Source organism: Idiomarina seosinensis (assembly GCF_003987275.1).
Lineage (GTDB): Bacteria > Pseudomonadota > Gammaproteobacteria > Enterobacterales > Alteromonadaceae > Idiomarina > Idiomarina seosinensis.
The window spans coordinates 114139-171809 of record NZ_PIQF01000002.1; the positions used below are offsets into that span (position 1 = coordinate 114139).

The 57671-nt window shown below is 48.7% G+C and carries 49 protein-coding genes, 1 other RNA gene and 1 pseudogene (2 of these 51 only partly in view); 16 read left to right on the forward strand and 35 right to left on the reverse strand.

Features of this window, described 5'->3' with window-relative positions; translation table 11 throughout:
• Positions 1-501, reverse strand: partial view of a Dyp-type peroxidase gene (locus CWI81_RS06885; protein ID WP_126784579.1) — the 5' portion only. The gene continues 465 nt to the left of window position 1, outside the view; 501 of the gene's 966 nt are visible here — the first part of the coding sequence; it begins with the start codon at positions 499-501; its stop codon lies off the left edge, out of view.
• Positions 502-626: 125 nt separating this feature from the next.
• On the opposite strand from CWI81_RS06885, the gene CWI81_RS06890 reads away from it, so the two are divergent.
• Both CWI81_RS06890 and CWI81_RS06895 read left to right on the forward strand, forming a co-directional pair.
• Entirely contained in the window at positions 627-2390 is a 1764-nt protein-coding gene (locus CWI81_RS06890) for a DUF885 domain-containing protein (protein ID WP_126784580.1), read from the forward strand.
• A 164-nt stretch (positions 2391-2554) separates the two neighbouring features.
• Positions 2555-5143 carry a bifunctional aconitate hydratase 2/2-methylisocitrate dehydratase gene (locus tag CWI81_RS06895; protein ID WP_126784581.1) on the forward strand — a complete coding sequence of 863 codons (2589 nt, stop codon included), beginning with the start codon at positions 2555-2557 and terminating at the stop codon, positions 5141-5143.
• Between the two features lie 77 nt (positions 5144-5220).
• Here the strand turns inward: CWI81_RS06895 and CWI81_RS06900 are convergent, their stop codons facing one another.
• The 11 genes from CWI81_RS06900 to ampD form a co-directional block, all read right to left on the reverse strand.
• Entirely contained in the window at positions 5221-8340 is a 3120-nt protein-coding gene (locus CWI81_RS06900) for an efflux RND transporter permease subunit (protein ID WP_126784582.1), read from the reverse strand.
• Entirely contained in the window at positions 8340-9608 is a 1269-nt protein-coding gene (locus CWI81_RS06905) for an efflux RND transporter periplasmic adaptor subunit (RefSeq protein ID WP_126784583.1), read from the reverse strand. Before CWI81_RS06905 ends, CWI81_RS06900 begins: the two co-directional genes overlap by 1 nt.
• Before the next feature lie 54 nt (positions 9609-9662).
• A complete protein-coding gene (locus tag CWI81_RS06910; protein ID WP_126784584.1) occupies positions 9663-10004 on the reverse strand; it encodes a hypothetical protein in 342 nt (113 codons plus the stop codon).
• Between the two features lie 22 nt (positions 10005-10026).
• A complete protein-coding gene (locus CWI81_RS06915; RefSeq protein WP_126784585.1) occupies positions 10027-12102 on the reverse strand; it encodes a M13 family metallopeptidase in 2076 nt (691 codons plus the stop codon).
• 19 nt (positions 12103-12121) lie between these two features.
• The gene (locus CWI81_RS06920) at positions 12122-12409 is read right to left on the reverse strand and encodes an encapsulin-associated ferritin-like protein (protein ID WP_126784586.1); all 288 of its coding nucleotides are present in this window, start codon (positions 12407-12409) and stop codon (positions 12122-12124) included.
• A 141-nt stretch (positions 12410-12550) separates the two neighbouring features.
• Positions 12551-13978 carry a dihydrolipoyl dehydrogenase gene (gene lpdA, locus CWI81_RS06925; protein ID WP_126784587.1) on the reverse strand — a complete coding sequence of 476 codons (1428 nt, stop codon included), beginning with the start codon at positions 13976-13978 and terminating at the stop codon, positions 12551-12553.
• Between the two features lie 111 nt (positions 13979-14089).
• The gene (gene aceF, locus CWI81_RS06930) at positions 14090-15877 is read right to left on the reverse strand and encodes a dihydrolipoyllysine-residue acetyltransferase (RefSeq protein ID WP_126784588.1); all 1788 of its coding nucleotides are present in this window, start codon (positions 15875-15877) and stop codon (positions 14090-14092) included.
• Between the two features lie 11 nt (positions 15878-15888).
• Positions 15889-18561, reverse strand: coding sequence for a pyruvate dehydrogenase (acetyl-transferring), homodimeric type (aceE, locus tag CWI81_RS06935; protein WP_126784589.1), 2673 nt, complete (start codon positions 18559-18561; stop codon positions 15889-15891).
• A gap of 24 nt (positions 18562-18585) precedes the next feature.
• The gene (gene pdhR / locus CWI81_RS06940) at positions 18586-19332 is read right to left on the reverse strand and encodes a pyruvate dehydrogenase complex transcriptional repressor PdhR (RefSeq protein ID WP_126784590.1); all 747 of its coding nucleotides are present in this window, start codon (positions 19330-19332) and stop codon (positions 18586-18588) included.
• Between the two features lie 133 nt (positions 19333-19465).
• Positions 19466-20302, reverse strand: a complete 837-nt coding sequence (ampE, locus tag CWI81_RS06945) for a regulatory signaling modulator protein AmpE (RefSeq protein WP_126784591.1) — start codon at positions 20300-20302, stop codon at positions 19466-19468.
• A gap of 44 nt (positions 20303-20346) precedes the next feature.
• On the reverse strand, positions 20347-20895 hold the full coding sequence (ampD, locus tag CWI81_RS06950; RefSeq protein ID WP_126784592.1) for a 1,6-anhydro-N-acetylmuramyl-L-alanine amidase AmpD: 549 nt from the start codon (positions 20893-20895) through the stop codon (positions 20347-20349).
• A gap of 66 nt (positions 20896-20961) precedes the next feature.
• Between ampD and nadC the strand changes: the two genes are divergently transcribed.
• The 8 genes from nadC to yacG all read left to right on the forward strand — a co-directional run bounded on the left by nadC (position 20962) and on the right by yacG (position 27363).
• Positions 20962-21834 carry a carboxylating nicotinate-nucleotide diphosphorylase gene (nadC, locus tag CWI81_RS06955; RefSeq protein WP_126784593.1) on the forward strand — a complete coding sequence of 291 codons (873 nt, stop codon included), beginning with the start codon at positions 20962-20964 and terminating at the stop codon, positions 21832-21834.
• Between the two features lie 74 nt (positions 21835-21908).
• Positions 21909-22376 carry a pilin gene (locus CWI81_RS12880; protein ID WP_126784594.1) on the forward strand — a complete coding sequence of 156 codons (468 nt, stop codon included), beginning with the start codon at positions 21909-21911 and terminating at the stop codon, positions 22374-22376.
• An 18-nt stretch (positions 22377-22394) separates the two neighbouring features.
• Complete coding sequence (locus tag CWI81_RS06965) at positions 22395-23720, forward strand: GspE/PulE family protein (RefSeq protein ID WP_198678654.1); 1326 nt, start codon at positions 22395-22397, stop codon at positions 23718-23720.
• Positions 23713-24768 carry a type II secretion system F family protein gene (locus CWI81_RS06970; protein WP_126784596.1) on the forward strand — a complete coding sequence of 352 codons (1056 nt, stop codon included), beginning with the start codon at positions 23713-23715 and terminating at the stop codon, positions 24766-24768. Before CWI81_RS06965 ends, CWI81_RS06970 begins: the two co-directional genes overlap by 8 nt.
• 9 nt (positions 24769-24777) lie before the next feature.
• Positions 24778-25635 carry a prepilin peptidase gene (locus CWI81_RS06975; RefSeq protein ID WP_126784597.1) on the forward strand — a complete coding sequence of 286 codons (858 nt, stop codon included), beginning with the start codon at positions 24778-24780 and terminating at the stop codon, positions 25633-25635.
• Positions 25636-25639: 4 nt separating this feature from the next.
• On the forward strand, positions 25640-26248 hold the full coding sequence (gene coaE / locus CWI81_RS06980) for a dephospho-CoA kinase (RefSeq protein WP_126784598.1): 609 nt from the start codon (positions 25640-25642) through the stop codon (positions 26246-26248).
• 72 nt (positions 26249-26320) lie between these two features.
• The gene (zapD, locus tag CWI81_RS06985; RefSeq protein ID WP_126784599.1) at positions 26321-27124 is read left to right on the forward strand and encodes a cell division protein ZapD; all 804 of its coding nucleotides are present in this window, start codon (positions 26321-26323) and stop codon (positions 27122-27124) included.
• Positions 27125-27162: 38 nt separating this feature from the next.
• Positions 27163-27363, forward strand: coding sequence for a DNA gyrase inhibitor YacG (gene yacG / locus CWI81_RS06990; RefSeq protein WP_126784600.1), 201 nt, complete (start codon positions 27163-27165; stop codon positions 27361-27363).
• On the opposite strand, the gene mutT is transcribed toward yacG, so the two are convergent.
• The 3 genes from mutT to CWI81_RS07005 form a co-directional block, all read right to left on the reverse strand.
• The gene (gene mutT, locus CWI81_RS06995) at positions 27360-27782 is read right to left on the reverse strand and encodes an 8-oxo-dGTP diphosphatase MutT (protein ID WP_126784601.1); all 423 of its coding nucleotides are present in this window, start codon (positions 27780-27782) and stop codon (positions 27360-27362) included. The genes yacG and mutT overlap by 4 nt on opposite strands.
• Positions 27783-27795: 13 nt before the next feature.
• On the reverse strand, positions 27796-30513 hold the full coding sequence (secA, locus tag CWI81_RS07000) for a preprotein translocase subunit SecA (protein WP_126784602.1): 2718 nt from the start codon (positions 30511-30513) through the stop codon (positions 27796-27798).
• Between the two features lie 84 nt (positions 30514-30597).
• Positions 30598-31527 (reverse strand): M23 family metallopeptidase, encoded by a 930-nt coding sequence (locus tag CWI81_RS07005; protein ID WP_126784603.1) that lies wholly within the window; start codon positions 31525-31527, stop codon positions 30598-30600.
• 41 nt (positions 31528-31568) lie between these two features.
• On the opposite strand from CWI81_RS07005, the gene CWI81_RS07010 reads away from it, so the two are divergent.
• Complete coding sequence (locus CWI81_RS07010; RefSeq protein ID WP_126784604.1) at positions 31569-32006, forward strand: DciA family protein; 438 nt, start codon at positions 31569-31571, stop codon at positions 32004-32006.
• Between the two features lie 42 nt (positions 32007-32048).
• On the opposite strand, the gene lpxC is transcribed toward CWI81_RS07010, so the two are convergent.
• The 16 genes from lpxC to mraZ form a co-directional block, all read right to left on the reverse strand.
• Positions 32049-32966, reverse strand: a complete 918-nt coding sequence (lpxC, locus tag CWI81_RS07015) for a UDP-3-O-acyl-N-acetylglucosamine deacetylase (protein ID WP_126784605.1) — start codon at positions 32964-32966, stop codon at positions 32049-32051.
• A gap of 106 nt (positions 32967-33072) precedes the next feature.
• Positions 33073-34263, reverse strand: a complete 1191-nt coding sequence (ftsZ, locus tag CWI81_RS07020) for a cell division protein FtsZ (protein WP_126784606.1) — start codon at positions 34261-34263, stop codon at positions 33073-33075.
• A 43-nt stretch (positions 34264-34306) separates the two neighbouring features.
• A complete protein-coding gene (gene ftsA, locus CWI81_RS07025) occupies positions 34307-35539 on the reverse strand; it encodes a cell division protein FtsA (protein WP_126784607.1) in 1233 nt (410 codons plus the stop codon).
• Positions 35540-35545: 6 nt separating this feature from the next.
• Positions 35546-36310, reverse strand: coding sequence for a cell division protein FtsQ/DivIB (locus CWI81_RS07030; RefSeq protein WP_126784608.1), 765 nt, complete (start codon positions 36308-36310; stop codon positions 35546-35548).
• Positions 36310-37239, reverse strand: coding sequence for a D-alanine--D-alanine ligase (locus tag CWI81_RS07035; protein WP_126784609.1), 930 nt, complete (start codon positions 37237-37239; stop codon positions 36310-36312). The genes CWI81_RS07030 and CWI81_RS07035 overlap by 1 nt, the downstream gene beginning before the upstream one ends.
• The gene (gene murC, locus CWI81_RS07040; RefSeq protein WP_126784610.1) at positions 37236-38717 is read right to left on the reverse strand and encodes a UDP-N-acetylmuramate--L-alanine ligase; all 1482 of its coding nucleotides are present in this window, start codon (positions 38715-38717) and stop codon (positions 37236-37238) included. The genes CWI81_RS07035 and murC overlap by 4 nt, the downstream gene beginning before the upstream one ends.
• Positions 38718-38730: 13 nt before the next feature.
• Positions 38731-39816: an undecaprenyldiphospho-muramoylpentapeptide beta-N-acetylglucosaminyltransferase gene (gene murG, locus CWI81_RS07045; RefSeq protein WP_126784611.1), complete on the reverse strand. Its 1086-nt coding sequence runs from the start codon at positions 39814-39816 to the stop codon at positions 38731-38733.
• The gene (gene ftsW / locus CWI81_RS07050) at positions 39816-41045 is read right to left on the reverse strand and encodes a cell division protein FtsW (RefSeq protein ID WP_126784612.1); all 1230 of its coding nucleotides are present in this window, start codon (positions 41043-41045) and stop codon (positions 39816-39818) included. Before ftsW ends, murG begins: the two co-directional genes overlap by 1 nt.
• Positions 41029-42396, reverse strand: coding sequence for a UDP-N-acetylmuramoyl-L-alanine--D-glutamate ligase (murD, locus tag CWI81_RS07055; RefSeq protein ID WP_126784613.1), 1368 nt, complete (start codon positions 42394-42396; stop codon positions 41029-41031). Before murD ends, ftsW begins: the two co-directional genes overlap by 17 nt.
• 18 nt (positions 42397-42414) lie before the next feature.
• Positions 42415-43497, reverse strand: a complete 1083-nt coding sequence (mraY, locus tag CWI81_RS07060) for a phospho-N-acetylmuramoyl-pentapeptide-transferase (RefSeq protein ID WP_126784614.1) — start codon at positions 43495-43497, stop codon at positions 42415-42417.
• Positions 43491-44903, reverse strand: a complete 1413-nt coding sequence (locus tag CWI81_RS07065; RefSeq protein ID WP_126784615.1) for a UDP-N-acetylmuramoyl-tripeptide--D-alanyl-D-alanine ligase — start codon at positions 44901-44903, stop codon at positions 43491-43493. The genes mraY and CWI81_RS07065 overlap by 7 nt, the downstream gene beginning before the upstream one ends.
• Complete coding sequence (gene murE / locus CWI81_RS07070) at positions 44900-46375, reverse strand: UDP-N-acetylmuramoyl-L-alanyl-D-glutamate--2,6-diaminopimelate ligase (protein ID WP_126784616.1); 1476 nt, start codon at positions 46373-46375, stop codon at positions 44900-44902. Before murE ends, CWI81_RS07065 begins: the two co-directional genes overlap by 4 nt.
• A 1-nt stretch (position 46376) precedes the next feature.
• A complete protein-coding gene (locus CWI81_RS07075; RefSeq protein ID WP_126784617.1) occupies positions 46377-48131 on the reverse strand; it encodes a peptidoglycan D,D-transpeptidase FtsI family protein in 1755 nt (584 codons plus the stop codon).
• Entirely contained in the window at positions 48122-48439 is a 318-nt protein-coding gene (gene ftsL, locus CWI81_RS07080; RefSeq protein ID WP_126784618.1) for a cell division protein FtsL, read from the reverse strand. The genes CWI81_RS07075 and ftsL overlap by 10 nt, the downstream gene beginning before the upstream one ends.
• Positions 48432-49376, reverse strand: a complete 945-nt coding sequence (gene rsmH, locus CWI81_RS07085) for a 16S rRNA (cytosine(1402)-N(4))-methyltransferase RsmH (protein ID WP_126784619.1) — start codon at positions 49374-49376, stop codon at positions 48432-48434. Before rsmH ends, ftsL begins: the two co-directional genes overlap by 8 nt.
• Positions 49376-49834: a division/cell wall cluster transcriptional repressor MraZ gene (gene mraZ / locus CWI81_RS07090; RefSeq protein WP_126784620.1), complete on the reverse strand. Its 459-nt coding sequence runs from the start codon at positions 49832-49834 to the stop codon at positions 49376-49378. Before mraZ ends, rsmH begins: the two co-directional genes overlap by 1 nt.
• Positions 49835-50106: 272 nt before the next feature.
• Here mraZ and CWI81_RS07095 point away from each other — a divergent pair.
• Positions 50107-52155: pseudogene (locus CWI81_RS07095) on the forward strand (putative bifunctional diguanylate cyclase/phosphodiesterase); the annotation flags it as partial.
• A gap of 47 nt (positions 52156-52202) precedes the next feature.
• Here the strand turns inward: CWI81_RS07095 and rnpB are convergent.
• Positions 52203-52563, reverse strand: an RNA gene (gene rnpB / locus CWI81_RS07100) — RNase P RNA component class A.
• Between the two features lie 39 nt (positions 52564-52602).
• Positions 52603-53481, reverse strand: a complete 879-nt coding sequence (gene rsmI, locus CWI81_RS07105; RefSeq protein ID WP_126785003.1) for a 16S rRNA (cytidine(1402)-2'-O)-methyltransferase — start codon at positions 53479-53481, stop codon at positions 52603-52605.
• A gap of 87 nt (positions 53482-53568) precedes the next feature.
• Between rsmI and CWI81_RS07110 the strand changes: the two genes are divergently transcribed.
• Genes CWI81_RS07110 through dolP form a run of 4 tightly spaced genes read left to right on the forward strand, consistent with a single transcriptional unit; the run spans position 53569 to position 56904 of the window.
• Positions 53569-55410 carry a penicillin-binding protein activator gene (locus CWI81_RS07110; protein WP_198678655.1) on the forward strand — a complete coding sequence of 614 codons (1842 nt, stop codon included), beginning with the start codon at positions 53569-53571 and terminating at the stop codon, positions 55408-55410.
• A 6-nt stretch (positions 55411-55416) separates the two neighbouring features.
• Positions 55417-55767, forward strand: a complete 351-nt coding sequence (locus CWI81_RS07115; protein ID WP_126784622.1) for a YraN family protein — start codon at positions 55417-55419, stop codon at positions 55765-55767.
• A gap of 2 nt (positions 55768-55769) precedes the next feature.
• Positions 55770-56318, forward strand: coding sequence for an SIS domain-containing protein (locus CWI81_RS07120; protein ID WP_126784623.1), 549 nt, complete (start codon positions 55770-55772; stop codon positions 56316-56318).
• Between the two features lies 1 nt (position 56319).
• Complete coding sequence (gene dolP, locus CWI81_RS07125; RefSeq protein WP_126784624.1) at positions 56320-56904, forward strand: division/outer membrane stress-associated lipid-binding lipoprotein; 585 nt, start codon at positions 56320-56322, stop codon at positions 56902-56904.
• A 16-nt stretch (positions 56905-56920) separates the two neighbouring features.
• Here dolP and CWI81_RS07130 read toward each other — a convergent pair whose 3' ends face one another.
• Both CWI81_RS07130 and sspA read right to left on the reverse strand, forming a co-directional pair.
• Entirely contained in the window at positions 56921-57346 is a 426-nt protein-coding gene (locus tag CWI81_RS07130; protein WP_198678656.1) for a ClpXP protease specificity-enhancing factor, read from the reverse strand.
• 17 nt (positions 57347-57363) lie between these two features.
• Positions 57364-57671 carry the end of a stringent starvation protein SspA gene (gene sspA / locus CWI81_RS07135; RefSeq protein WP_126784625.1) on the reverse strand. Its footprint extends 313 nt past the window's final position, so the window shows 308 of its 621 coding nt (coding positions 314-621); the start codon falls outside the window, past its right edge — the gene reads right to left on this strand; the stop codon is at positions 57364-57366.

Sequence of the window (57671 nt, forward strand, 5' to 3'; positions counted from 1 at the left end):
ATCCTGCTCTTTATCTAACAGGGCTACTGCCCGTTTTCGCAGGCCCTTAGGATTATCCGGAGCGTCGATGAAGCCCGTTAAATCACGCCCGTCGAGGTAGCGAAAAGTGCGTAGTTGATCGACTACCTCAATATCATAACCAAGCCATTCTAATAGCGTTCGGCCAGCCAGGTAGTTGGCATCAAATCGATCTGAGCGAATTTGCAGTAGCAGGTCAAAAGGTTGTCGCGGTGCTTCTCGGTCAGCTTGCTGAAGCTCGGGAAAGCGATGTAAATAGACAGGCTTAGTTTCCGGATAAATGACATCCCAATAGTCGGCTCCTATAGCAACAAAGCCATTCAACATGGATTCCGAAAAGCGGTCATCTAATTCGGTAATGATCGCCGGGATACGTGCTAATTTTCGCCGCATCGAGTCGACATCGTCAGTCATCACATTACAGAATAACGTTAACCCGTGCAGATTAGGTTCGGCGCAAACGCCTGATTGTGCTTTAAGCAAACTGTTTCCCCGTTATTTTTATAGTATCTGCGACATCTTGTGCGGTTTTTCAGTTCTTTTACATTGCCGTTCACTGCAGGCATTATAGAATGCCTGTACGTACCACTGCTTCGCAAGGAAAATTTATGCGTAAAACGATTATCGCTTTAGCGGTTATGTCACTGGCCGCTTGTGCCACTCAACCGAATAATACGTCTACTGTTCAAACAACTAACAATAACGCGGTAACGGCTAGCTCACAATCGGAGCAGTTTCATCAGTTAGCCGATAGCATCTGGGAGACGTTGTCCGAGTCTGATGATACCGCCCTGGATGACATGTCGCCAGAAGCGCTTGAACAACGCTACCAGCGTGATAGCCAATGGCTTGAAAAGCTAGACGCAATAGCCGTAGAGCAGCTATCCAAACAAGACCGTATTAATCACGCAATGATTCATTATGTGGTTAAAAACAAAGTGGATAACTACCGATTTAAAGCTCACCTGATGCCGCTTACTGCCGAAGGCTCATTTCACAGTCGGCTTGCCTTTTTGCCAAGCTACACACGTTTTGCAGAAAAGCAGGACTATCTTGATTACATCGCCAAACTGAGTACCGTTAACCGTTATATGAAACAGCAGGTTAATTGGTTAAGAGAGGCTATTGAGCAAGGTTACACCCAGCCTCAGGCAGCAATGGCCGGGTTTGAAGAGAGTATTCTTGCTTATATTGTGCAGGATGCCGAAGACAGCGTCTTCTTTGATCCCTTTGAGCGCCAGCCAAAATTTGTTGACGACGACAACTGGCAAGAATTGAAAGAGCAAGCTAAGCAAATCATTGATGAGCAAATAATGCCTGCTTACGACAGCTACTTTAGCTTTATGGTTGGTGAGTACTTACCAAGTTCTCGCGAGACGGTTGGAGCATCTGCACTGCCAAACGGCGATGCGTTTTACAAAAACCGTATTGAACACTACACCACAACCGACTTAAGCGCCTCCGAAATTCATCAAATTGGACGACAAGAAGTTGCCCGAATCCGTGCCGAAATGCTGGAAGTTATCGAGGAATCAGGGTTTGACGGTAATTTTGATGAGTTTGTTGAGTTTTTAAGAACTGACGAACAGTTTTACCCGGAAACTGCGGAAGAACTGCTAAAAGAAGCTGCTTATATTTCCAAGAAGATGGATGGTAAATTGCCTGGCTTATTTAAGACTCTGCCTCGCAAACCATACGGTGTCGCTCCGGTCCCTGCCGAGATAGCTCCTAAATACACTACCGGCCGCTACAGTGGCTCGAATCGTGACGATCGCGCTGGCTTCTACTGGGTCAATACCTACGCCCTCGATCGTCGCCCATTGTATCAAATGGAAGCCCTGACTCTGCACGAAGCAGTTCCAGGCCACCATCTACAAAATGCGTTGGCTGGCGAAATGAAAGATGTTCCTGAATATCGGCAGCAGACCTATATTTCAGCATTTGGTGAAGGCTGGGGACTGTATTCGGAATACCTTGGTATCGAGGCAGGTTTCTACCAAGACCCATACAGTGATTTTGGCCGGCTAAGTTATGAAATGTGGCGGGCCGCTCGGTTAGTCGTTGATACCGGAATGCATGCGATGGGCTGGAGCCGGCAGCGAGCCATAGACTTTATGGCGGACAACACAGCGCTGTCTTTGCACAACGTAACCACCGAAATTGATCGTTACATCACTTGGCCGGGACAAGCGTTGTCCTATAAATTAGGCGAGTTAACCATAAAACGGCTACGCACGAATGCCGAGGAACAGTTAGGTAATGATTTTGATATCCGCGAATTCCACGATGCTATTTTAGAAAATGGCAGTGTGCCGCTCGATATTTTAGAGGCACACATTAACGACTGGATTAAACAACAAAAACAACAATAAATCGCTCCTGAAACCAGTAACGTGCTAAACGCACGTTACTGGCCATTCACCCTATTTATTACCCGAATACCTCAATGCCATGGGCATTTGCCAGCAAAATCCGTATAATGCGCGCCACTAGTGAACCGCCATCATTCGATGCAAGCAAATAAGAGGTATTACGAGTGCTTAATGAATATCGCCAGCACGTCGAAGAACGTGCCGCAGAGGGGATCCCTCCAAAACCACTAACCGCCGAGCAAGTCGCAGACTTAATTGAGTTGCTAAAAAACCCGCCAGCTGGTGAAGAACAGTTTTTAGTTGAACTACTGGCTGAACGCGTACCACCGGGTGTTGACGAAGCAGCTTATGTTAAAGCGGGCTTTTTGAGTGCGTTAGTAAAAGGTGAAATCAACAGCCCTGTTATTAGCAAACAAGACGCGGTGAAGTTACTGGGTAACATGCACGGTGGCTATAACATAGTAACACTGGTTGAGTTGCTTGATGATGAAGAGCTCGCCGAGCTTGCTGCCGAAGAGTTAAAGCACACGATACTAATGTTCGACGCCTTCCACGACGTGGAAGAGAAAATGAAAGCTGGCAATACACTGGCTAAAGAAGTAGTCCAGTCGTGGGCAGATGCAGAATGGTTTACCAGCCGTGACAAATTGGCGGACAGCATTACAGCAACCGTCTTTAAAGTGACCGGCGAGACCAATACCGATGATTTATCACCAGCGCCTGATGCCTGGTCACGGCCTGATATTCCACTGCATGCTAAAGCGATGTATAAAATGCCACGCGAAGGCATCACCGACGCCGGTAAGCAGATTGACGAGTTAAAACAGAAAGGCCACCCGGTGGCTTTTGTCGGCGACGTGGTCGGCACTGGCTCTTCGCGGAAATCAGCGACCAACTCGGTGTTATGGAACATTGGCGAAGATATGCCAGGAACGCCTAACAAACGTGCCGGTGGTATCTGCATTGGCGGTAAAGTTGCACCGATCTTTTTTAACACCATGAAAGATGCCGGTGCCTTAGTATTTGAAGCCGACGTCGATAAAATTGAAATGGGCGATATCATTACGATTTACCCTTACCAAGGAAAAATCGAAAATGAAGCAGGCGAGATCGTCGCTGAGTATGACTACGCCTCGCGAGTCATTCTCGACGAAGTTCGTGCTGGCGGTCGAATCAATTTGATTATCGGTCGTGGCTTAACCAGTAAGGCCCGTGAGTCACTCGGTTTAGGCCACAGCGATTTATTCCTTACTCCAGAGCAGCCAGAAGACAGCAATAAAGGCTACAGTCTGGCACAAAAGCTGGTCGGTAAGGCTTGTGGTATGGAAGGCGTTCGTCCGGGAACATACGTAGAGCCGAAAATGACGACCGTAGGCTCTCAGGATACCACCGGGCCAATGACTCGTGACGAATTAAAAGACCTGGCTTGCCTGGGCTTTAATTCCGATTTAGTGATGCAGTCTTTCTGTCATACCTCTGCTTATCCAAAGCCGGTCGATGTAGAAACACAGCACACATTACCTGATTTTATTATGAACCGCGGTGGTGTCTCGTTACGTCCTAACGACGGAATCATTCACAGCTGGTTGAACCGTATGCTGTTGCCCGATACTGTCGGTACTGGCGGTGACTCACATACGCGTTTCCCACTAGGCATCTCATTCCCGGCTGGCTCTGGCTTAGTAGCCTTTGCGGCAGCAACCGGCGTAATGCCATTGGATATGCCAGAATCCGTACTGGTTCGCTTTAAAGGCAAAATGCAGCCAGGTATTACCCTGCGTGACTTGGTTCATGCCATTCCTGCGTTCGCTATCAAGGAAGGTCTGTTAACGGTTGAGAAGCGCGGCAAGAAAAACGCATTTTCCGGCCGAATCCTGGAGATTGAAGGTCTTGAACACTTAACCGTAGAACAAGCTTTCGAACTTTCTGATGCGTCTGCAGAGCGCTCTGCCGCGGGTTGTACTATTAACCTGTCAGAAGAGTCTGTGGCTGAGTACCTACGCTCAAACATTACCATGTTGCGTTGGATGATCAACGAAGGCTATGGTGACGCGCGCACACTCGAGCGCCGTGCTCGCAAAATGGAAGATTGGTTAGCAAACCCAGAGCTTACTCGTGCTGATAAAGATGCTGAGTACACAGAAGTTATCGAAATTGACCTGGACGAAATTAAAGAGCCAATCGTCTGTTGCCCGAACGATCCGGATGACGCTAAGTTCTTAAGCGAAGTTGCCGGTGATAAAGTAGACGAAGTATTCATTGGTTCTTGTATGACCAACATCGGTCACTTCCGTGCTGCCGGTAAACTGTTGGAGAAGAACTCTGACCCACTGAACACACGGTTGTGGATTGCGCCGCCAACTAAGATGGATAAAGCGCAGTTAGAAACCGAAGGTTACTACGACATTTATGAGCGTAACGGTGTGCGTACAGAGATGCCGGGTTGTTCACTGTGCATGGGTAACCAGGCGCGTGTTGAGCCTAATTCAACCGTACTATCAACCTCGACTCGTAACTTCCCGAATCGTTTAGGCGACGGTGCTAACGTTTACTTAACCTCAGCGGAATTGGCCGCGGTTGGTGCTATTATCGGTCGGCTGCCGACTCCACAGGAATATATGGAGTACGCACAAGACATCAATGCCATGGCGGGTGAAGTTTATAAGTATCTAAACTTTGACCAAATGGATGCCTTCCGCAGCGCCGAAAAGGCCGCTAAGGAAAATATCATTCCAACCATTAACGTGGCTTAATTTGCCCGATAGTAAAAAGCTCCCAACCGGGAGCTTTTTTTATGTCTGCTAAAAACAGCGTGCGTCAGGGACGCACGCTACCGTTTGTGGCGCAGATAGAACACGGCGGGGATTAATAGCATTGAGACCAGCGGTGCCAGGATCATGCCGCCAACCATCGGCGCCGCAATGCGTTGCATCACTTCATTACCAATACCACTACCTAACATAATCGGCAATAAACCAATGATAATCGTTGCAACGGTCATTGCCTTTGGCCTGACTCGCAATAAGGCGCCTTCCTCAATCGCAGCTACAAGCTGCTGCTTATCTTCGCCAACTCCTTTCCAGGCATTGTTTAAGTAGAGTAGCATGACCACGCCAAACTCCGCCGCCACTCCGGCTAGAGCAATCATACCAACGACAACCGCCAGTGACAGGTTATAATCTAGCCAGAATAGCAACCACAGGCTTCCGGTTAGCGCCAATGGCAATGTAGCAATAACCAGTAGCGCCTGACTCATCGAACGAAAGGTCAGATACAACAAAATAACGATTACCGCTAACGTTAACGGGATGATTTCCTGCAAATCGCTCTCTACTTGTTGCATTGCCTCATACTGACCTGTCCAGCTCCAGTTATAGCCTGTTGGCAGCTCAATCTCCGACAGCAGCGGGGAAACTTGCTCAATATAATTAGCAACACTCACTCCAGCCGCCGGCTCGATAAAGATCCAACTACTGGGCCGGGCATTTTCACTTTTCAGCAGCGCTGGACCCTGCGTCAACTCAACCGAGGCGACGTCAGCTAAGGTTAGCCATTTGCCACTATCACTGCGTATTGGTAGCTCCGTAAGCTTACTCAGATGATCGCGGTCGACGCGTGGGTAACGTAAGTTAATAGGGAAGCGTTCATTCCCCTGCACGGAAATAGCAATATTACTGCCACCAATTGCCGTAGTGATATGTTGCTGAATATCCGCCTGACTCAATCCAAAACGCGCGGCGGCCCGCAAGTTGGGTGTTATTTCGATATAACGTCCAGCGGCTGCCCGCTCAGCAATCACTGAACCGGTCGCAGAGTGTTCACCCAAAGTGCCCTCGATACGGGTAGCAACCTGCTGCAGCTGCTGAAAATCAGCCCCGCTGACCTTTATCGCCAGCGGCGTTTTAACCCCGGTCGCAAGCATCTCAATACGGGTACGGATCGGCATAACCCAGGCATTTGTCACGCCGGGCACCTGAACTTGTTGCTCCAGCTCGGCAATCACATCGTCGACCGTCTTACCTTCTGGCCATTCCGATTCCGGAGTCAGAGTAATGCTGGTTTCAATCATGGTTAACGGGGCGGGGTCGGTTGCGGTATCGGCCCGTCCGACTTTACCAAAAACACGCTCTACTTGCGGATGCTCCGCAATCAGTGCGTCGGTTTGCTGCAGCAAGTCCGAGGCTTCATTAACACTGATGCCGGGCAATGTCGTTGGCATATACATTAAGTCGCCTTCGTACAAGGGCGGCATCAGTTCCGTATCCAGGTTCTTTAATGGATACCAGGCGCTGGCGGTTAGTCCGATAGCGAGCACAATAATCAGTTTTGGCCAGCCCAAGGTAAAATTGAGCAACGGCCGGTAAAGCCAAATCAAAAAGGCAGTCAGAGGGTTTTTATTCTCAGCAGGTATTTTGCCTCGCACCAGCAGACCCATTAGCACCGGAATAAGCGTAATCGCTAAGATAGCGGCCGCCCCCATAGCCAGTGTTTTGGTGTAGGCTAACGGCTCAAAAAGGCGCCCTTGCTGGCCTTGCAATGCGAACACCGGAATAAAGCTCACCGTTATCACCAGCAGTGAGAAAAATAAAGAGGGCCCTACTTCGCGACAGGCGTCGGTAATAATACGCCAACGCTGCGCGCCTTTTACGACTTCGCCAGAATGTTGTTGGTGCTTGTATAAATGTCGGTGTGCATTTTCGATCATAACAATAGCCGCATCGACTAACGCACCGATGGCAATCGCAATACCGCCCAGACTCATGATGTTGGCACTAATACCGAGTCCATTCATAACCCAGATAGCGAACAATACGGACAACGGTAAACTGATGACCGCAACCAACGCTGAGCGCGCATGCCAAAGGAATAGCACACAGACAATCGCCACTAGGGCCATTTCTTCCAGTAACTTACTGGTTAAGTTATCCACAGATGCTTGAATCAACTGCGAGCGGTCGTACGTTGTCACAATTTCTACGCCTTGCGGTAAACCTTGCTGCAATTGCTTCAGTTTATTTTTTACCCGTTCGATGGTTTGCAACGCATTGGCGCCATAGCGCATAACGATAATACCACCGACAACCTCGCCTTCACCGTCTAGCTCAGCCACACCACGACGAACCTGCGGACCAATCCGTACCGTCGCAATATCTTCGAGTAAAATGACTCCCTGTTGCTGCGAGCGGTTAGCAGGGCTGTTTGGCAATACCGGTAACTCTCTTAAATCGTCGAGTGACTGCAGGTAACCAAGGCCCCTGACCATGTATTCGGCTTCCGCCATTTCGACCACGGAACCGCCAACCTCGGCATTTGCCTGCTCTATACTCGTCTCTATATCATCAAGCGTTAATTGGTATTGGCGTAGCTTCGCGGGATCAATAACCACTTGATAGGTTTCAACCATACCGCCGACCCGAGCGACTTCAGCGACACCATCGACGCTTTGTAGCTCTTGTTGCAAGAACCAATTTTGCAGGCGTGTTAATTCGCCAAGATTTTTTTGCCCCGAGTTGTCGACCAGCGCGTACTGAAAAATCCAACCAACGCCGGTAGCGTCGGGACCAAGGCTGGGTTGAACTTGTTCGGGCAACTGACTTTGAGCCTGATCCAGGTATTCAATAACGCGGCTGCGTGCCCAGTATGGGTCCGTTCCTTCTTCGAAAATGACGTAAACGTAAGAGTCACCAAAAAAAGAGAAACCGCGCACTGATTCGGTCTTAGGAACCGACAGCATCACACTGGATAGTGGATAGGTAACTTGTTCCTCAACCACCGCGGGCGCTTGACCCGGATAATTGGTCTTGATGATAACCTGAACATCCGAAAGATCAGGAATCGCATCCAATTTAGTGCGTTGTAATGATTGCCAGGCTAAAAAAGTTAATGCCGCGAACAGGACAATCACTAATAAAGGGTTTCGTAATGACGCTTGAATAATTCGCGCTAGCATTAGTGACTCCCGTGGTCGTGGGTGCTCATTTCAGGCTGCTTGTCTGCGTTTGGTTGCAGCCCTTGTAACGACGCTTCCGAATCCAGTAAAAACTGGCCGTTGGTCACTACCCGCTCACCAGCACTTAAACCGCTTTTTACTTCTATTTCATCACCGACTCGTAGGCCTGTTTTTATTTCGCGTACCGCAAACGCCTGTTCACTGGTCTGTACAACGACGCGATTGTTTTGCGCCGTCTGGATCAAGCTTGCTACCGGAATAGTCAGCGCATCTTCAATCTCGGCCAGCTCAACATGCGCCGTTGCCCATAAACCCTCTCTTAATCGATTTATCGAGTCACTAACCGGAACCCTTGCGGTTAAGGTCTGGGTTTGCTCATCCATTTTTGGATATATATAGTCAATCCGATTCATCCAGTGGCCATCGACTTGGTCCGAGCTGACATGCGCCATTTGCCCCACTTTCACCTGATCCGCATAGCGTACGGGGATATCCAGCAAGAACCACAATCCTTGATCACCACTAATTGTCATCAGTTCCTGGCCTGGATTAACATACATGCCTTGTTGAATGTTGAGGTTGGTCAAGTAGCCTGCTTTTGGTGCGTAATAGTCAACTTCATACTGGGATTGCCGACTCTGTTCAAGCTGTTCAATCTGCTGTTCGGTCATCCCCAACAGTTGCAGCCGCTGTCGACCCCGACGCTTAAATGACTGTTGGCTTTGTTGATCGCCGACTTCCGTCAACGAGTCCAGTAACTGTAGATAGTCATCTTGCGCAACCACTAAATCGGGCGCATAGACCCGGTATAGTTTCTCACCCTTTTCTACCCATTGACCTTCGATATCAGCATACAGCTGTTCGACCCAACCCTCTGCACGCGAATGCACATGATATTGGGCAGACTGCTGCCAATTAACCTGCGCCTGAGCGGATAACTGTGGCTGTAATGTCTTACGTTTTACCTGAGCCGTCGTCACCCGAATTGCCTGCTGTTGCTGCTGGTTAACCGTAAACTCAGGTGATGGCGCTCCTTCGGAACTTACCCTTTTACTGGGTTCCTTTTTAACCAGATCCATACCACAGATGGGGCAGGTTCCAGGCTCATCTCTGACAATTTGGCTGTGCATCGGACAAACATACTGGGTCTGCTCGTCAGACGGGTCGGCTGAGTGCTGATGTTCGCTATGATCCTGCAGTGCCTGCACGGGTTGAACAAAAGCAACAGCTAATAGCAGCACCAATACTGCATAGATATACAATTTCATGGATAGATCCACCTTTACTTAGAAACCAGGGCGCCTATTCAGGCATTTAATCGGTTAAGCAAATAGTGGTTTGGGAGGACGAATTAAGCGCTCGCTGCGCTTTAATAGAGTCGCTAAGGATTTACTCGTTAATGATTCGGTTGCTTGAGACAACCAGGGGGAGAGCTTATTCACTAAGCCAATTTGGCCAGCACAGTGTTGTTCACAATGTTGGCAAAATGAGCTTTCCTGCTCACAGGGTGTCGCTTCCTGCTGACTTTGTTGTTCATCACAACACTCATGAGCGGCAACAGAACTAACGGTATCTGACATCGGCATAGCGTGCGCTGCTGGCAGAGAGAAGCTCCCTGCCAGCAGCGTTACTATAAATGTCAGAATGACCGTTAGTGCTTTCATGCCAATCAGTATAGCAAAACCATTACCAAATGGTCACACGATTTTCAGGCGCTACGTAAAGCTCGTCGCCTTCGGTAACGTCAAAGGCTTCATAAAAGGCCGGAACGTTAACCACAGTACCGTTAACCCGGTACTCAGCAGGCGAATGCGGATCGCTCATTACCTGTTCACGGATCGCGTCTTCACGATATTTACCGCGCCAGACCTGTGCCCAGCCGATAAACACACGTTGTTCGCCGGTAAAGCCATCAATCTTAGGTGATGATTCGCCGTTCAACGACTGCAGGTAGGCATCATAAGCGATGGTTAAACCGGCCAGGTCACCAATGTTCTCACCCAGAGTTAAGTCACCTTTAATATTTAAACCCTCGATAGGTTCATACGCGCTGAATTGCTCCGACAGTTTTTGACCGCGTTTATCGAACGCTTCACGGTCGGCTTCGGTCCACCAGCTTTCAAGGTTGCCGTCGCCATCATACTTAGACCCCTGGTCATCAAAACCGTGGCCCATTTCATGGCCAATTACAGCACCAATGCCGCCATAGTTAACCGCCATTTCTGCGTCCATATCGAAGAATGGAGGCTGTAAAATGCCCGCAGGGAATACAATTTCGTTGCGCACCGGGCTGTAATAGGCGTTAACCGTCTGCGGCGTCATGCCCCAGTCTTCCTCATCGACTGGACCACCAATTTTAGCGATCTCTTCCTGATAGTTGAATTCAGCATAGGCTTTATAGTTGCCTACCAGATCAGTTGCGGAAATTTGTAAATCGCTATAGTCACGCCATTCGTTCGGGTAACCAACTTTAGGATCAAATTTAGCCAACTTACCCAATGCTTTTTCTTTGGTTTCGTCGGTCATCCACTCCAGATTCTTAATCGATTCTGCATAGGCTACGCGCAGGTTTTCGATCAATGATTCCATTTTGGTTTTGGCTTCAGGCGGGAAGTATTCTTTAACATAGACTTGGCCCAGAACCTCGCCAAGAATACTGTCCGTAGCATCAACTCCACGTTTCCAGCGGGGTTCTTGTTCCGGTGTGCCACGCAACGTTTTTCCATAAAATTCGAAGCGCCGTTCGGCAAAGTCTTCGCTTAAAATAGAAGCCGCATCGTTAACCATACGGAAGCTCATGTAGTCCTTCCAGGTCTGCAGGTCAACATCGCTGAACATCGCTCCGAAGTTCTCGAAATAGGAGGGTTGACGAATAACCATTTCCTCGACTTTACCAAGATCAGCTGCATTCACCCAACTGGCAAAGTCAAACTCACCCATCAGTTCGGCCACTTCGCCCGCTGACTTCTTATTATAGGTTTTATCGGCGTTACGGCTTTCAACACGAGACCACTGAACTTCAGCAAGTTTCGTTTCCAACTCAAGAATTCGTTCAGCGGCTTCTCCAGCATCCTCAACACCCGCCATCTCCAGTACATCGGCAGCGTATTCTGTATAGGCTTCACGAAATTCTTCAAATTTTTCATCGTCTTTCAGGTAGTAATCCCGGTCTGGAAGGCCTAAACCTGATTGCGATACGTACATTGCATTGGTTTGTGGATCTTTCGCGTCAGGGTAAACATAAAATGCAAATGGCATGGAAACACTTTGGCGTGTCATTCGTGCCATGTGTTCCGCGACCGCTGAGTGGCTATCCAACGCGGCAATCGCATCTAAATCGCTGGCAATTGGCTTAGCGCCCAGTTCGTTTAAGGTCTCAACGTCCATATAGGCGTTAAAGAAGTCGCCCACTTTCCTTTCGCTCGAACCGGGTTCAGGATTCGACGCCGCCGCTTTCTCGATAATGTCGCGCAAGCGTTTTTGGTTTTGCTGACGCAAGTCGTAGAAAGAGCCGATCGATGACCTGTCCGATGGGATTTCGGTACGATCAATCCAGGCGCCATTTACGTGCTGATACAGGTCATCCTGTGGCTTTACGCTGTGATCAAAGTTTTCCAAAACAACACCTGACGGCAACTGCTGTTGCTGTTCTTCTGAGGTTGCTTGTTGATTGGATTCATTCTGTGATTGTTGCGGTGAACAGGCCGTTAAGGCTAGCGCCATAGAAACGCTGGCGGCTACTGTCGCTAATTTTAATTTCATCGTTTTTACCTTTATTGTTCTAGTCGTGTTTTAGCGTTTTGTCGGTAAACAAATAGTCTTTGAGCTCATCATCAAACTTAGGATCTTTGCGGCGAATCCACTCAAGCATCATCGCAGCGTGCTCTTTTTCTTCGTCTCTATTATGGATAAGCACAGCTTTTAGCTCGTCGTCTTTGCACACATCAATGCGTTGGTTATACCAATCAACGGCTTCGAGCTCTTCCATCAATGAAATAATTGCCCGATGCATATCGCGCGTTTCATCCGACAGAAGTTCATACGGTTCGTGGTATCCCTCGTTTGCCATAGAGAACTCCTTGTTTTGCAATTTAGTTAACTTGTTAAAATTATCGCATTGTTAAGCAACACGCAAAGAAAAACGGCTGTATTCGCGATGAATACAGCCGTTTTAATGATGATTTACTTGTAAAGAATCAGTAACGATTAATTACTTCTTCTTTTTCGCCTTTGGATTTGGCATATCAGTAATCGAACCTTCATGAACTTCTGCCGCTAAACCAACCGACTCATGCAAGGTTGGGTGAGCATGCACAGTTAAGGCGATATCTTCCGCATCACAGCCCATTTCGATAGCCAAACAAACCTCACCAAGCAGCTCGCCGGCGTTAGTGCCGCACATAGAGCCACCGATAATACGGTTGTTTTTATCAAAGATTAGCTTAGTCATACCTTGCTGTGCATTTGATGCAATCGCGCGACCGGATGCTGACCATGGGAATGTTACCGCATCATATTCGATGCCCTGCTCTTTGGCCTCTTTTTCGGTCAAACCTGCCCAAGCCACTTCAGGATTGGTGTACATGATTGACGGAATAACTTTCGGCTCAAAGAAGTGTTTTTTACCAGAAATAACCTCTGCTGCTACATGGCCTTCGTGCACACCTTTATGCGCGAGCATTGGCTGTCCAACGATGTCGCCAATCGCGAAAATGTGGTCAACGTTAGTACGCATCTGGCTATCAACATTAATGAAGCCACGGTCGTCAACCTTAACGCCAGCCTTGTCAGCGTCAATTTTGTTGCCGTTTGGCGCTCGCCCAACAGCGACCAGAACCACGTCGTATTTAACTGGCTTTTCAGGCGCATTTTTGCCTTCGAAGGTTACATAAATTCCGTCTTTCTTAGCTTCGACATTAGTTGCTTTCGTGCTCAACATAACCTTTTCGAAGCGACCTTTAACCTGTTTGTTAAAGCTTTTAATAATGTCAGCGTCTGCTGGTGGAACCAGCTGGTCTGTCATTTCGACAACATCAACTTTAGAACCTAGCGAGCTATATACCTGCCCCATTTCCAGTGCAATAATGCCACCGCCTAACAACAGCATTTTCTCTGGAATTTCTTTAAGTTCTAGTGCATCGGTAGAGTCCCACACACGGTCGTCGTCATGTGGAATAAACGGTAACTTGATGGCTTGTGAGCCAGCGGCGACAATTGCGTTATCAAACTCGACTTCGCTATCACCGTCGTCACCTTCTACTTTAATGGTGTTGCTGCCAGTGAATTTACCGTAACCATTAACGACTTTCACTTTACGCATTTTCGACATCTGGTTAAGACCACCGGTTAACTGCCCAACCACTTTTTCTTTGTGTTTGCGCAGCTTATCCAGATCGATTTTTGGCTCACCGAACTCAATCCCTTCTGCCGCTAGATGCTGAGCTTCTTCGATGTGCTTGGTCATATGCAATAGTGCTTTTGACGGGATGCAGCCCACATTAAGGCAGACGCCGCCTAAGGTGCTGTAACGTTCAATCAAAACAACGTCAAGACCCAAGTCAGCCGCACGAAAGGCAGCCGAATAGCCGCCCGGGCCTGAACCTAACACTACTACCTGTGTTTTAATTTTGTCGCTCATGTTAACCCCTTTTTTGTCCCAGCCAGTTGAGCCACCGGCTGCGGTCAGTCAACGCTAATAGTGGCGCTATTGTAGCGCGAATTGTTTGGTATTTCCTGCCCAAATTGGTGCTTAAAGCACCAATTTTCTAATGTCGCCTAACACCCGGCTTAGGTAGGCAGTAAAGCGTGCTGCTTCGGCACCGTCTATCACTCGATGATCGTACGACAGTGATAGCGGCAGAGTCAGCCTTGGCTCGAACTCTTTACCATTCCACTTAGGCTTCATCTCGTTACGAGAGACACCTAAGATAGCCACATCGGGCGCATTAACAATTGGCGTAAATGCAGTACCACCGATACCACCCAGACTAGAAATTGAGAAACAGCCGCCTTGCATGTCCGCGGCTTTAAGTTTGCCGTCTCTCGCTTTAGAGCTTATTTCGACCAGCTCTTCCGACAACTCATAAATGCCTTTTTTATCAACATCACGGATAACCGGCACCACAAGACCATTCGGCGTATCTACGGCAATCCCGATATGTACATATTTCTTCATGTACAGTGACTCACCAGATTCCGACAACGACGAGTTAAAGGTTGGGAATTCACGCAACGCTTTAGCACATGCTTTCATGATGAATACCAGCGGCGTGATTTTAAAGCCCAGCTCTTGTTTCTTCGCAACTTCGTTTTCTGCTTTACGGAAGTTCTCAAGCTCGGTTATATCGGCTTCGTCAAACTGTGTAACGTGCGGAATGGTGACCCAATTACGATGCAGATTAGGTCCTGATTTACGCTGAATACGCGATAATTTGACTTCTTCAACATCGCCAAACTTACTAAAGTCAACTTTAGGCGCATCGATAACTTGCAGCCCACCGCCGCCTTGCCCGGTAGCTCCGGCAACCGCTTTTGGACGAGACAGTTCATACTTGACGTAATCCTGCACGTCTTCTTTCAGAATACGACCTTTGGGGCCATTACCTTTCACTTCTGACAAATCGACACCAAATTCGCGGGCTACGCGACGCACAGCTGGTGATGCGTGAATCGTATGTTTATCTTTGCGCTCCGTCGGATGATCGGGCACCGGAGGCTGGCGCTCACCACTCGCTTTACTTGACGATGAATCATCACTGTCACTTTTTGAGGCAGATTTATCGTCTTTATCTTTCGAGTCGCTTTTTTCGGTGTCTTTTTTGCTTTCCTTGCTTTCTTTACTCTCTTGAGCTTCTTCTGCTGAGTCATCCGCTGAGCCTGAGTCACCTGCCACTTTAAGCTTGGCGATAACAGAACCCTGCGACACTTTGTCGCCCTCTTTCACCAACATTTCGACAATGTCACCGTCATCCGGACAGGGTACGTCCATGGTCGCTTTGTCAGTCTCTAACGTTATAAGACCGTCTTCCTTAGCAACCGAGTCGCCTTTCGAGACCAGTACTTCAATAATTTCAACGTCTTCTTCATCACCGATGTCCGGCACTTCGACATCAATCACTTTTGACTCGCCAGAGCCTGATGACTTAGACGGTTCGTCGGACTTGCCTTCATCCTCGTCATCCGCATCGTCGTTGTCGTCTTCTGCTTCCGTTTTCTCAGATTCTTCAGAGGTTTCTTCCTCAGAAGCCTGTGTGTCGTCAGCAGAGTCATCGCCGGAGTCATCAGCATCATCTGACTCGCCGGCGGCTTCGATCACCGCCAGCACGTCGCCTTCACTGATGGTATCGCCTTCTTTCACCTTTAACTCGACAATTTTGCCGCCGGAGGACGCCGGGATGTCCATCGACGCTTTATCGCTTTCGACGGTGACTACACCATCTTCTTGCTCGATGGTGTCGCCTTCGCTGACCAAAATTTCTATGACTTCGACTTCTTCACCGCCCACGTCCGGGACTTTGAGTTCGATTGTATCGGCCATCTCAGTTCTCCTTATGCGTTACGTGGGTTAAGTTTTTCAACATCGATATCGAAGTCTTTGATCGCTTTCGCCACCACTTTCTTATCGATATCACCGGCATCCGCCAACTCTTTTAGCGCTGCGACCACAATGTAATGTGGGTTCACTTCAAAGTGCTTACGCAGATTAGCGCGGCTGTCTGAACGACCAAAGCCGTCAGTACCAAGCACTCGATAAGAAGTTGGCACCCAGGCCCGAACCTGATCGGCGTATAGTTTCATGTAATCCGTCGCTGCCACAGCTGGGCCTTTCGCTTTTTTCATGGCTTTGGTGATATAAGCTTCTTTCGGATCTTTTTCCGGATTCAGCATATTGTGGCGATCCGTATCGAGACCGTCGCGGGCTAACTCGTTAAACGAGGTAACGCTGTACACGGTTGAATTAACGTCATAGTCAGTCGCCAAAATAGTCGCAGCTTCACGCACCTGCTCTAAGATGGTTCCGCTACCGAGCAACTGAACATCAGCCTTGGCTTTTTTCTTAGACTTGACGTTATCAAGTACGTAAATACCTTTGAGGATGCCTTCTTCAACACCTTCCGGCATTTCCGGCTGATGGTAATTCTCATTCATTACCGTCAGGTAATAAAACACATTTTCCTGGTCGCCAAACATGCGCTTAAGGCCGTCATGTACTATTACCGCAATCTCATAGCCATAAGTTGGGTCATAGCTAATACAGTTAGGCACAGTCCCAAAGTGAACTAAGCTGTGCCCATCCTGATGCTGCAAACCTTCACCGTTAAGCGTGGTTCGTCCTGCAGTACCACCAATCAGGAAGCCTCGGGTCTGGCTGTCGCCTGCTGCCCAGACTAAGTCACCAACGCGCTGGAAGCCGAACATTGAATAATAAATGTAGAACGGAATCATCGGTTCATTATTCAGCGAGTAACTGGTACCAGCGGCTACCCATGAAGCCATTGCACCAAGCTCGTTGATACCTTCCTGAATAACCTGACCTTTTTTGTCCTCACGATAGTAGGCAACCTGATCGGCATCCTGAGGGGTATACTTTTGTCCATGGTGAGCATAAATACCGACCTGACGGAACAAACCTTCCATACCAAAGGTACGCGCTTCGTCCGGAATGATCGGCACAATCCGCTTACCAATTTTCTTATCTTTTAACAGCGCCGTCAGCACTCGTACAAAAGCCATAGTTGACGATATTTCGCGATCACCAGAGCCTTTCAACACCGCATCAAATGCTTTCAATGCTGGCAATTCAAGCTCTACGTCACTCTCTTTTCGACGCACGGGCATGTAACCGCCTAACGAATCACGACGTTCTTTCATGTACTTCATTTCGTCGCTTTCATCATCGAACTTGTAGTAAGGCAGATCTTCCAGTTCTTCGTCTTTGAACGGAATATTAAAACGGTCACGCAGATGTTTGATCGCGCCCATGTCCATTTTCTTAACCTGGTGAGCAATATTTTTACCCTCACCGGCTGCGCCCATACCGTAGCCTTTAACCGTTTTAGCCAAAATAACCTGTGGCCGACCTTCGGTATTCGCGGCTTTGTGATAAGCGGAATATACCTTCACCGGATCGTGACCACCACGATTTAAGCGCCAAATATCTTCATCAGACAGGTTCGCTACCATCTCTTCGGTTTCTGGGTATTTTCCAAAGAAGTTTTCGCGGGTGTATTTGCCACCTTTGGCTTTAAAGTTTTGATAATCACCGTCAACGGTTTCTTCCATCAATTGGCGCAGTTTACCTTCAGTATCCCGGTATAGCAGTGGGTCCCAATAACGTCCCCAAATAACTTTGATCACTTCCCAGCCTGCACCACGGAAGGTACCTTCCAGTTCCTGAATGATTTTACCATTACCACGAACCGGACCGTCCAAGCGCTGCAAGTTACAGTTAATCACAAAGGTAAGGTTGTCCAATTCTTCCCGAGACGCCAGACTGATCGCGCCTAAGCTTTCCGGCTCGTCGGTTTCACCGTCACCCAAGAAGCAATATACGCGTTGATTCGAGCAATCTTTGATACCGCGGTCGGTTAAATACTTAAGGAACCGGGCCAAATAAATTGCCTGTATTGGACCTAAGCCCATCGACACGGTTGGGAACTGCCAAAAATCAGGCATCAAGTTCGGGTGCGGATAAGAAGGCAGGCCTTTTCCTTCAACTTCCTGACGGAAGTTATTGAGCTGCTCTTCGGTCAAGCGTCCTTCAATAAATGCTCGACCATAAATGCCCGGTGAAGCGTGCCCTTGAATAAATAAGAAATCGCCGCCGTCTTTTTCGTTAGGCGCCCGGAAAAAGTGATTAAAGCCAACGTCATACAGCATCGCCGATGACGCGAAACTGGCAATATGGCCGCCAAGCTCTTCACCCTTTTGAGACGCGCGTAATACCATCATTACCGCGTTCCAACGGATTGCTGAGCGTATGCGCGATTCCATGGTCTGGTTGCCCGGCATGGTCGGTTCTTGACTGGCCGGAATAGTATTTAAATAAGAAGTGGTCGGGCGGTACGGCAAATAAGCACCATTTCGGCGTGCTTTATCGATTAATTGTTCCAACAAGAAGTGGGCGCGCTCGGGACCTTCAGCGTCCAGAACCCCTTCCAGAGCGTCAAGCCACTCCTGGGTTTCCTGCTGATCAACATCTTTGTTCAGTTCTTCACTCATAACTATTCCTTACCCTTAAATTATTCAGGAACGACGCAGCGACCGTTGAATACGTGATTGCTCTTTTGTCATTTCCAACAACGCCTGTTCAATATAGGACAAATGTTGGTGACACGCATCCCGCGCTTGCTCCGGTTTGCCGTTAACAATAGCTTTCGCTATTTGCGAACGGTGTTGATTCAATTGCTCTAAAACCCCGGGGTTCTGAGCCAGAATTTGTAAATTTTGTTTGATATTCTCGGCCAATAGCTCTTGCATTCCCAGCACCACATGCAGCAACACCACATTATGAGAAGCTTCCGCAATTCGCAGATAAAAATTCACCAAGGCATCAACTTGATGGTGAATATCATCTGACTGGGTTTCCATTATGCTATTGATACTAATCTTTATCCGATCCAGATCGGCGTCGGTGCCACGAAGAGCCGCATAAAATGACGAGATCCCTTCTAACGCATGACGAAACTCCAGCAAGTCAAATTGCGACTCTGGATGTTTTGCCAGCAGTTCAAATAACGGCGTGGTGACTTTGTCATTCAAGCTATCGGTAATGTAGGTTCCGCCGCCCTGACGTCGATCAACTAAGCCTTTCGCTTCTAATTTTTGAATTGCTTCCCGCAAAGATGGACGGGACACTTGGAAGCGTTGCGACAGATCGCGCTCAGAGGGAAGCTTTTGCCCAGCAGAAAAGCGACCATCGACAATCATCGCTTCTATTTCAGCGACAATTTGATCGGATATTTTGGCAACTTTAATTTGCTGTATCGGCATTAACGCCCTCAGTCTAATAATAAAATGACACTTTAGGTAAATTGGTCTGACCAAAGTGTGCAAATATTCTAAAGGAAATTAGCAGACAACCCAAATTTTTTTGCGCTGGTAGGACCTTTAAACTGCCGTTAAGTTAATGCAGTCCACCCCATAAAGTCAGCACCGCGATAACACAGAGCCAGGCTATTTGCTGACGCTTCATCAGCTCTAGCTGTTTAGTAACCGCATCGGTTTTGTCATCCGGATGGTGTGGTAAATCTTCCGCTTTATCCGTCAGCTTTGCCAGTATCTCATGACTCGGCGTGGAAAAGTCTCCCAGCGACTGCAACCAGGTTGGCAGTGCCTGCGAAAAGTTACCTACCAGTAACAAACCCAACCCAGTTAAGCGCACCGGAATAAAGTCAATCGCCCAGCGTAACCGACACAGAGGCAACCGGTTAAAGGTTTCACGGTAATGGGAATCAGCTAATCGAATTGAAGCATACGCCAGCGCTCCAAATACACCGAAGGCGACGTAGAAGAAAATAACCGCGACATAGTATTGGTAGTTTAACCAGCTAACCGTATCTTCAATCGCTATGTCTTGATCGTGTCCGGCCAACTGTTGCAGTGACTTTTTATGCTCCTCGACCGCGTCAGCATCACCTTTGTTGGCTGCTTTTAAATAACATTTATAAGCTTGCCGTGCAGGCTGACAGCTGACACTAATAAGTAAAGCAATGATGCCGCATATAAAGGTAACCAACAGGTGATCGAGCCAACTGACCAATAAGCCTGCCAGGATTGCCGGGATCAAGAGCCACAGCAATTGTACCAGCGGATGCTCTAACTTATTTTTATGGCTGGACGACTGTAACTTTTCCTGACTCCACTGCACCCAGCGCGAGAGGTAAAAGTCCAGGTGCCAGAATGCCGGCAAGTGAACAACTCGTTCTATGCTCAGAGCTACTAACAGAGCAATGAGAATCATAATCTCTCCCTTAACTAACTTTTCGTTAGCTGGTTATGGGCTTGTTATAAATTGGTCAAATAATATGACCAATTAAAGCCAGTACCTGGATCGGTTTTTCGACCTCTTGCAATATGTTCGTGCCCGACGATACGTTGCCGAGTCAGTTTCGGATATTCCGCCAATAAGGTCCGGCTCACAGCTGCCAACTGTTGATATTGCTGCTCGGTATACTCACTGGTGTCGGTACCTTCCAATTCTATGCCGATACTATAATCGTTACAACGTCTGCGCCCACAGTAGCTTGAAACGCCCGCATGCCATGCACGCTGGTTAAACGGAACGTACTGCTCAAGCTGCCCGTCACGCCGGATAACCAAGTGAGCGGAAACGCGTAATCCGGCAAGCGGCTCAAAGCCACTACCCGCGGTCGTATCTAACGTCCCTTTAAACAGCTGCTCGACGTATGGAGTGCCAAATTCGCCTTCCGGCAAACTGATGCAATGGATAACCAATAAATTGATATCTTCAGCATCCGGTCGCGCATCGTAATGAGGTGACGCCACAAATCGCGCACCATTTAAACAATGGTTTTTAATACTATGTCTTTTCACCGCTCACACAAACAGGTAAAGTTTGCCCCCTAGTATCGTCATTGCTCCGACAAAGGTAAAGCTTTCATGGATCCGGTTTTGTCTCTTTCACAACAAGAACTTCTTTCGCTTAAGCATCAAGTTTCGTTAGCGCTAAAAGAAGACTTGTCCGCTATTGATGCCAACCTCGACATAACAGCTCAACTAATTGACTCACAAAACCACAGCGAGGCGACCATCATCACCCGAGAGTCTATGACCGTTTGTGGGGTGGCGTGGGTTAACGAGGTATTTGCACAACTTGATGGCTCAATAACTATCGACTGGCTAGTGAGCGATGGTCAGGTGGTGGAAGCGAACAGTGTATTGTGCCGCTTATCAGGCTCCAGCCGTTCGTTATTAACCGGAGAGCGAACCGCACTTAACTTTTTACAGACACTGTCGGCTACGGCCACAGTAGCCGCTTTTTATACACAAAAGCTGGCCGGCTCCAACACTCGACTACTTGATACTCGAAAAACTCTCCCCGGCTTGCGGTTGGCTCAAAAATACGCCGTCCGCTGTGGTGGCGGGACGAACCATCGTATTGGTTTATATGACGCATACCTGATTAAAGAAAATCATATTGCTGCATGCGGTGGTATTCGTCAGGCTGTTGACCGCGCTCGGCAGCTTAATCCTGGAAAGCCAGTAGAAGTGGAAGTAGAAAACCTTGATGAGTTTGGACAGGCGTTACAGGCTCAAGCAGATATCGTCATGCTCGATAACTTTTCTTTGGCTGATATTAATCAGGCAGTCACTCAAAACCAGCAGTCATCGCGTCCGGCCCAGCTTGAAGTTTCGGGCAACATAACCGATGACCGTTTGCACCAGCTTAAAGACACTGGTGTGGATTTTATTTCTTCCGGGGCACTAACCAAACACATCACAGCCATTGACCTGTCGATGCGTATTAGCTAATCACTGACATATTTTTAAAATTGCTGACTCGGTGATCAGCGTCCATAGTTGCGGTTTTTGCGTGAGAGGCTGCTATGTACATTACCCACTTGTTACGCCGAGTCACTGCAGGCTTTAGCCTCATTGAGCTAATGGTGGTAGTTGCAATTATGGCTATCCTGTCTTCATTGGCGATTCCCGCTTATCAGCAATACAGTCAGCGCGCCAAAGTAACCAGCGCCCTGCGTCACGCGCAGCCAATGCAGCTAGCGGTTGCTTTATGCTGGCAGGTCGAAGGAAGCTTAGCGCGCTGCAACCAACCCGGAAGTCGGGGGTTACCTAATATCGCGAACCCACTGCCGGCCGAACTTAGCCAGTTTTTAGTCAGCGATAACGCCAGCCTAACTCTTGAATTCGCCGATGTAGTAATGGATTCAGGTCCATTACAGGTACAACTGACTCCAACACTGCAGCAGGGTATGTTGAATTGGCAGTTAAGCTGCTCTGATTATACCGGTGGTCGTACGGTTGTCTCTGGCTGCCTGTCACAACTAACACGTTAAACGTTGATGACATCGCCAATGCACTATCTTGGGCAGTGCCGTAACCTGCCTCGCAGTCGTCTGCCACTGGAAAGCCAGTTAGCTGCCGGATTAACTATTCCGGAACAGTCGATATGCATACTGCACCATAGCGACGAGATGACTCTGCTTGCGATATCCGACTCGCTGCGATTAACACAAAGTACCGTCAGCTTCTTCTGGCAGCAACTGAGCAACAGTCCTCTGTATTTGCTGGCTTTAGAGTCTCTGCCGTCAACCCCTCTGGCAGATTCTATCGAGGATATAAATCAGTGGCTGCAGCAATTATTAGAGTACAGTCTCCAACAACAGGCGTCTGACATTCACCTGGAACCTCAACAGTCCGAATGGCGCATACGCTTGCGCATTGCCGGGCAGTTAATTACTGCGGTTAAGTTAAATTCTGAGCATGGTAAGCAATTATCGGCGCGTATTAAAGTGCTGGCAGATTTAGATATCACTGAACATTTTCAGCCTCAGGACGGCCGTTTTTCTGCACGACCGACAGACGGACAGTCGCGCGACTTTCGAGTCAGCTGCTGCCCGGTTATTAATGGTGAAAAGATTGTTATTCGCTGTTTAGGCACACTGACTAAATTACCCTCGCTCTCACAACTCAGTTTCAGCAGCCAACAGCTACTCTGTATTGAACAAGCGTTAAAACAGTCGCAAGGTCTTATTCTAGTCACCGGACCTACCGGCAGCGGTAAGACCTCGACGTTATATTCAATGCTACAACGGCTTAACCCCCGTGAATTAAATATATGTACGGTTGAGGATCCCGTCGAAATTCGCTTTGACGGCATTAACCAGGTACCCGTTAACCCACGTAGACAGCTGACTTTTGCCAGCATCCTGAAGACTCTTTTACGACAAGACCCGGATGTATTACTGGTCGGTGAGATTCGGGATGGAGAAACGGCGCGTGTTGCTCTGCAGGCGGCACAAACGGGGCATTTGGTATTGGCTACTTTACATACCAATAGCGCTATCGACAGTATTGTTCGACTGCGAGCATTGGGTTTGCCTGAAGACGAAATTTTTAGTGCATTATCATTACTGATGAGCCAACGACTACTCAGAAAGTTGTGCAGCAATTGCAGCGGAAAAGGTTGTCATTCATGTGACAATGGCTATTTGGGCCAGCTCGCTATATTTGAAGTTATTCCCTGCCTTAACCAAGGCCATAACCGCACTCTGACGGCGAGCAACTTAGCGAAGTACCTGCAGGCTCGAGAATTGCCAACTCTATATCAACATGCGCTCGAGCACGTAACCGCGGGCAGAACCTCCAGAGCTCAGGCAGGACGATTAATCGATGAGTAGGATAACCAGGGTAAGCGGTTTCTCATACCAACAACGAAAGTTATTGGTAGACGCCTTACAACAGCTCGCGGTGTTATTAAGGAGTGGCTTATCGCTAAGTTCAGCACTTAGTATTGCAAAGTCCCAATACCGGCAGCCACTAGTGCTGCGCTGTTTAACCGCAATGCACCAATCGATTGAACACGGACAAAGTATGAGTTCCGGCTTGCGACAACTGCCGCTGAAGCTACCTAAGGGGTTAACCGGCTATCTTGATTTAGCGGAACAAAGCGGACGACTGCCGGAAGTATTGGATAATTTAGCCATTGAGTTTTTTCAGTCTGACCGCCAGCGCAACCAACTACGGAAGGCGTTAAGGTATCCCTTAATCGTGTTGTTCGTCGCCATCGCCGTCAGCGCTTTATTATTAATTTGGGTGCTGCCTCAGTTCACCGCGTTATTTGCAGACACCCAGCTGCCAGCGCTGACTCGCTATTTACTGGCTGGTTCCGATTGGTTACAGCATTACGGCTTACAACTTTTAGTTGTCAGCGGCGGAGCTATCGCGGTTATTTCGGCCATTAAAATGCGTCTACCAAAACTGTGGCAAACGTTTTTACTGAAACTCCCTGTGGTCGGCAAGCTGTTGGAGTTATCTCGGTTACAACAGATCTTCTTGCGGTTGAGTTTAACACTTGCCTCCGGTATGCCGGCCCTGAGCGCCATTGAACAGGTTAAGCAATCCAGTTATTGCTATTTAACCCAACAGCAGCTGACAATATTGCAACAATCAATTACTAATGGTGAAGGTTGGTGTCAGGGGTTTGAGCATTTGGGTATTAATCACCCGTTAATCGCCGCGTACCTAAAAACCGGCGAACAAAGCGGGCTAATGAGCGACATGATGAAAAACCTGGCTACTCACTTAAGTGCGCAACTTAGTGCCCGCGCCGAACAATTAACAAGCCTTGCAGAGCCCTTGCTGATGCTGTTGTTAGGGGGCATTATAGGGCTATTGCTATTAGCTATGTATTTGCCCATTTTTAACATGGGTCAGCACATTACTTAGGACTTTTTCATGGATCTGATATATCAAGCCGGAAGCTGGCCCGCTGCCTTTGTTGGACTATTGTTAGGGGCTGCTATTGGCAGTTTTCTAAATGTGGTTATCGTGCGTTTGCCAAAGCAATTACAGCAACAATGGCAACGCGAATGTGCCGAACTAAACGGTCAGCCGCTGAACCAACAAGATCGTTTTAATCTCGCCTACCCAGGTTCTCACTGCCCACAGTGTAAAGCCGCTATTGCGTGGTACGACAATATTCCATTGCTGAGTTATTTAGCGTTAGCCGGCCGCTGTCGACATTGCCGTCAGCCAATTACCAAACTTTATTGGGTTATCGAGCTATTAATGACCTTAATCTTAGGTTATGCCGCCTGGCTTCTCGGGCTTGGCCTGCCGTTCGTAGTGGTCGCAACTGCAGCCAGCCTGTTACTCTGCATGACGGTGATCGACACGCAACATAAATTGTTACCTGATCAACTCACCTATAGTTTGTTATGGCTCGGTTTATTGTGGTCGCTCAGCGCTGATTCTGCGGTAACCCCTGGAACGTCGATTGTTGGGGCTGCGGTTGGCTATTTGAGTCTATGGACCGTATTTTGGGCATTTAAATTGATTACCGGAAAAGACGGGTTAGGCTATGGCGATTTTAAATTACTCGCCGCTATCGGAGCCTTTACCGGCGCTACCTTATTGCCGGTTACCATCTTAGCAAGTTCGCTAGTCGGGGTTATCGTGGGTTTAATTGCCTTGGCTAAAAAGGGCCGCTCAGAGCCTATTCCCTTTGGTCCGTTTTTAATCGGCGGGGGACTCATCAGTTTCTTTTACGGCGAGGCTTTACTGCACAGCTATTGGCGTTGGTTGGGGATGTAAGGTGATGAGCGCTTACGTGATTGGATTAACCGGTGGTATCGGCAGCGGCAAATCTGCGGCTTCCGATTTTCTGTCGACTAAAGGTATTGATATTATCGATGCTGATATCGTTGCACGTGAAGTTGTGGCCCCCGGAAGTGAATGCTTACTTGCTATCAAGAACCGCTTTGGTGATGACGTTATGATGGCTGACGGTGGTCTTGATCGAAAAGCACTCCGCGATATTGTGTTTTCCGACGAACAACAAAAACAATGGCTTAACCAATTACTTCATCCGGCCATTCGCACACGTATCCTACAACAACTGGAAGCCAGCCGTTCTGCTTATGTGGTGTTGGCGGCTCCGCTACTGCTGGAAAACGGTTTAGATCAGTATTGCGATCGGGTACTGGTGATTGATATCCCGGAGTCCTTGCAAGTCGCAAGAACCGTAAAACGCGATAACAGCGAACCGCAACAGGTGGAAGCCATCATGGCAGCCCAGCTTAATCGGTCACAACGACTGCAAAAGGCAGATGACGTAGTTGTTAACGACGGCGATCTTGATAATCTGCACCAACAATTAAACCAGCTCGATAAAAACTATCGATTGGCTGCAAATCGTTCCGGTTAAATTGGCTCTTCCATTGCACCGAAACCACATTCCGTTATCATATCGGTTATCTAATGAATATTGAGAGTTTGGATGTCGAGCGCAAGTCAATCCGTTATCTATGAGTATCCGTTGCAGGAGCGTTTTCGTACCTACCTGCGCCTAGAGCATAGCTTTAAGCAACTGCAGTCAACTTTGGCTATCGCAGAGGATCAGTCACACGATTGGCAGCAGACGATAGAACCCCGGTACGAAGCATTTTTTAATGCATTGTTTGCTTGTCAGGAATTAGTCGAGCGCAGTGATATTCGTACCGAGCTAAGTAAAGACTTGGAACAGCAGCGGGTATCAATGAAGCAGTGGGAAAAACACCCACAAATCGATCAAACTGCGTTACAAGGTGCGTTGCGCAGCATTGTTCACGCTAGTGAAAGCTTACAGCAATTGCCTGCAGAGCTGCGACAACTAAAGGCCGATCGATTTTTAGCCAGCATTAGAACTCGACTTGCACAGCCCGGCATCAGTGGGCTGTTTGAGTTGCCACAATTGCAACTCTGGTTAAATCAACCAGTCGCTGATGCTATGCACCAGTGCCAGCAGTGGTATCAGTCGTTGCAGCCTCTGGCAGCGGCAATTGAACTGCAACTGGAATTGACCCGACAGCAAAGTGAATTTACCAGCACTACAGCAAAAAATGGTTTTTGGCAGGAAAGCTGCGAGCCATTAGCTATGCTCAGGATTAAAGTGCCTAACTCGGCTGGCTGTTACCCAGTGGTTAGCGGCCATAGACAGCGCTTTACTATTCGCTTTATGCAATTACCAACCGATAACGATGAGCAGACGGATGCCAGCAGCGACGATTTGAGCGTTGCCATAGCCCGCTGCCAGCTGTTGTAATTATTTAACTGTTAAACGACAAGAAGAAGGCGTTACCAATGTCGATTACTGTGTCTTGCCCCACCTGCCAAACTGAAGTTGAATGGTCTGAAAACTCACCCAACCGGCCCTTCTGCAGTGAGCGCTGTAAGCTTATTGACTTAGGAGAGTGGGCGAACGAAGAGAAATCAATCCCCGGTGAACCCGCTGTTATACCAGAGCAGGAACCCGGCAATGACGACCATTATGGCCAAAGCTAGTAGTTATTTAGGGTATCCATAAGGCGTTCAACGATAGGCTGGTTTGCGTCAGGAAACTGGAATGCATCCAGTTGTGCAATATCAGCCCAGAGCCATTGCTGACCTTCTAACTGCTCTACTTGCCCTGAATATTTTAATACCCACCAGACATCCAGTAATACACGTTTGTCCTGGTATTGGTGTTCGACCACGGTTAGCGGTGCACTATCCAGAACTTCGATATTGCACTCTTCTTTCAGTTCGCGCGTTAGCGCCTGTTGTACCGTTTCGCCGGGCTCTACTTTACCACCAGGAAATTCCCACTTGCCTCCCTGGTGTTGCTCAGGAAGCCGCTGCGCAATAAAAATCTCGCCTTTTTCGTTTCCTATAACCCCAACCGCGACATGCACGGTTGGGGATTTACTGTGTACATCGTTCATTGTTTATATTCTGTTAAAGTTTGCCATGGCAATGTTTGTATTTTTTACCTGACCCACAAGGGCAAGGTTCATTACGTCCAACTTTGGGCCCGCGTTGCGCCGGTTGCTGCTGAGCCGTTTCATTATTGTCTGACGACTGTTGCTGAGTGGCGCTTGCCTGCTCATGCTTGAATTCACGCGGAGCGCTGTCCGCAGCCTTACGCTGCTCATCAACCGCATCTACATCTTCAGGCGCTCGTACTTTAACGCGACTTAGAATCGTCACTACGTCAAGTTTTAGGTTTTCCAGCATTTCACTGAATAATTCAAAAGCTTCACGCTTGTATTCTTGCTTTGGATTCTTCTGTGCGTAACCGCGCAAATGAATACCCTGACGCAGGTGATCCATAGCGGCTAAATGTTCTTTCCAATGTTGATCCAAGCTTTGTAGCATTATCGACTTTTCGAAACGACGCAGAACTTCAACACCAACCATTTGCTCTTTGTCAGCGTAGGCACTGACCAGAGATTCGAGCACCCTTTCACGCAATACTTCTTCGTGGAAGTGGTCGTCTTCGTCAAGCCACTGCTGTAATGGTAGCTCAATATCAAAGTCGGCTTTTAAGCGTTCTTCCAGCGCCGGTAGATCCCACAACTCAGCCAGCGACTGTGGTGGTACATATTCGCTAATGACGGCATTGACGACGTCTTCACGAATCACTTGAATGGTTTCTGAAATATCGCCTTCATCCAACAGTTCATTACGTTGCTCGTACACAACTCGACGCTGGTCATTGGCAACATCATCGTATTCCAGTAGTTGCTTACGAATATCGAAGTTGCGACCCTCGACCTTGCGCTGTGCGTTTTCTATCGCACGGGTTACCCACGGATGTTCAATCGCTTCGCCCTCTTTCATGCCCAAACGCTTCATCATTGACGCCATTCGGTCAGAAGCGAAAATGCGCATCAGCGGATCTTCTAACGATAAGTAGAAGCGAGAGGAGCCCGGATCACCCTGCCGGCCTGAACGACCCCGAAGCTGGTTATCGATACGACGTGATTCATGACGTTCGGTACCGATAATGTGTAATCCTCCGGCTTCGATAACCTGGTCATGCAATTGCTGCCAGTCTTGCTTTATCTTATCAATTTTTTCATTGTCCGGATTCTCAAGCTTTTCAACTTCGGACATCCAGCTACCACCAAGCACAATGTCAGTACCTCGACCAGCCATGTTAGTAGCAATCGTAACCGTACCAGGGCGACCTGCGTCGGCGATAATATCCGCTTCGTGGGAGTGGAATTTTGCGTTCAGTACTGCATGCGGGATCTTTTTCTTTTTCAACAGCCGTGACAACAGCTCCGAGTTTTCAATCGATACAGTACCCACCAACGTTGGACGGCCTTTTTTACGACATTCTTCAATGTCCTCGGCAATGGCCTCGTACTTTTCTTGAGTGGTCAAATAGATAAGATCGGCGCGGTCGTCCCTTACCATTGGCTTATTAGTTGGTATAACCACAGTCTCCAATCCATAAATGGATTGGAACTCAAAAGCTTCAGTATCTGCAGTACCGGTCATTCCCGCCAGTTTATCGTATAAACGGAAGTAATTCTGGAAGGTAATAGAAGCCAGCGTCTGGTTTTCATTTTGAATATCAACGCCTTCTTTAGCTTCTACCGCCTGGTGCAAGCCTTCTGACCAACGTCGGCCTTCCATGGTACGCCCGGTATGCTCGTCGACAATAACGATTTTGCCGTCTTTAACGATGTAATCAACGTCTTTTTGAAACAGGTGGTGAGCGCGCAAAGCGGCATTAATATGGTGCAGCAGCGTAATGTTACCCGCCGAATAAAGCGAGTCATCATCTTCAAGCATGCCACGTTCTTTCAGTAACCCTTCAATATGCTCTTGCCCGTGTTCGGTTAAGTGCAACTGTTTGGCTTTTTCATCAATGGTAAAATCGCCGTCGCCTTTTTCTTCTTCAGTGTCTTCCTTTTCCTGCTGCGTAAGCAAAGGCACCAGCTCGTTCATCTTGATATACATCTCTGAACTGTCTTCTGCTGGCCCTGAGATGATTAACGGCGTACGCGCCTCATCGATTAGAATTGAATCAACCTCGTCCACCAACGCATAATACAAATCTCGCTGTACCCGGTCTTCTGGGGCAAACGCCATGTTATCGCGCAAGTAGTCGAAGCCAAATTCATTATTGGTACCGTAGGTAATATCGGCTTGATAAGCGGCTTTTTTGTCTTGCGCAGCCATACCCGGAATATTAAACGCAACAGTCATTCCTAGAAATTCAAACAACGGCTGGTTAAATTCAGCATCTCGTTTTGCCAGATAATCATTCACCGTAATAATGTGAACGCCTTTACCAGCCAGCGCATTCAAATAAGCAGGCAGGGTTGCGGTTAAGGTTTTACCTTCACCCGTCTTCATCTCGGCAATGCGATTTTCGTCAAGCACCATGCCGCCAACCAGCTGCACGTCAAAGTGTCGCATTTCGAACACCCGGCGACTCGCCTCACGCACTGTGGCAAAGGCTTCAACCAGTAAGCTCTGAAGCGTTTCACCTGACTCCAGACGCTTACGGAATTCCGCGGTTTTGTCCTTCAACTCGGCATCGGATAATGCTTCGAACTCCGGTTCAAGTTGATTAATTTGATGAGCTTTCTTGTGCAGCGCTTTCAGAATACGATCGTTGCGACTACCAAATACTTTTCGAAACAAACTGCCTAGCATGAGAAAGGAATTTCCTGTTTTACAATATGAGCAACAAAAGCGACGTTTATTACTTTGACGTCGCCCACGTGTTAAAGCGATTTATTAATCATTTAACTTTCGATAAACAAACTGGTTTGGGTCAATCTGTTGGCCGTTTCTTAACACCTCATAATGCACGTGAGGCCCGGTTGAACGTCCTGTGTTGCCCATTTCAGCGATATGCTGTCCGCGAGTAACCACGTCGCCAACCTCGACCAGGATATGATCATTGTGCCCGTAACGAGTCTTTAACCCACCACCATGGTCAATTTCAATCAATTCGCCATAGCCCCAGCGTTCGCCGGCCCAGGTAACGACTCCGGCACCAGTGGCAACAACTTTTACGTCTTCCGCATAGCTCGCAAAGTCCAGCCCTTTATGCATTGCCGGCGTTCCATTAAATGGATCTTTGCGCACACCATATTGCGATGAAAGCCAGCCATCTGAAATCGGTCGCCCCGCAATATAACTTGCATTACTGACATTGTGATTCATCATCACCGATTCAAGTAGCGATAGCTGTTTTTGTTTGTCCGAAATATGCCCTAGTAGCCGGTCAATTTCGCCTAACACATCACTCCCTGATGCTTTCGGCAATTCAGCTACTGTTGCTTCCGGACCCCCCAAAGGAACGTCGGGATTGAAATCAAATTCGCCATTAGTCAAGTTAGCCTTTTCAGCCAAACGCTCACCTAATGCATCCAGTCGACGTACCTGCGCTCTCAGTTCGCCAAGATACACCGTCATAGCACCCAGTTTTTTCTCGGTTTGTTGACGAATTTCCGCCACCGCCGACTCTTGCATCGCTAACTTACGCTGTTCGCCAGTTATTTTCTGTTGCGCCAGCTTCGGGTCAATCCCCTGGTATTCCCAAGGTGACCAGGCCGCAAGTGCAACCACACTGGCTAAGCCTAAATAAGAGAAGAACCGACGCCGGGTAAGACTGAAATGAAAACGTATTTTTGAGCCTCGGTAAAAGACTGATAAACTCATGTAATCTCTCTTTTATGGGTCGTTTAAGCGGCTAGCCGATAATGAATAATAAACCCAAGACACCAAAACAATGGATGCGAACTCGGGTTCAACCTCAAACACAAACTTTGCAACACTATGCACAGTTTGCCGCTCAACTAAAACAATGGCAACTGTTGTTTCAACGAGTCGCCGGGCGACCCCTTGCTGACCATTGCCAATTGCTCAACGTCCGCGATAAAAAGCTTATTGTAAAAGCCGACGCGGCCACTTGGGCGACGCAGCTTAAGCTAAAACAAAACGCCATTATAACGCATTTCCAACAAGATGCGATGATTGCGATTAATCAGTTAGAAGTGACTATTAAACCACCATCGGACAAAGACGCTTACGCGCCGACCCAGCAGCTATCACGCAGAGAACGAATACTTAAGTTGGCGGAAAATAGCGAAGAACCGTTACGCTCGGAGTTACTAAAGTTAGCGGAGAAAATGTGGTAACCCGCGACTGATTCGCGGGTTATTCACTGTTTTGCGGGGTTATTAAGCCAGACTTGGCGCCCAATAGGTGATCGGCGACTGTGCTTGCTCGTCCTCAAAAGTGACGAACTCCCAGGCGTGCTGTTGCTGCAACAATTCCTGCAACAAATGATTATTCAGCGCGTGGCCCGATTTAAAAGCACGTAAATGCCCTAAAATACTGTGCCCGCACATGTATAAATCGCCAATGGCGTCCAGCATTTTATGTTTAACAAACTCGTCGTCATAACGCAGGCCATCGGTATTTAGTACCCGAAACTCATCTAACACCACAGCGTTATCAAAACTACCGCCTAATGCAAGATTGTTTTTACGTAAGTACTCAATATCCTTCATAAAGCCAAAGGTACGCGCACGGCTTATTTCTTTAATAAAACCGTTGCTACTAAAGTCGATAGAAAACTGCTGACCGGTTTCGGCGATCGCCGGGTGATCAAAGTCGATAGCAAAATCAATACGGAATCCATCATGGGGTAGCAGTTCCGCCCACTTGCCATCTTCTTCTTCCACCCGGATTGGCGACTTGATGCGAATAAATTTTTTCGCCGCTGACTGTTGTTCCAGGCCCGCACTCTGTAGCAGGTAGATAAAAGGGTGCGAGCTCCCGTCCATAATCGGAATCTCATGCGAGTCTACTTCGATAATACAGTTATCAACACCCACGCCAGCCAGGGCAGCAAGCAAGTGCTCAACCGTAGATACACGAACATTCTGTTCGTTGATCAGACACGTACACAGCTGAGTATCCCGCACCCAATCAGCGCGCGCAGGGATATCTACAACCGGGTCGAGATCGACACGGCGAAATATTAACCCAGTGTTCGCCGGCGCAGGGCGTAACGTCAAATTGACCTTATTCCCTTTATGCAGACCAACCCCTGTGGTTGAAATCGCTTGTTTCAGTGTCCGTTGTCTTATCATCTGTTTAACTCACCTAAATCAACATTCGTCAGCGTTGACGTCAACGCGGCCGCATATTATACGACATTTGTCATGGTGCAAGCAAATTCTGCCTGTTTTTTCACCATTAATCGACTTGCTTGCGCAAAAATGCTGGAATATCCAGATAATCCAGTTCTTTTTCTTGTTGTTTTTTGGCCGCGGGCTTACGCGCAGGCTCTGCCTGAGTGTCCGCCTGTGATTCTTCGACTTCCTCATAACGAGGCGCTGCAGCACTGCGATCCAAATCAGCTCGATAGCTTGGTTGCGAGTCGCGCTTATTACCCTGAGCATTATTTACCAAGGAGATATCCGGCTTGCGCTCCGCTCCAATACCAGTCGCTACGACAGTAACTCTTAATTCATCAGACATTTCGGTATCAATAACAGTTCCCACAATAACGGTGGCATTATCAGAGGCGAAAGCTTTAACAGTATTACCTACTGTCTCAAACTCATCGATGCTCATGTCCATACCAGCTGTGACGTTTACCAGTACGCCACGCGCTCCGGATAGATCAATATCCTCCAATAACGGACTGTTAATTGCCATTTCTGCTGCTTCCTGAGCACGATCTTCACCGCTGGCAACACCAGTACCCATCATCGCTGTTCCCATCTCTTTCATCACAGCGCGAACGTCCGCAAAATCGACGTTAATCAGTCCAGGTCGCGTGATTAATTCGGCGATGCCTTGAACTGCACCCAGCAATACATTGTTGGCAGCGCTAAAGGCATCCAGCAATGAGGTTCCTTTGCCCATTACCTTCAGTAGCTTTTCGTTTGGAATAGTAATTAGCGAATCGACGCTTTGTGCTAACGCATTGATTCCTTCATCAGCCACAGCCATGCGTTTTTTGCCTTCGAAAGGAAATGGCTTGGTTACTACCGCCACGGTCAAAATGCCCAGCTCTTTCGCCAGTTCAGCAACCACTGGCGCGGCGCCAGTTCCGGTACCACCGCCCATACCCGCGGCAATAAACACCATATCGGCGCCTTGCAGTTGTTGTTTTATATTTTCACGGTCTTCTTCCGCCGACTGCCGGCCTATTTCCGGATTGGCTCCAGCTCCCAGCCCTTTGGTGATATCACCACCCAGTTGAATGGTCACATCGGCTGTATGATTACGCAGAGCCTGAGCGTCAGTGTTAGCTGCAATAAACTGCACGCCTTCGATTGACTCTTTTACCATGTGTTGCACAGCGTTACCGCCGCCACCACCAACACCAATGACTTTTATGACGGCTTCGCTTTCGTAATTATCCATCAGTTCAAACATAATATTTCTCCCTACCTGCTTTTCTTATTGTGCTACCCCAGCGTTAAAACTCACCTTTAAACCAGCTTTGCATTTTTTGCCAAAGCCCGATCACGTCAGTTTTGTTGCTTTCTTTTTGCACTGCCGTCGCACTCTCCTGCCCATACCGTAACAGGCCGACCGCAGTCGCATAAACCGGATCCTCTACATAATCTTTTAAGCCTTTTACATTGAGTGGCTTACCGACGCGCACTGGCATCTGAAAAATTTCTTCGGCAAACTCAACGCAGCCCTGCATCTTTGCACTACCGCCAGTAATTACCACCCCTGCGGCAATTTGCTCATCCAAACCACTTTGCTGAATCTCATCGCGCACCAGTTCAAACAACTCTTGATATCTGGGCTCCACCACTTCTGCCAGGGTGTGACGAGACATCATTCTCGCCGGCCGACCGCCAACCGATGGTACTTCAATGGTGTCTTCCATACTGACCAGCTGCCGCAAGGCGCAGGCATGCTGTGTCTTTATCTGTTCAGCATGATTGGTCGGTGTTCTGAAAATTTTTGCAATATCACTGGTTACCTGATTACCAGCTGCCGGTATAACTGCTGTATGCCTTAGCACGCCGCCCGCGTATAGGCAGATATCGATGGTACCGCCGCCCATATCGACCAGCGCAACACCTAAATCTTTTTCATCCTCGGTCAACACCGAAATGCTTGAAGCAAGCGCGGAGAATATCAGTTTATCAACTTGCAGTCCGCAACGTTCGACCGCTTTAGTGATATTCTTTGCCATGTCGTTAGCACAAGTAATAATGTGCACTTTAGATTCCATTCGGACACCCGACATTCCAATCGGGCTGCGAATACTCTCTTGTGAGTCGATCACATACTCTTGCGGCAGCACATGTAAGATACGCCGCTCTTTAGCGATAGGTACTGAACGTGCAGCATGAATCACACTATCAACGTCGTCCTGCGTTACTTCCGCCTCATTAATTGGCACCATACCGCTCTCGTTTTGGCAGGAAATATGCCGCCCTGAAATATTCAAAAAGACCGAGGCCACCCGGCAGTCAGCCATTAGTTCAGCTTCATCAACTGCCCGTTGTACTGATTGCACAACCAGGTTTAGATCATTTACACCGCCTTTATCCATACCACGGGCAGTGGTTACACCAACACCAACCACACTAATTTCATCGTCCGGTAATAGTTCTCCAATCAGCGCAGTCACCTTGCTGGTACCGATATCAAGCCCTACTACCATTTGTCGTTCTGTTGCTTTCGACATACCTAATTAGCTCTCTTTTTCATTGGGTTCGCGCCAGCTAACTGCCGCTCCGGTGTCGTAACGTAAATCCACACTGTCAATTACTTGTTGCTGACTGTTTTGATGCTTTTTAATCTGCGGTAAAACATCAATAAACCGCTTAATTCTCTCTAATGTTGCTTCCCTGCCCAGCTTAAGCTCAATGCCGTTGGCCAGCACCGCACTTACCGCAAATCGCTGGGTTAAACGCATCGCTCTAACTTCAAACCCATTCACCTGTAGCATTTGCTGCAAGTTATTAAACTGTTCCAGCGTCGCCTGTACGGCATCTTCCGGTCCAAAAAGGTAGGGTAGCGGCTGCGCCAACTGCTGTTTATCGATTGGCGCTTTAAATACCTTTCCTGCTGCCGTTACCAGCCGATCACTATTCCAGTAAGCAAGCGGCTCTCTTTCTGTTACATGTACCGCCAGCCGGTCGGGCCAGACCTTGCGTAACGACACCTTTTCTACCCACGGCAACTGTTCAACGCGTCGCCTCAATTGGTTAACGTCGGCGGTAAAAAAACTGCCCATGTCGCCTGCTGTTAACGCTTGCCGAATATCCTGGTCACTCAATTGCGTTAACTGTCCCTGCACATTCAACCGCGCCAGCGGTACTTGTTGTTCGTCTTTTAGTACCTCTACTAACTGCATAATACCTATCAGAAAGCCGATAACAGTTATCACACAGGTCAGTAGTCCAAGCCAAAAATTCCAGCGTTTTAACGGCTGCCGTTTCGCCTGGGCGTTCATTACGACTCCAACGTCTGCGCCAGTATTTTTTCAACCAAGGCAGCAAAGCTGTCGCCGTTCGCGCGCGCCGCCATCGGCACCAAACTTTTTTCAGTCATTCCCGGCACCGCATTTGCTTCTAATAAATACCAGCCACCGTGCTCATCCCGCATCGCATCAATTCTGCCCCACCCCTTGCAACCAAGGGCATTAAACGCCTTTAATGCTAATTGTTGTAAGGTCGTTTCATCCGCTGTTGATAAGCCCGACGGACAGTGATACTCGGTATCTTGCGCTTGATACTTAGCTGCAAAGTCATAAAATTCATGCGTGGTCTGCAATCGGATCACTGGTAACGCCTGTTCAGCAAGCAGGCCGACCGTATACTCCTGACCCACAATCCAGCGTTCAATCAATACCTGCTGATCGTAATTAAACGCCATTTCCAGTGCCTGGGTTAACTGCTCAACGCTATTAGCAACACTCATCCCTATTGATGAGCCTTCATTGGCCGGCTTGACGATCACTCTGCCACCAAGACGACGCAGAATATCGACACTGTCAATGCTTGAGATCTGCTGCGGCTCAACGCTCACGCTTTCCGCAAGCGGCAGTCCTAGCGCTTGCCATATTTGCTTGGTTCGTACTTTATCCATCGCCAACGCACACCCCAAAATGCCGCTGCCGGTGTAGGGTATTTGCAATGTTTGCAATGCGCCCTGAATACTGCCGTCTTCGCCACCGCGTCCATGTAGCGCAATAAATACCCGATCGTACTGCTCATTCAGTAATTGTTGTAACGGTTGCTCGGCTGGGTCGAAAGCCGATGCATTAATACCTAAGCTCCGCAGCGCCGTTAACACAGCCTGACCCGACTTCAGCGAGACCTCGCGTTCGGCTGAGTGGCCTCCCATCATAACGGCGACTTTTCCATAGACTGCTTGGCTCATTCCGAATCCTCGCGCTGCAATACGTCAAACGCCAGGCGTTTTGCCAACGCCCCAATATCGCCAGCCCCCTGCGTCAATAACAAGTCATTCGGCAGCAATACATCACCAATTACCTCTACCAATTCGTCTGGAGAGCTGACATAAACAGGGTCAACCTGGCCGCGTTGCCGAATCGAACGGCTTAGTGAACGACTATCGGCCCCACTAACCGGTGTTTCACCGGCACCATAAACTTCTAACAACAGCAGGGTGTCGAGCTGCGACAATACATTGACAAAATCTTCGTACAGATCTCGAGTGCGCGAATATCTGTGCGGCTGAAATGCCATGACCAGTCGCTTATCCGGCCAGCCTTCGCGCGCCGCTTTAATGGTTGCTTCCACTTCGGACGGGTGATGTCCATAGTCATCAACTAGCATCACCTGACCCGCTTGTTTTTGTGCTTCAGACCACTGCACAGGAGTAAACTGACCATAATGCTGAAAGCGTCGTCCGATCCCTTCGAACTTATTAAGTGCTGCCTGTACTGCCTCGTCTGACAAGCCTTCGTCGGTAGCCACTGCCACCGCGGCCAAAGCATTCAAGACATTGTGCCGACCTGGTAGATTAAGCATCACCTCGAGCGGCTCACGCCCTTCGCGTAATACTTTAAAGTGGCTCTGCCCGGCATCTTGATAATAATCAACAGCGCGAACGTCAGCCTCTTCGTTAAACCCGTAGGTGATTGCCTGCCTACCGATGCGTGGTATTAAATCTGCCACTACCGGGTCATCGGTACACATCACTGCCAGACCATAAAATGGCAAGTTATGAAGAAACTCGACATAGGTATCCAGCAATTTATTAAAGTCACCCTCGTAAGTATCCATATGGTCGGCTTCGATATTAGTCACCACCGCGACCATTGGCTGCAGATGTAGAAAGGACGCATCACTCTCATCCGCTTCCGCAATTAAGTATTTACTATTACCTAGGCGCGCGTTGGAACCTGCCGAGTTTAGCAGCCCGCCGATGACAAAAGTGGGATCCAACTTAGCTTCCGCGAAAACACTGGCCAATAACGATGTTGTCGTTGTTTTACCATGTGTTCCTGCTACTGCCACACCGTGCCGAAAGCGCATTAACTCAGCTAACATTTCTGCCCGGCGAACCACTGGCAAACGCAGTTCCTGTGCAGCGATCAACTCGACATTGTCCGTTTTGATGGCGCTTGATACGACCACCACACTGGCTTGCTCGATATTATTTTCACGGTGCCCAAATACCACTTTCGCACCTAGCTGCGTCAGTCGCTCAGTGTTGGCATTCTCAGCAATATCGGAACCGGAAATACGGTAGCCCTGGTTCAACAACACTTCAGCGATACCGGCCATACCGGCGCCGCCAATACCAATAAAGTGAATACGCTTGACCCGACGCATTTCGGGCACGTTCACTATGGTAAAAGGCTGTTCGCTGTTTGCTGTTGTTTGTGTCATTTTATCTCACCCACTACGCTGCCTTCTGCTGCACAGCATTAATACATATCTGCGTCACTGTGTCGGTCGCCTCGGGGCTACCACACTGACGTGCGAAGCGCGCCATTTTCCACAGTTGTTCAGGTTCTTGCAACAGACTTTGCAACTGCTTTGCAAGTCTCTCTGCCGTAAGTTCCTGTTGGGGCATCAAGACCGCTCCACCGGCCGTTACCATTGCGCTGGCATTAGCTGTCTGATGATCATCCACAGCATGGGGCAACGGCACAAAAATGGCTGGCTTACCCAGCACCGCTAATTCCGAAACCGTCAGCGCGCCCGCGCGGCAGATAACCAGATCGGCCTGTTGGTAAGCAGCGCCCATTTGATCGATAAACTCGACCACCTTAACCTGATGCTGAGTGCACACCTGATAAGCATTCTCGACCTGTTGCCGGTTACCCTCACCAGCCTGATGCATCACCCTTACTGCTTGATCTAGCTGTGCCAGGGCCTCTGGCACAGTGTCGTTTAACACCTTGGCACCGAGACTTCCGCCAACCACTAATAAGTTAACCGTTGGTTCGGTTTGCGCGTGTTGTTGACATTCCGCCGCCAGTTTTAATACCTCTTTGCGCAAAGGGTTGCCGGTTAGCTGAGCCTTTTTGATCGGCTTTTTAACTAAGGGCAGCCCCAGCATCACTATATTTGCAAAGGGTGCTAATAAGCGCGTGGTCAAACCTGGTACGGCATTTTGTTCATGTACAAGCAACGGCAATTTTTTTAGCCTTGCGGCAATACCAAGTGGTGCACAGACGTAGCCACCAAAAGTGATGACAACATCTGGCTTAATTGTTCCCAACAACTGTCGACACTGGCGTACCGCCTGAGTCAAAATCCAAGGGGCTTTAACCATACGGGCCAATCCATGCCCCCGTACTCCGGTCATTGTAATTTTATGCAGTTCAATGCCTGCAGCCGGCACTACCCGTGACTCTAGCCGGCCTTCCTCGGTACCAAGCCAGGCAACTTGCCAGCCTTGTTCGATTAACCGCTCGGCCACCGCTAAAGCAGGAAACACATGGCCGCCAGTGCCGGCGGCGGCAATTAGCGCTGTTGGCATTATTCGGCCCCCCCTCTTGGAGTGACTTTACGCCCGCTCATCCGGCGCTCGTGGTCGATTCTTAACAACAGACCCACCGCGAGTGACGACACCACAATACTGGTCCCTCCGTAACTAACCAGCGGCAGTGTAAGGCCTTTGGTCGGAAGAGCACCGGAGGCTACTCCGATATTGACGAACGCTTGGATACTAAACCAAACTCCAATGCCGTAAGCGAGGTATCCTCCGTAGCGCTGGTTTACCTGCAAACAGCGGCGGCCAATAATCAGAGCCCGAGTTACCAGCATCAACACTAACGCAATAACAGCAACCACGCCCAAAAAGCCCAGTTCTTCGGCAACCACCGACATAATGAAGTCAGTGTGAGCTTCTGGCAGGTACTGCAATTTTTGTATGCTATTGCCCAGCCCTAAACCACTAAATTGCCCTTGCCCGAACGCGATCAACGATTGCATCAATTGGTAGCCCGCGCCGAACGGATCCTTCTCAGGCTCCATGAAGGTCAACATACGTTGCATCCGGTAGGGTTCGACGATAATCAACAGAATTAGCGCCAGCACACAGGTAAGAAATACCATAAAGAACTGCCAGAGCTTCGCGCCCGCTAAAAACAGCATCGCAATGGTGGTGGCTGACATAACCGCAACGGTTCCAAAGTCAGGTTGCATCAACAGCAACACAGCAGCAATGAACAGCAGCACCATTGGCTTGATAAAGCCTTTAGTCGCTTCGCGCAGCTCGTCTTCACGGCGCGCTAAGTAACTTGCCATATAAATATAAAAAAATAGCTTCGCCAGCTCCGCGACCTGCACTGTGATGGGCCCGACTTTTATCCAGCGTTGCGCACCGTTTACTGAGTGTCCCACGACCAGTACCGCCAGCAATAGTGCTAAGCCTAATAGTAAGAGCTTACCGCTATGCTGTTGCCATTTTTCGGTCGGCACTGCCAGAGTTGCAAGCATGACCAGCAGTCCAGCCATCAAATAAATGGTATGCCGAGCGGCAAAGTAAAACGGGTTACCCGTGAGTTTTTCTGCCGTTGGCAGCGACGCCGAGGTCACCATGATAAAACCGAACGCCATTAGCGCGATAACCAAGGTCAGTAACACTCGGTCGTAAAGACTATTGGAGAAGCCCGGCCATAACCAGTCAAACACTTGTCTGAACGGTGACGGGTTGCCGTTTTGTTGGATCCCGAGATTCAGTTGCTGCTCATGCGCTTTGTTCATAAAGCGCCTCCACTGCTTGACTGAAACACTCGCCACGATGCTCAAAATTATCAAACTGATCAAAGCTGGCACAGGCAGGCGACAGCAAAACCATATCACCCGGCTCTGTCAGACTTGCGGCAAGTTTGACTGCCTCGGCTAAACTGCTTAACTGGCGTGAACCATTAAACGGTTGGCCAATTAAAGGCCCGTCCTGCCCAATCGTCAGCAACACATCAACTTGTTTTAACGCATCGCCAAGTAAACCAAAGTCAGCATCTTTGCCAACCCCCCCGGCAATCAGCAATAATCTGCCGTTAACTACAGGGCGCATGCCATTGATTGCCGCCTCGGTTGCGCCAATATTAGTCGCTTTCGAATCATTGACCCACTTAACGCCATCGCGCTCAGTGATTAGCTGACAGCGGTGCGGCAACCCAGTAAAGCCGGCTATGCGACGCGCGCCTTCTAATACCGATACTCCCAACCCTTCAGCCAAAGCCAGTGCTGCCTGCACATTCAGCAGGTTGTGTAGCCCCTGTACTGCCAATTGGTGAGCTCCTATTAGCAGTTTGTTATTAAACGTTATCCAGGTTTCCTGTTCATGCTGCTTTAAACCAAAACCCGTTTCACTGGAGGAGCTTCCGAAAGTCACTGAAGCCTGACAATCAGCAGGCCAATAATTAGATTGTTCGCGATTAAGCACCAGTTTCCGTGCGCCGAAATAAATTCTTTGCTTAGCCGCAGCATAGTCAGCGACGCTGTCGTATCGATCCAAATGGTCCGGACTGACATTTAGCACGGTAGCAGCTACTGGGTTCAATGATTCCAGCGTTTCTAACTGAAAACTGGAGAGCTCCAGCACGTATGCATCCGCTGCTTCAGCTAACGCATCCAGCACCGGCAGACCAATATTGCCTGCGGCCAATGCGTTGATATGCCGCTGTTGAGCAATATATTCGACCATCCGCGTTACTGTTGACTTGCCGTTCGAGCCGGTAATCGCGACGACTGGCTTAGTCACATGCTGAGCAAATAATTCAACATCGCCGATAATAATGACGCCAGCTTGTTTGGCTAACTCTATTGACTCAGCTCTAGGATCAATACCAGGACTGATAACCAATACATCCGCAGCCAGCGTGTCCTCTAACAACCAATCCCGACAGTGGACATGGTTAGCTCCAATTAATTCTTCTGCCTGAGCTGCCCCAGGCGCTTGTGGACGCGAGTCCATAGCGCTAACAATAAGATCTCCCGAAGCAACGCGAGAAGCAAATTGACGACATAAAAAACGCACAGCAGACAGTCCGGACTTGCCTAAGCCCAGTACCGTTACATGCTCTACGTTTTGCCAGTCAATTGCTGCCATAATTACTTTTTCCGTTGCTTATCGAAGTTTTAACGTCGCCAGACCGATCAATACAAAAATGAGTGACAAGATCCAAAACCGAACAATCACCCGAGGCTCTGGCCAACCCTTCAATTCATAATGATGGTGGATAGGTGCCATGCGAAAAATTCGTTTACCACGTAACTTATAAGACCCAACCTGCAACATGACGGATATTGTCTCCATGACAAACACACCGCCCATAATAAACAGCACCAGCTCCTGCCGAACTAAAATAGCGATCACACCCAGGGTCGCTCCCAGCGACAAGGAGCCAACATCGCCCATGAACACCATTGCTGGATAGGTGTTAAACCAAAGGAAGCCGAGGCCCGCACCCACTATTGCGGCGCATACCACCAGCAACTCACCAGAAAGGGGCAAATGCGGGATTTGCAAATAGTCCGCAAAATTAATATTGCCCGATGCGTAAGCGAATACACCCAGCGCACCCGCCACCATGATGGTTGGCATTATGGCCAAACCATCCAGCCCATCCGTTAAATTAACCGCGTTACTGGTACCAACAATCACAAAGTAGCCCAGTAATAAATACATCAATCCCAGCTGCGGCATCACCTCTTTAAAAAACGGCACTAATAACGACGTTTCAATCGGCATGCTACTGGTCCAATAAAGATAAACGACGGCCACAGACGCTATCACCGACTGCCAAAAATACTTCCATTTGGCGATCAGTCCTTTCGGGTCTTTGCGAATCACCTTGCGATAGTCATCAACAAAGCCAATTAGCCCAAATCCGGTGACTACAAACAAAACCACCCACACGTAGCGGTTACTGAGGTCTGCCCATAACAACGAGGAGCTGACAATAGCGACCAGAATTAACACTCCACCCATTGTTGGCGTGCCGGTTTTACTCAAATGACTTTCAGGGCCGTCATCACGGACCGTTTGTCCAATCTGCAAGCGTTGTAACCTTGCTATCATCCAGGGGCCCAGCCACAGGGATAAAATTAATGCACTGAGCACACTTAAAATAGCGCGTAACGTAAGGTACGAAAATACGTTAAAAGCGCTTTCAAACTGTGTCAGGTACTCAGCCAGCCAAACTAACATGCGTGTCTATCCTCCCGCTGTGTCGGTTGTATATGCTCTTTTAGTGCAGCCACCACTCGCTCCATGTGAGCAGAACGGGAGCCTTTAACCAACACTGTGACCGGTTGTTGTTGCTGGTGTTGTGTAATAATCTGTAAAACTTCTTCAACGACGTTCTGTAGCGACGAAAAATGCTTGCCGCCACGGCCGTTAAATACTTCGCTGGCACTTTGACTAAGTACCCCCAAGGTAAATAAGTTATCGATATCCTGCTCTAATGCATAGGCGCCTATCTCCTCATGATAAGCTCTGGCATCGGCACCTAACTCTCCCATATCCCCCAGCACCATTATCCGGTAACCCTGATACCCAGACAGCAGTTCCAACGCTGCCTTGGTCGAGGCAACACTGGCGTTATAGGTGTCATCAATAAGCCGTACTTTGTCATTGAGCTTGAAGGTTGTCAGTCGTCCGGCGACTGGGTGCAGTAACTGCAACCCGTTAACAATATCTGCTATACCAATACCAAGTTCATAGGCTGCGCTGCTGGCGGCTAGTGCGTTCAGTACGTTATGTTTACCAGTCAGCTGCAAGGCGACATCGGCTTGTTGACCAAATAGATGCAGGCAAAAACGAGCTTTACCGTCCTCATCAAGCTCAACCTTACTGGCATAAACATCGGCGCTGTTGTCCATGCCAAAGGTTTGTAACCGCTTACCCTCGCGATTACGTTGCCAACACGGAAGAAACTCTGAGTGCGCCGTGGTAATTGCTAACCCTTCGTCTGATAAGCCCCTAAAGATTTCGGTTTTTGCCCGGGCAACCCCTTGCAGCGAACCAAAACCTTCAACGTGAGCTGCACTGACATTATTCAATAGCGCGACATCCGGCTTGGTTAGCGCTGTGGTATAAGCGATTTCGCCAGGATGATTGGCGCCTAATTCAATCACTGCGTATTGATGAGCCCGCGTCAGACGCAACAGTGTTAGCGGAACCCCGATATCATTGTTAAAGTTACCTTGAGTCGCTAATACTTGATGCTGCTGAGACAAGATAGATGCCAGCATTTCTTTTACGGTCGTTTTCCCATTGCTACCGGTAATAGCGACTGTTTTAGGGGCTACTTCAGCTTTGACCGCCGCCCCCAGTTGGCCAAGAGCATAGCGTGTGTCTTCGACGACTAACTGCGGGATATCAGTCGCCACCGGGTGACTACAGATAACCGCTCTTGCTCCCTGTTCACTGGCTTGGTCAATAAAGTCGTGAGCATCAAAATTATGCCCTCGCAGGGCGATAAACAAAGCGTCGGTTAAGTCATCCCGCGTGTCTGTACTAACTTTATCAATCATCACAGCTGAAGCATCGTGTGTACCGACAACTTCCGCTCCAAGCTGTTCTGCTATCCACTGCAAACTAACGGTAATCATTTGCAATCTCCCCGCAGCCATTCGGCTACTATTGCACGCTCATTGTAATCAACCTGTTCGGTTCCGATCACTTGATAGTCTTCATGGCCCTTTCCTGCCAGCAACACAACATCCTCTTTGGCAGCTCTGGCAATGGTATCCAGCACGGCTTGCCGACGCCCCTGAATGACCCGTGTATCTGCTTTATTAACAGTGCCGGTCAAAATGTCTGCGATTATTTGCTGAGCAGGCTCCGTACGAGGATTATCGTCGGTTACCACCACATTGTCGGCGTATTCTGCAGCTACCTGTCCCATTTGGGGACGTTTACCCCGGTCGCGGTCGCCACCACAACCGAACACGCACCATAACTTACCCACACAATGCTTCCGCAAAGCCGTTAAGACTTGCTGCAAAGCATCGGGAGTATGAGCATAATCGACGACAATCAATGCCGACTTTGAATTTTGAAATGCTTCCATCCGACCAGGTACCGGCTGCAAGTGTGCGCAAGCTTCAGCCAACTTTGGTAGCGAGTATCCCTTGCTCAGCAGAATTCCAAGTGAAGTCAGTAAGTTGTAAACATTGAACTGACCAAGCAGCGTTGATTTCACCTGTACCCGTTGCTCTGATGATGAGTCTGTCGGCCGGTAACAAACATCGAACACCGTGCCGTCGGCATGATATTCAATCGCTTGGGCAATTAGCGATGGTGACCGAACCTGGTCAGATAGTCCCGTTGCTAACGCGTGTGGGTAATCGTCTAACCACGGTTTCAATAACGCATCGTCCGCGTTAATAACCCGCTGGGTCGGCTCAAAATCGACAAAAAGCCGATGCTTAGCGGCCACATAATTGTCCATGGTCCCGTGATAATCCAGGTGATCCCGGCTGATATTTGTCGCTGCTACAACACTGAATTCGAGCGCTTCGACACGGCGTTGAATTAAAGCATGTGACGAAACTTCCATGGCGATAAGCTGAGCACCTTCGGCCACCAAAGTAGACAGTCTTTGTTGCACGGTCACAGCGTCTGGAGTGGTATGTTTTTCCGGTAGCAAGCGCCCAATCAAGCCACTGCCGGTTGTGCCGATAACCGCGGCTTCATCGCCTAATATTTTTGCGAGCTGCGCAGTAATATGGGTAACTGACGTTTTCCCATTGGTACCTGTCACTCCGACCAGTTGTGTGCGGCTGGCCGGATGGTCGAAGAACCCCCCTGCGATCAGTGATAACTGTTCTTTTAAGGCTGGCATTGTTATTACCGGGACACCTGCTTTAAATTCGACAGACACTGAATCCGCTTCTGCCAAAATCGCACTTGCACCGCTACTGATAGCGTCATCAATATAATGCCGACCATCGGTTAGGTAGCCAGGAACAGCAACAAATAAGTCGCCATTAGCAACCTGTCTGCTATCTAATTTTATACCGGTGATATTCACATCCGGCAGTGGCTTATGCACCATATTAAGAATCTGCGTTAGCAACATATCAATGTCCCCCCACGCCAGCGGCTTTCATTGGCTCATTGGCCAAGTTATCGGGGGGAATATTCAGCAACCGCATGGTTTGTCCAACTATGGAGGAAAATACCGGCGCAGCTGCCGTTCCACCATAATAGTCATCAGTGCCGGGTTCATTGATAGTAACCACCACGACTACCTCTGGATTTGACGCCGGAGCCATACCTGCAAATAAAGCAACATATTCATCGCCATAGCCGCCAGTGGCCGATGCTTTTCGGGTAGTACCTGTTTTACCAGCAACACGATAGCCTGGCACTTGCGCCTCTTTTGCAGTACCCGACTCAACCACTCGTTCCATCATCCGCATGACGGCCCGGGTATTGTCCGGGCTAAACACTTGCTCTGCGGGTAGTGGTGATTCCTGTCGGAAAATAGTGAGAGGTCGTAACATACCGCCACTGGCAATAGCGGTGTAGGCTCTGGCTAATTGTAGGGTAGTAACTGACAACCCATAACCGTACGACAAAGTTGCAAGTTCAAAATCCGACCAACGGCGGCGATCGCCAAACAAACCGACGGCTTCACCCAGTAACGACACGCCCGTATCGCTTCCAAAGCCAACATCAAAATAGCTTTGCAGTAGTTCATCAACACCGAGTTCCAACGCGATAGTCGTCACACCTACGTTAGATGATTTTTCCAGTACGCCGCCCAGGGTCAATTCGCCGTAATCACGTGGATCGCTGACGCGACGTCCGCCAAGACGCATCCATCCGGGGCTTGTGTCTATAGTGTCACCGGTCTTATGCAGTCCATTTTCTAATGCGCTCAAGACCACCAGTGGTTTAACTGTGGAACCAGGTTCATAGCTATCAGTAATCGCTCGGTTGCGCATTCTAAAGCTTTGCAGATCCGCTCGATTATTAGGGTTAAAGGACGGGCTATTGACCATTGCCAGAACTTCCCCGGTGTCAACGTCAATAACAACAGCACTACCCGAGGTTGCCTGATTATAGCGCACGGCTTTTTTCAACTCGGTGTAAGCGGTTGCCTGAATACGTTGATCAATACTCAGGGTTAGTTTTTTAGGTTGTTGAGCATCAGTCTGGCTGATTTCCTCAATAACCCGCCCTTGCGCATCCTTGCGATAAACGCGTTGACCGGGCGTGCCGGTCAAATGTTCGTCGTAGAGTAATTCAATGCCTTCTTGGCCCTGGCCATCAATATTGGTGATGCCCAGTAAGTGCGCACTGATTTCACCCGTCGGGTAATAGCGGCGAGACTCGGTTTTTAAATAAACGCCGGGTATTTTTAGCTGACGCACATAGTCGGCTTCGCTGGGGGTTACTTTGCGTTGTAAGTACACAAACCGACGCTCCGGATTAGACACTTTTGCAACCAATTCATCGCGGTTCATACGGAAAGTTTCGGCCAGCGCTTGCCAGCGGCGACTGTCGCTCAGTGCATTATTTTCAGCAATACGTTGAGGATCTGCCCAGACAGTTTCCACCGGCACGCTTAACGCTAATTCACGACCGTTACGATCAACAATCATACCGCGTTGCACACTCAGGCTTGATGAACGCAGCGACCGCATATCTCCCTGCGCAGAATAGATGTCGGGACTGATCACTTGAATATATGCCGCTCGCGCAATCAATACGCTGAACACAGTAAACAGCAAGGTAACCGCAAGGTAAAAGCGCCATTGAGTACCTACCGCGGGAGCATTCCGGCGGTTGCGTTTTACATTTTGCTTGCGTTGCGGTTTTACTGCCATGGCACTAATACCTCACGCTTACTGGAAACCTCTACCATATCGAGTTGTTGAGCGGCTATGCGCTCAACTCTGCTATGTTCGGTTAATGAATTTTGTTCAATAACTAGATGGCGCCACTCGCGATCGAGCAAATCCCGATCCGATAACAGCTGATCACGCTCTGCAGTAAGCTGACGATTTTGATGCGCGATATAAATAACCGTAAGTGCGGTGCCGACCACCAGTAAGGTAAGTAGTATTACCCATTTGTACCGACGCAAATCCTGTAACAGCATAATCGGCAAGGCCGGATAACGTTGCTTAGTCATACGCTAACCTCCTTGCTATTCTGAGTACCGAGCTACGAGCTCGCGGATTTTCTTTAATTTCAGCCGGCGACGGCTTAATCGCTTTTCCTTCCAGCGCCAGCGTTCGGTCTTTATTAAGCTCTGCTTCGGTAACCGGCAATCCGGCTGGAACTTGCTTGCCCTGACTCTGCGCACGCATAAAGCGTTTCACAATCCGATCTTCCAGACTGTGAAAGCTAATCACCACCAGTCGCCCGTCCTGTTGAAGGGCGTTAAGTGACGCAGCCAAAGCCGTTTCAATTTGTTCCAGCTCTCGGTTTACGTGAATTCTAATGGCCTGAAAGCTACGCGTCGCCGGATGCTTATGTTTATCCTTTTGCGGACTCACGCGACCTATCAGATCGGCCAATTGCTTAGTCCTGGTAAATGGAGTTTCGTCTCGGTCTGCAACTACTGCACGCGCAATCCTGCGAGCAAAACGCTCTTCACCATAAACCTTCAATACATAAACAATGTCATCAAAACTAGCATTATTAAGCCAATCAGCGGCTGTTTCTCCGCGGCTACTATCCATGCGCATGTCTAGTGGTCCGTCACGCATGAAACTAAAGCCTCGCTCGGCATCGTCCAATTGTGGGGAGGACACGCCAAGGTCGAACAGAATACCTGTTACCTGATGCTGTAACTGATGTTCCTCAATAACTTGCTGTAACTGAGAAAATGGAGTGTGGATAATAGAAAATCGGGGGTCATCTATAGCGGCAGCTGCTGCTATCGCTGCGGGGTCCTGATCGAGTGCAATCACCCGCCCATGACTGCTTAACTGCTGCAACAACGCGCGGCTGTGTCCGCCACGTCCAAAGGTGGCGTCAATATAGGTGCCGTCGGGATCAATCGCTAATGCTGCAATAGATTCTTTCAGTAGCACCGAAACATGTTGCGGTGTCGTTGTTGTCATTATAATGAGAAGTCTTCTAAGCGTTCATTAAGGGTAAAGTCACCTTCACGCTCAACATCCATATCTTGCGTAATTTGGTCATGCCAAGCAGCTTCGTCCCAAATTTCGAATTTATTCAGCTGCCCAACCAACATCAGTTTTTTCTCTAAACCTGCGTGCTGACGTAGTGGTGCTGAAATTAAAAGACGACCATTTTTATCCATATCACAGTCGTCGGCGTGGCCGAGCAAAAGTCGCTGCAAGCGGCGTTCTGCTGGATTCATGCTAGATAGTTGGGTCAGTTTTTTCTCGATGATTTGCCATTCCGGAAGCGGGTACAATAACAGGCACGGCTGCTTGATATCGATGGTACAAACCATCTTACCCTCGCAGTCGATCGACAGCGCATGGCGGTGTTTAGCGGGTATCGCTAGCCGGCCCTTGCTGTCCAAGTTAATTGTTGTTGCCCCTCGAAACATGATCCTCACCTGATCATTTTGATCCACTATTATCCACAAATCCCCACAATCATACAGTCTAGGTAGTTAAGTTTCCCACTGTCAAGATAAAAACCTTATTGATTGGGGGTTTTTCGCTTCGTTTACAATCAATACAAGCCAAGTGGCTGAAGCCAAAAGACATTTATTTTCCTATGGCGTGCTCTTTTTTTGTGCAATACTCAACGTAATAGTCGTATCGTCGGGTGTCGTCAGGAGGTAATCAGCGGATGAAGCGTCAATGGGGCGCGGTCATGGTAACGCTGGCCATTTTGACCCTAACCGTTATTTGGGTTGCCGAAAGTTACCACGCGCGCGAAATCGAATCGCAAAAGCGACTTGCTGTAGGAGAGCTGAGTACATTGCGCGCTGAGCTTGACGGGCAAATAACGTCATCATTGGTCGTGATAAAAGCCTTCCAAGCCGAAATAGCGCTGCGTCCAGACTTAACCAACGAAAACTTTAACCGCTTAGCGGCAACTCTGGTCAACGATCCATTACCACTCCGACACATAGCGTTAGCGCCAGACTTAGTCGTGCGGTTTGTCTATCCGCTGGTCAATAACGAGACAGTACTCGGGTTTGATTACCGCTCTAGTCCGGAGCAACTTCGCTCAGTAGAGAAAGCAATCAATGAAAACACCATCATAGTTACCGGCCCGGTAGAATTGGTTCAGGGCGGCAATGCCTTAATCGCCCGAGCCGCAATTAAAACCAAACAAAACGAATTGTGGGGGATGGTTGCTGCAGTTATCGATATTAAAAAGCTACTCAATAATGTTAATTTTTACGACCACGCCCGATATCATTTTGCGTTAAGAAGCCATGAGTCTGGCCAGGCAACCCCTCAACACATCGCTGGCTCTGAGGATACCTGGCAACAGAACCCGGTAGCTATGACCATGTCTGTGCCCGGTTACCAGTGGGAACTTGCCGCTGTGACTAATAGCGGGGTGTGGGCAACTCGCGGTATTATTTATGCGCTTATCTTAGTCGGTGGTTTTGCTATTACCGCGTTAATTGCTGCCTTTATTGTATCGTTAATACGTGCCCAAAGAAGACTGCGGGAGGCGATGTCGGTCATCGATCATCAGGCACGCTACGATATGGTGACCCAACTGCCGAACAGAACATCGTTCCTAGCTCATCTACAGAGTATCGTTACACGCGATCCGGCATTTGCAATACTGTTTATCGACCTGGACCATTTTAAAGAAGTCAATGACACTTTAGGTCATGACGTTGGCGACGAACTGCTACAGGCGGTGGCAAGGCGATTACGAGAGGACCTTAGAGGCTCAGACTTTATTGCCAGATTAGGCGGCGATGAATTTGTCATCGTGCTACATGATGTAGAAGATACCGACGAGATCCAAAAAATAGCCGCCGACCTTAATTTGACGTTAAGCGAAGTATTTCGTCTGCGCCAGCACCATGTGCAAATCTCTGCCAGTATTGGTATTGCCGTTTATCCAGAGGATGGCGCTGATGCCGAGACACTGCTGAAACACGCTGACTTAGCAATGTATGCAGCTAAATCATCAGGTCGGCGCACCTATCACTTTTTTAATCAACAACTGCGGTTACAAACAGAGCATCGCAAAGCGCTAAAAGTACAATTACAAAAGGCTATTGATCACCAACAGTTTAAAGTTCATTACCAGCCCATTATTAACCTAAAAACGCTGCAGGTGGAAAAGGCCGAGGCGTTAATACGCTGGCAACGCGATGGTGAATGGGTGAGTCCGGATGAGTTTATTCCCGTTGCAGAAAAAAGCGGCTTAATCGAGCCGATTGGCGAATTAGTATTTAACCAAGTATGCGACGACTGGCTATTTTTTAAACAACAAGGTATTGAACTGACACTGGCAATTAATCGCAGCGAGCAAGAACTGCACGATATGCAACAGGCCATCGCCTGGATTGCACATCTGAAGCAACTAGGCATTCCACCACAACGAATTATTTTTGAAATTACCGAGTCATTATTGATGAGTGGTAAGCAACGCCAAATCAAAGTCATCGATTATTTGCGCGAACAAGGTGTGAAAATCGCATTAGATGATTTTGGCACTGGCTATTCCAGTATCAGCTACTTACAAAAATATTCGGTCGACTTAATTAAGATTGACCGTCAGTTTTTGCAAAAAGCGCCCGACGATCAAGTGCAAGTGGCACTCATCAGCGCATTATTAAAAGTGGCGCAGGCACTGGGGATTAACACTGTTGCCGAAGGAGTAGAGACTAGACAGCAGATGCTGTTGCTGGAGCACGCGTGCTGTGATTTTAGTCAGGGCTACTTTATCAGTCACCCGTTACCTGCGGAGCAACTGGTGGAATTTATAAAGGAATGGGAAGCCCGCCGATAAGCCGGGTTCTGTCGAGGACAATCATTCATCTAGCGACTAGGTCACCCTAGCCTTCATGCAGTCTACCCGGGTTCAACGCGGGCCGCGCCATAGAACCCCTATTTGACCTTGCTCCGGGTGGAGTTTACCATGCCACGAACTGTTGCCAGTCGCGCGGTGCGCTCTTACCGCACCCTTTCACCCTTACCTGTGCCGCAAGCGGCCATCGGCGGTTTACTCTCTGTTGCACTGGTCGTCGGTTTTCACCGCCCAGGCGTTACCTGGCACCCTGCCCTATGGAGCCCGGACTTTCCTCCCCTTGGTTAACAATGTTAAACAAGCAGCGATTGTCTGGCAGGCTTCCCAAGCGCGCATCATACGTTGTGTAGGAATACAGCACAATCACTTATTGAGGTTTTTCAAACCCCATTGATACAGACTATTTTTTCGTGCCTCAAACAACGTCGCACAAATTGCTGCAGCCCGTTTTAACGGCAGCTCCTCGGACAGCAGTTTTAACGCCTGTTGCACCCGCACAGGAATTTCCCCGGCACTGTCAGTAGCGGGTTTATAACCACTGATCATTAACACCATTTCGCCGCGCTGCTGATTCGGATCTGATTGTAACCTGGCCAACAATTCACTAGCGGTACCGTGCAAATAAGTCTCAAACTGCTTGGTAAGCTCTCTGGCCAGCACCAGTGGGCGCTCACTGTCAAAGTCACTATCGATATCTGCCAGCGTATGCAATATTCGATGGGGCGACTCATAAAACACCAATGTTCTTTGCTCTTGACTAAGCTCCCGCAGCTGTTTTTTGCGTTGCTGCGGTTTCGCCGCCAAAAAACCCTCAAAGGTAAAGCGGTCAGTCGCCAGGCCAGCCCCGCTCAACGCTGTTGTAATAGCACAAGCGCCTGGCAACGCGACAACTTTTATTCCTTGCTGCCGACATTCACGCACAATCAGGTACCCGGGGTCACTGATTAACGGTGTTCCTGCATCGCTAATCAACGCCAGCGACTGGCCTTGCTCCAGTTGTTGCACTATTGTCTGTAACTGCTGACCTTCGTTATGCTCGTGCAGTGCAAACATTTTGGTTTTTACGCCTAAATGTTGCATTAAAGGCCGGCTATGACGGGTGTCCTCGGCTGCGATAGCATCAACTTGTTGCAATGTACTGATAGCCCGCTCAGAGATATCTGTTAGGTTGCCAATGGGCGTTGGAACGATATAAAGCACGCCACTACTTTGCGCTTCTTTTACAGTCATTGAGGCAGACATAAAGACCTTTGTTTGTTTCAATCTATGATGGCCTTATAGTATCATTGCAATTAACTTAATGCGGAATTTTTGACAGGACACGAACTTGTGAGAAGCCATTTTACCAATTCAGTTAAAGGCGTAGCAGTGGCTCTTCTCAGCGCCATCGTGTTAACCCAGTGCAGTTCAGTTCAAAAACCAGCAGATGACACCGAGTTTAAGCAGCCGGTCGAATCGATTAGCACACAACCCGACGGTGTTGCCCGCACTGCAGAGCAGTGGCTGGACGAAGCGGTAGCTGCGGAGACACCAGCCGACCAACAATACGCACTTATTGGTGCGGCACTTGCTTTTCAACAACAACAGCAATGGCAAAAAAGTGCGGCCGTTATTGGTGCAATCGAAGCAGCGGAGGCTCCGGTTACAAATGAGAATTTGCCGCAGTTTCAGTTGGCAAAAGCTCATTGGCATTTTAAACAGCAGCAATGGCAGCAAGCCATAAAGACCATTGAACCGTCGTTAAAACGGTTAAACAAAAGAGACCAACGCCTACAAGCTTTAACCCTGGTTGCGGACAGCCATGCCCGGTTAGGAGAGTACTGGCAAGCTGCCATATCACAGATAGAAGCAGAACAGTTCAGTCAACACGATTCGGCTACTGCCGGTGCGGAAGCTATTTGGCGGTATTTACGCCAGGCATCCAGCCATCAGCTGCCCGATCGCCGCCCTCTAACAACAAACATAGCCGGCTGGTGGCGCGTAGCAAAATCATTTCACCAATATCAGCAACAGCCCAAGCAATTGGCCCAACAGTTCCAGCAGTGGTTATCGAGTTACCCCGATCATCATGCCCGTCAAATTGTCGAACAGTGGCTTGCAGCTGATTGGCAAGCACCAGAAAACATCATCGCGTTGTTGCCGCTAAGTGGCCGCTACGCACTACAGGGTACTGCTGTCCGCGACGGACTGATTGCGGCTGCTGCGGAGTCCACCTTTACCATTCGGTTTATAGATACTAACCGCTATAACGTTGAGCAACAACGCGAGCAAGCTTTGCAGGCGAATGCAACACATATTATTGGTCCGCTGCTAAAGCAACAGGTACAGGCTTGGCTGCAGCAACCTTTAATCGGCCCCTACCATTTATTTTTAAATGAAGCCGACACTCCGGAGTCTGGTATTATTAACCAGCGCTATCTGCAGTTTGCTTTAGCACCAGAAGACGAGGCCAGGCAGGCCGCGGCTCGAATTAGCGAAAAGACCGAAAGAGCACCTTTATTGTTTTCGGTAGCTAACGCCTCCGGTCAGCGTCTGGTAAACAGTTTCCAACAGCGCTGGCAGCAGCAGGACAACCCGCCAGCAGAAGTTGGTTGGTATAACCAACAAAGCGAAATGCAAGGTATTGTCGAGGAGCGACTAGGAATCAGCGGCAGCAAGGAGCGTATCCGTCAAGTTAAGATAGCGGCCGGCAAAATTATCATTGACGAACAAGAACGCAGTCGTGCCGATATTGATGCGGTTTACCTTCCCGGCAACCTAGAACAGGTGCGCCTGCTAAAGCCGTTTATTGACGTAAACCTATCCCCTTTTGCGCCCCCCTTAACGGTATTCGGCAGTTCCGCCGTGCATGAGCGCTCGAATATGTCCGGTGATGCCGACCTGTCTGGGGTCGAATTTTCTGAGAGCCCTGCAATTCTTGGCCAACACAATAAAAGCAATTACGTCATGGATTGGCTGCAAAAACGATCAAACGCGCGCCTGTCCGATGCACGTTTGTTTAATATGGGCTACGACAGTGTCTATTTATTGCAACAAGCAGCACTGCTAAATTTTGTTCCGGGGATAAACTGGTCTGGTTTTAACGGACAATTATCTGTGTCATTTAACCGCGTTCAACGCGAATTGGATTGGGCTATATTTAAGGACAACAAAGTTCAGCCTATAGAGTGATACTGAATGTCGAAAAAAGCCAAGGGCAATCGCGCGGAACAGCATGCCGCTCAATATCTGCAGCAGCATGGATTAAAAATAGTCGAGCGTAATTTTCGCATTGACGGTGGTGAAATAGATATTATTGCCCGCGATGGTCATTGGTGGGTGTTTCTCGAAGTTAAGTATCGAAATAATGAGGACTTTGCGCCGGCGCTGGAGCAAATTACTGTGGCGCAATGCCGACGCGTTCGATTTACAGCTCGGTGTTACATGCTCCAGCATGGCCTCGACGAGCATAAGCTGCAGTTGCGCTTTGATGTGATTGCGATTACCGGTTCGAATAATACAGTCTACTGGCTGAAGGATGCTTTTTAATAATGCAAACCGAACAAATAAAAACACTTTTTACGGAGAGTATTCAAACTCAAATATCTGCCGTGGAAAGCCTCTCAGAGGTTATTGAGGGTGCCGCTGAGATGCTGGTTTCCAGCCTGCTAAATGGTCAACGCGTATTCAGCCTTGGAAATCATTCAGCTAAATGGGTGAGCTTACACTTCGCCGAAATCATGAATATCGGAATGAAATTGGAACGTCCCGCTTTTCCGGTAGTCGCATTAAGTGACTATAGCCACCAGCAAGTGTCGTCATTAGGACAAAGCAATGACGTGTTATTAGTTGTAGCATCAGCACAAGGCGAAGATTCAGATTTAATAGAGACCATGGAGGCTGCCCTGAGCCGCGAAATGATCATTATTGCGTTGACTGGCCAAAATAATGAATTGGTATCCGGCCTGTTAGGTGCAGATGATATCGAAATTCAAATTCCATCGCCTACGGCGGCTCGGGTATTAGAGCATCAACTACTGATATCAAACTGCTTATGTGAACGTGTTGAACAAACAATATTTCCTCAGGAGCATGATTAGCATGACCTATTTATGGCAGAAAACCCGTATCGTTGTGATTTCCCTAGTCGCGCTATTTGCTCTTAACGGCTGTGCCGTTTTAGCAACCGGAGCAGCGGCTGTCGGAATCAGTTCGGTGACGGATCCCAGAACTATCGGCAGTCAGATTGATGACCAAACGATAGAGATGAAAGCCAACGCCAAACTGGGCAATGACGACAAGCTGCAGGACTACCGACTAAGGGTGGTAAGTTACGACCAAAAGGTGCTGCTCTTTGGTCAGGTTCCGGATAAAGCAATGCGCCAACGTGCTGAGGAAGTTATTGCCGACACTAATGGCATTGACCGAATTTTTAACCAAGTAAGAATTAGCTCTCAGGTAGGTTTGTCGACTCAAACCAATGATAGTTGGATAACCAGTCAGGTGAAGCTCAAACTGGCAGCCGACAAATTAGTTAAGGCAACCGACGTCAAAGTCGTTACTGAAAACGGCGAAGTTTTTTTACTCGGTATTGTCGGCTCTGACCAAGCTAACAAGGCAGTTGAGATAGCGCGCAATGTGAAAGGGGTGACTCGGGTTATTAAAGCATTTTCGGCTCCACGTTAGGGAGCCGATAGCTATTTTACTTGATCACTTTTAGGTTAGGACGCTTTTTGCTTTGAGTGGCTTTTTCAGTTTTTTCCGCCTGCTCATCTTTATTATCGTCAGGCAGATTATCAAGCTGCGGCTCAGCTTCAAACATAGCCCCTGCACCATTTTCGCGTGCAAACAACGCAAGCGCCGCGGTCATCGGCACGATAACATCCATCGGTTTGCCAGCAAAGCGGGCGTTAAACCGTATTTCTTGGTCCAATAGCTGTAAACCGGCTACCGCTGTTGGCGAAATATTGAGTGTGATTTGACCATCTTTAACAAACTGCTGCGGTACCTGTGTACCTACCATCGTAGCATCAGCCACTAAATGAGGGGTCAACTGGTTATCAACTATCCAGTCATAAAGCGCCCTTAATAAGTAAGGGCGTTTGGGGGTCATTTCAGTTATTTCCATCTGCGCCTCCCAAGCGGTTAGCGTGCCAGCTCTTTCTCTGCTTCAGTTAATGATTCCTGGAACGTCTTACGTTCAAATACTCGTATCATATAAGCTTTAACGTCTTTAGCGCCCTGGCCTTCAATCTCTATTCCATATGCTGGCAAACGCCACAATAACGGAGCCAGGTAACAGTCAACAAGGCTGAACTCTTCACTCATAAAATAAGGTGTATCAGCAAAAATAGGAGCTAACGACAATATCCCCTCCTGCAGCTCCTGACGGGCACTTTTGTCACCTTGTGCGATTTTATCAGCCAGCGCATACCAATCTCGTTCAATACGAT

Bases quoted from the DNA above. Each gene is read 5' to 3' on its own strand.
- CWI81_RS06890 (WP_126784580.1), top strand. From the start codon at position 627: ATGCGTAAAACGATTATCGCTTTAGCGGTTATGTCACTGGCCGCTTGT.
- CWI81_RS06900 (WP_126784582.1), bottom strand. From the start codon at position 8,340: ATGCTAGCGCGAATTATTCAAGCGTCATTACGAAACCCTTTATTAGTG.
- CWI81_RS06905 (WP_126784583.1), bottom strand. From the start codon at position 9,608: ATGAAATTGTATATCTATGCAGTATTGGTGCTGCTATTAGCTGTTGCT.
- CWI81_RS06910 (WP_126784584.1), bottom strand. From the start codon at position 10,004: ATGAAAGCACTAACGGTCATTCTGACATTTATAGTAACGCTGCTGGCA.
- CWI81_RS06915 (WP_126784585.1), bottom strand. From the start codon at position 12,102: ATGAAATTAAAATTAGCGACAGTAGCCGCCAGCGTTTCTATGGCGCTA.
- CWI81_RS06920 (WP_126784586.1), bottom strand. From the start codon at position 12,409: ATGGCAAACGAGGGATACCACGAACCGTATGAACTTCTGTCGGATGAA.
- lpdA (WP_126784587.1), bottom strand. From the start codon at position 13,978: ATGAGCGACAAAATTAAAACACAGGTAGTAGTGTTAGGTTCAGGCCCG.
- aceF (WP_126784588.1), bottom strand. From the start codon at position 15,877: ATGGCCGATACAATCGAACTCAAAGTCCCGGACGTGGGCGGTGAAGAA.
- aceE (WP_126784589.1), bottom strand. From the start codon at position 18,561: ATGAGTGAAGAACTGAACAAAGATGTTGATCAGCAGGAAACCCAGGAG.
- pdhR (WP_126784590.1), bottom strand. From the start codon at position 19,332: ATGCCGATACAGCAAATTAAAGTTGCCAAAATATCCGATCAAATTGTC.
- ampE (WP_126784591.1), bottom strand. From the start codon at position 20,302: ATGATTCTCATTGCTCTGTTAGTAGCTCTGAGCATAGAACGAGTTGTT.
- nadC (WP_126784593.1), top strand. From the start codon at position 20,962: ATGGATCCGGTTTTGTCTCTTTCACAACAAGAACTTCTTTCGCTTAAG.
- CWI81_RS12880 (WP_126784594.1), top strand. From the start codon at position 21,909: ATGTACATTACCCACTTGTTACGCCGAGTCACTGCAGGCTTTAGCCTC.
- CWI81_RS06965 (WP_198678654.1), top strand. From the start codon at position 22,395: ATGCACTATCTTGGGCAGTGCCGTAACCTGCCTCGCAGTCGTCTGCCA.
- CWI81_RS06970 (WP_126784596.1), top strand. From the start codon at position 23,713: ATGAGTAGGATAACCAGGGTAAGCGGTTTCTCATACCAACAACGAAAG.
- CWI81_RS06975 (WP_126784597.1), top strand. From the start codon at position 24,778: ATGGATCTGATATATCAAGCCGGAAGCTGGCCCGCTGCCTTTGTTGGA.
- coaE (WP_126784598.1), top strand. From the start codon at position 25,640: ATGAGCGCTTACGTGATTGGATTAACCGGTGGTATCGGCAGCGGCAAA.
- zapD (WP_126784599.1), top strand. From the start codon at position 26,321: ATGTCGAGCGCAAGTCAATCCGTTATCTATGAGTATCCGTTGCAGGAG.
- yacG (WP_126784600.1), top strand. From the start codon at position 27,163: ATGTCGATTACTGTGTCTTGCCCCACCTGCCAAACTGAAGTTGAATGG.
- mutT (WP_126784601.1), bottom strand. From the start codon at position 27,782: ATGAACGATGTACACAGTAAATCCCCAACCGTGCATGTCGCGGTTGGG.
- secA (WP_126784602.1), bottom strand. From the start codon at position 30,513: ATGCTAGGCAGTTTGTTTCGAAAAGTATTTGGTAGTCGCAACGATCGT.
- CWI81_RS07005 (WP_126784603.1), bottom strand. From the start codon at position 31,527: ATGAGTTTATCAGTCTTTTACCGAGGCTCAAAAATACGTTTTCATTTC.
- CWI81_RS07010 (WP_126784604.1), top strand. From the start codon at position 31,569: ATGAATAATAAACCCAAGACACCAAAACAATGGATGCGAACTCGGGTT.
- lpxC (WP_126784605.1), bottom strand. From the start codon at position 32,966: ATGATAAGACAACGGACACTGAAACAAGCGATTTCAACCACAGGGGTT.
- ftsZ (WP_126784606.1), bottom strand. From the start codon at position 34,263: ATGTTTGAACTGATGGATAATTACGAAAGCGAAGCCGTCATAAAAGTC.
- ftsA (WP_126784607.1), bottom strand. From the start codon at position 35,539: ATGTCGAAAGCAACAGAACGACAAATGGTAGTAGGGCTTGATATCGGT.
- CWI81_RS07030 (WP_126784608.1), bottom strand. From the start codon at position 36,310: ATGAACGCCCAGGCGAAACGGCAGCCGTTAAAACGCTGGAATTTTTGG.
- CWI81_RS07035 (WP_126784609.1), bottom strand. From the start codon at position 37,239: ATGAGCCAAGCAGTCTATGGAAAAGTCGCCGTTATGATGGGAGGCCAC.
- murC (WP_126784610.1), bottom strand. From the start codon at position 38,717: ATGACACAAACAACAGCAAACAGCGAACAGCCTTTTACCATAGTGAAC.
- murG (WP_126784611.1), bottom strand. From the start codon at position 39,816: ATGCCAACAGCGCTAATTGCCGCCGCCGGCACTGGCGGCCATGTGTTT.
- ftsW (WP_126784612.1), bottom strand. From the start codon at position 41,045: ATGAACAAAGCGCATGAGCAGCAACTGAATCTCGGGATCCAACAAAAC.
- murD (WP_126784613.1), bottom strand. From the start codon at position 42,396: ATGGCAGCAATTGACTGGCAAAACGTAGAGCATGTAACGGTACTGGGC.
- mraY (WP_126784614.1), bottom strand. From the start codon at position 43,497: ATGTTAGTTTGGCTGGCTGAGTACCTGACACAGTTTGAAAGCGCTTTT.
- CWI81_RS07065 (WP_126784615.1), bottom strand. From the start codon at position 44,903: ATGATTACCGTTAGTTTGCAGTGGATAGCAGAACAGCTTGGAGCGGAA.
- murE (WP_126784616.1), bottom strand. From the start codon at position 46,375: ATGTTGCTAACGCAGATTCTTAATATGGTGCATAAGCCACTGCCGGAT.
- CWI81_RS07075 (WP_126784617.1), bottom strand. From the start codon at position 48,131: ATGGCAGTAAAACCGCAACGCAAGCAAAATGTAAAACGCAACCGCCGG.
- ftsL (WP_126784618.1), bottom strand. From the start codon at position 48,439: ATGACTAAGCAACGTTATCCGGCCTTGCCGATTATGCTGTTACAGGAT.
- rsmH (WP_126784619.1), bottom strand. From the start codon at position 49,376: ATGACAACAACGACACCGCAACATGTTTCGGTGCTACTGAAAGAATCT.
- mraZ (WP_126784620.1), bottom strand. From the start codon at position 49,834: ATGTTTCGAGGGGCAACAACAATTAACTTGGACAGCAAGGGCCGGCTA.
- rsmI (WP_126785003.1), bottom strand. From the start codon at position 53,481: ATGTCTGCCTCAATGACTGTAAAAGAAGCGCAAAGTAGTGGCGTGCTT.
- CWI81_RS07115 (WP_126784622.1), top strand. From the start codon at position 55,417: ATGTCGAAAAAAGCCAAGGGCAATCGCGCGGAACAGCATGCCGCTCAA.
- CWI81_RS07120 (WP_126784623.1), top strand. From the start codon at position 55,770: ATGCAAACCGAACAAATAAAAACACTTTTTACGGAGAGTATTCAAACT.
- dolP (WP_126784624.1), top strand. From the start codon at position 56,320: ATGACCTATTTATGGCAGAAAACCCGTATCGTTGTGATTTCCCTAGTC.
- CWI81_RS07130 (WP_198678656.1), bottom strand. From the start codon at position 57,346: ATGGAAATAACTGAAATGACCCCCAAACGCCCTTACTTATTAAGGGCG.